This is a genomic window from Streptomyces misionensis, from assembly GCF_007896895.1.
Taxonomy (GTDB): domain Bacteria; phylum Actinomycetota; class Actinomycetes; order Streptomycetales; family Streptomycetaceae; genus Streptomyces; species Streptomyces misionensis_A.
The window spans coordinates 1-57,671 of record NZ_VOGW01000013.1 but is presented as its reverse complement, the minus strand read 5'-3'; the positions used below and the strand labels follow the sequence as shown (position 1 = coordinate 57,671).

General features: G+C 73.1%; 28 protein-coding genes (1 of these 28 running past the window's edge). 7 read left to right on the top strand and 21 right to left on the bottom strand.

Going from position 1 to position 57,671, the window contains the following annotated elements; all coding sequences use genetic code 11:
• The 3 genes from FRZ03_RS02060 to FRZ03_RS02050 all read left to right on the top strand — a co-directional run.
• Nucleotides 1-362: the 3' portion of a sensor histidine kinase gene (locus tag FRZ03_RS02060; protein WP_146463395.1), read on the top strand. It extends 847 nt beyond the left edge of the window; 362 of the gene's 1,209 nt are visible here — the last part of the coding sequence; its start codon lies beyond the left edge, outside the window; the stop codon is at nucleotides 360-362.
• Nucleotides 350-994: a response regulator gene (locus tag FRZ03_RS02055; protein WP_146463393.1), complete on the top strand. Its 645-nt coding sequence runs from the start codon at nucleotides 350-352 to the stop codon at nucleotides 992-994. Before FRZ03_RS02060 ends, FRZ03_RS02055 begins: the two co-directional genes overlap by 13 nt.
• 435 nt (nucleotides 995-1,429) lie before the next feature.
• The gene (locus FRZ03_RS02050) at nucleotides 1,430-4,432 is read left to right on the top strand and encodes an AfsR/SARP family transcriptional regulator (RefSeq protein WP_186785222.1); all 3,003 of its coding nucleotides are present in this window, start codon (nucleotides 1,430-1,432) and stop codon (nucleotides 4,430-4,432) included.
• A 99-nt stretch (nucleotides 4,433-4,531) separates the two neighbouring features.
• Here FRZ03_RS02050 and FRZ03_RS02045 read toward each other — a convergent pair whose 3' ends face one another.
• Together FRZ03_RS02045 and FRZ03_RS02040 are read right to left on the bottom strand one after the other, a co-directional pair.
• Nucleotides 4,532-4,750 (bottom strand): hypothetical protein, encoded by a 219-nt coding sequence (locus FRZ03_RS02045; RefSeq protein ID WP_146463390.1) that lies wholly within the window; start codon nucleotides 4,748-4,750, stop codon nucleotides 4,532-4,534.
• A 144-nt stretch (nucleotides 4,751-4,894) separates the two neighbouring features.
• Nucleotides 4,895-5,674, bottom strand: coding sequence for an ABC transporter ATP-binding protein (locus tag FRZ03_RS02040; RefSeq protein WP_146463388.1), 780 nt, complete (start codon nucleotides 5,672-5,674; stop codon nucleotides 4,895-4,897).
• A gap of 201 nt (nucleotides 5,675-5,875) precedes the next feature.
• Between FRZ03_RS02040 and FRZ03_RS02035 the strand changes: the two genes are divergently transcribed.
• Nucleotides 5,876-7,720, top strand: coding sequence for an AfsR/SARP family transcriptional regulator (locus FRZ03_RS02035; RefSeq protein ID WP_146463386.1), 1,845 nt, complete (start codon nucleotides 5,876-5,878; stop codon nucleotides 7,718-7,720).
• A gap of 10 nt (nucleotides 7,721-7,730) precedes the next feature.
• Here FRZ03_RS02035 and FRZ03_RS02030 read toward each other — a convergent pair whose 3' ends face one another.
• The 19 genes from FRZ03_RS02030 to sbnA form a co-directional block, all read right to left on the bottom strand.
• Nucleotides 7,731-8,213: a hypothetical protein gene (locus tag FRZ03_RS02030; RefSeq protein ID WP_146463384.1), complete on the bottom strand. Its 483-nt coding sequence runs from the start codon at nucleotides 8,211-8,213 to the stop codon at nucleotides 7,731-7,733.
• Nucleotides 8,210-8,974 (bottom strand): 4'-phosphopantetheinyl transferase family protein, encoded by a 765-nt coding sequence (locus tag FRZ03_RS02025; protein WP_146463382.1) that lies wholly within the window; start codon nucleotides 8,972-8,974, stop codon nucleotides 8,210-8,212. Before FRZ03_RS02025 ends, FRZ03_RS02030 begins: the two co-directional genes overlap by 4 nt.
• A 10-nt stretch (nucleotides 8,975-8,984) precedes the next feature.
• Nucleotides 8,985-9,770 carry a thioesterase II family protein gene (locus FRZ03_RS02020; RefSeq protein ID WP_146463380.1) on the bottom strand — a complete coding sequence of 262 codons (786 nt, stop codon included), beginning with the start codon at nucleotides 9,768-9,770 and terminating at the stop codon, nucleotides 8,985-8,987.
• A gap of 35 nt (nucleotides 9,771-9,805) precedes the next feature.
• Nucleotides 9,806-10,747: a TauD/TfdA family dioxygenase gene (locus tag FRZ03_RS02015; RefSeq protein ID WP_146463378.1), complete on the bottom strand. Its 942-nt coding sequence runs from the start codon at nucleotides 10,745-10,747 to the stop codon at nucleotides 9,806-9,808.
• A 40-nt stretch (nucleotides 10,748-10,787) separates the two neighbouring features.
• On the bottom strand, nucleotides 10,788-12,095 hold the full coding sequence (locus tag FRZ03_RS02010; RefSeq protein ID WP_186785221.1) for an MFS transporter: 1,308 nt from the start codon (nucleotides 12,093-12,095) through the stop codon (nucleotides 10,788-10,790).
• Nucleotides 12,092-13,063 carry an ornithine carbamoyltransferase gene (locus tag FRZ03_RS02005; protein ID WP_146463375.1) on the bottom strand — a complete coding sequence of 324 codons (972 nt, stop codon included), beginning with the start codon at nucleotides 13,061-13,063 and terminating at the stop codon, nucleotides 12,092-12,094. Before FRZ03_RS02005 ends, FRZ03_RS02010 begins: the two co-directional genes overlap by 4 nt.
• A gap of 77 nt (nucleotides 13,064-13,140) precedes the next feature.
• Nucleotides 13,141-36,639 (bottom strand): non-ribosomal peptide synthase/polyketide synthase, encoded by a 23,499-nt coding sequence (locus FRZ03_RS02000; protein WP_146463374.1) that lies wholly within the window; start codon nucleotides 36,637-36,639, stop codon nucleotides 13,141-13,143.
• A complete protein-coding gene (locus FRZ03_RS01995) occupies nucleotides 36,636-41,648 on the bottom strand; it encodes a non-ribosomal peptide synthetase (protein WP_146463373.1) in 5,013 nt (1,670 codons plus the stop codon). The genes FRZ03_RS02000 and FRZ03_RS01995 overlap by 4 nt, the downstream gene beginning before the upstream one ends.
• Before the next feature lie 228 nt (nucleotides 41,649-41,876).
• Complete coding sequence (locus tag FRZ03_RS01990) at nucleotides 41,877-42,113, bottom strand: MbtH family protein (RefSeq protein ID WP_146463372.1); 237 nt, start codon at nucleotides 42,111-42,113, stop codon at nucleotides 41,877-41,879.
• Nucleotides 42,114-42,255: 142 nt separating this feature from the next.
• Nucleotides 42,256-43,299 carry an LLM class flavin-dependent oxidoreductase gene (locus tag FRZ03_RS01985; RefSeq protein WP_146463371.1) on the bottom strand — a complete coding sequence of 348 codons (1,044 nt, stop codon included), beginning with the start codon at nucleotides 43,297-43,299 and terminating at the stop codon, nucleotides 42,256-42,258.
• 125 nt (nucleotides 43,300-43,424) lie between these two features.
• The gene (locus FRZ03_RS01980; protein ID WP_146463370.1) at nucleotides 43,425-44,792 is read right to left on the bottom strand and encodes a condensation domain-containing protein; all 1,368 of its coding nucleotides are present in this window, start codon (nucleotides 44,790-44,792) and stop codon (nucleotides 43,425-43,427) included.
• Nucleotides 44,789-45,538, bottom strand: a complete 750-nt coding sequence (gene fabG, locus FRZ03_RS01975; RefSeq protein WP_146463369.1) for a 3-oxoacyl-[acyl-carrier-protein] reductase — start codon at nucleotides 45,536-45,538, stop codon at nucleotides 44,789-44,791. Before fabG ends, FRZ03_RS01980 begins: the two co-directional genes overlap by 4 nt.
• 36 nt (nucleotides 45,539-45,574) lie before the next feature.
• On the bottom strand, nucleotides 45,575-46,675 hold the full coding sequence (locus FRZ03_RS01970) for a beta-ketoacyl synthase N-terminal-like domain-containing protein (protein WP_146463368.1): 1,101 nt from the start codon (nucleotides 46,673-46,675) through the stop codon (nucleotides 45,575-45,577).
• Nucleotides 46,672-47,934: a beta-ketoacyl-[acyl-carrier-protein] synthase family protein gene (locus FRZ03_RS01965; protein WP_261398464.1), complete on the bottom strand. Its 1,263-nt coding sequence runs from the start codon at nucleotides 47,932-47,934 to the stop codon at nucleotides 46,672-46,674. The genes FRZ03_RS01970 and FRZ03_RS01965 overlap by 4 nt, the downstream gene beginning before the upstream one ends.
• A complete protein-coding gene (locus FRZ03_RS01960) occupies nucleotides 47,931-48,200 on the bottom strand; it encodes an acyl carrier protein (protein ID WP_146463367.1) in 270 nt (89 codons plus the stop codon). Before FRZ03_RS01960 ends, FRZ03_RS01965 begins: the two co-directional genes overlap by 4 nt.
• Before the next feature lie 246 nt (nucleotides 48,201-48,446).
• Entirely contained in the window at nucleotides 48,447-50,957 is a 2,511-nt protein-coding gene (locus FRZ03_RS01955; protein WP_146463366.1) for an FtsX-like permease family protein, read from the bottom strand.
• A gap of 40 nt (nucleotides 50,958-50,997) precedes the next feature.
• Nucleotides 50,998-51,705, bottom strand: coding sequence for a DUF4097 family beta strand repeat-containing protein (locus tag FRZ03_RS01950; protein WP_146463365.1), 708 nt, complete (start codon nucleotides 51,703-51,705; stop codon nucleotides 50,998-51,000).
• An 86-nt stretch (nucleotides 51,706-51,791) separates the two neighbouring features.
• Nucleotides 51,792-52,805: a 2,3-diaminopropionate biosynthesis protein SbnB gene (gene sbnB, locus FRZ03_RS01945; RefSeq protein WP_146463364.1), complete on the bottom strand. Its 1,014-nt coding sequence runs from the start codon at nucleotides 52,803-52,805 to the stop codon at nucleotides 51,792-51,794.
• Nucleotides 52,799-53,917: a 2,3-diaminopropionate biosynthesis protein SbnA gene (gene sbnA / locus FRZ03_RS01940; RefSeq protein ID WP_146463363.1), complete on the bottom strand. Its 1,119-nt coding sequence runs from the start codon at nucleotides 53,915-53,917 to the stop codon at nucleotides 52,799-52,801. The genes sbnB and sbnA overlap by 7 nt, the downstream gene beginning before the upstream one ends.
• A 291-nt stretch (nucleotides 53,918-54,208) precedes the next feature.
• On the opposite strand from sbnA, the gene FRZ03_RS01935 reads away from it, so the two are divergent.
• The 3 genes from FRZ03_RS01935 to FRZ03_RS01925 form a co-directional block, all read left to right on the top strand.
• Nucleotides 54,209-55,813, top strand: a complete 1,605-nt coding sequence (locus FRZ03_RS01935) for a tryptophan halogenase family protein (protein WP_146463362.1) — start codon at nucleotides 54,209-54,211, stop codon at nucleotides 55,811-55,813.
• Nucleotides 55,814-55,896: 83 nt separating this feature from the next.
• A complete protein-coding gene (locus FRZ03_RS01930; protein WP_146463361.1) occupies nucleotides 55,897-56,490 on the top strand; it encodes a flavin reductase family protein in 594 nt (197 codons plus the stop codon).
• On the top strand, nucleotides 56,477-57,671 hold a 1,195-nt coding region (locus FRZ03_RS01925; protein WP_146463360.1), incomplete at its 3' end, for a cation:proton antiporter domain-containing protein. The genes FRZ03_RS01930 and FRZ03_RS01925, both read left to right, overlap by 14 nt.

Genomic DNA, 57,671 nt, shown 5'->3' with positions numbered 1-57,671 from the left:
GCCTGGACGCGGCGCTGTCGGGCATCGCGGAACGGGCGCCGCTGCCCGTGCGGGTCAAGGTCGACCTGCCGCAGCGGCAGTCCCCGGCGGTCGAGGCGGTCGCGTACTTCGTGGTGTCCGAGGCCCTGGCCAACGTGGTCAAGCACGCCCACGCCGCGCAGGCGGAGGTCTCGGTGGAGCGCATCGGCGACACGATCCTGATCTGTGTCTCCGACGACGGCGTGGGCGGTGCCGACCTCGCGGCCGGCTCGGGACTCGCGGGACTCGCCAAACGCGTCGCGTCGATCGACGGTACCCTCTCGGTGAACAGCCCTGTCGGAGGGCCGACGTTGGTGAGTGTGGAGCTTCCTTGCGCGCGGTGATTGCCGAGGATTCCGTTCTGTTGCGGATCGGACTGGTCAAGGTCCTGGAGATCGCGGGCTTCGAGGTCGTCGCCGAAGCCGCGGACGCCGAGGGCCTGTTGACCGCGGTCGAACAGCACGAACCCGACCTCGTCCTCTCCGACGTGCGCATGCCGCCCGGCTTCACCGACGAGGGCGTCCGCGCCTCCCTGCTGATCCGTCAGCGCTGGCCCGACATGGCGATCCTGCTCCTGTCCCAGTACGTCGAGGAGCGGTACGCCGCCGACCTGCTCTCCGGGAACATCTCCGGCGTCGGCTATCTGCTCAAGCAACGCGTGGCGGACGTCGACGAGTTCGTCGAGGTGCTGCGCCGGGTCGCGGCCGGCGGTACGGCGCTCGACCCCCAGGTGGTCTCCCAGCTGCTGGTGAGGCGGCACAGCGATCCGCTGGACCGCCTCACCGCCCGTGAGCGGGAGGTGCTCGAACTCATGGCGCAGGGCCGCTCCAACGCCGGCATCGCGGAACGGCTCGTGGTGAGCGAGAGCGCGGTGGGCAAGCACATCAACAGCATCCTGTCCAAGCTCGACCTGCCCAGGGCGGACGCCGACCACCGCCGGGTGCTCGCGGTGCTGCGCTTCCTCGGCGTGAGCTGACCACCGCACCCCCGCCCGCCGCGAGTCTGCGCCGCCGGCGCACCCGTGCGCGCCGCGGCCCCGTCCTCCCCGCAGGCGCTCCTTCGCATACGCTGCCGTGCTCGTTCGCATACGGCGGCCGTGCTCGTTCCCCGGCCGCGCGCCGGGCACTCCGCGGCCGCGGTGCCGGGCACTCCGCTCCGACTCGCCGTCAACTCCTGTGCCCCGGCGGGGCTTGGGCGCATGCTGGTGTACGGAAGGGTGGAAGGGCGGACCGGCCGCCCGCACCGGGGCACCTCGTATGCCGGGTGCCGCTCGTCTGCCGCGGCCCATGGCGTCCGGAGCAGAGGTAAGGCCACGGTGGGGGCCGGGCGTCCGGCCATTGGGTTACCGATGGGTAATGATCACAATGATGTTTCGAGCAAGTTTGATTCGGTAGCACGGGGGAGCGGTCGAATGCAGTCGTTGACGTTCCGGGTCCTGGGCCCATTGGCGGTGCACGCGGGCGAGGGAACCGCGGTCCATGTCGGAGGCCGCAGACAGCGAACCGTCCTGGCCGCGCTGCTGGTGGCCAGGAACCGCGTCGTCTCGGTGGACTCCCTCATCGACGCGGTCTGGCCCAGAGGCGCCCCCGCCACGGCCCGCAACCAGATCGCCATATGCGTCGCGGGACTGCGCAAGGTCTTCAGCGAGCAGGCCGGCTGCACCGACCTGATCTCCACCGCGCACCCGGGCTACCTCCTCAACAGCCACGGCCACTACATCGACGCCCCCGACTTCGAGGAACGCGTACGGCAGGCCCGGGACCAGGCCCGCGCGGGACAGATCGGGACGGCCTGCGACCTGATCAACGACGCGCTCGCGCTCTGGCGCGGCCCCGCCTTCGACGGACTGGACGGGGAGCGGCTGACGGAGGAGGCGGAGCGGCTGGCCTCGGTGCGCATCGGCGCCTACGAGGACTACGCCGAACTCCAGTTGAAGCTGGGGCGGCACCGCACGCTCATACCCGAGCTGACCGCGCACGTGCGTGAGCACCCGCTGCGCGAGCAGGCGCGGGCCCATCTGGTGCTGGCCCACTACCGGGCCGGCCGCCGGGCCGACGCGCTGGCCGTCTTCCGCGAGGGCCGCGACCTGATGGTGCGGGAGCTGGGCATCGAACCGGGCCCCGCGCTCCAGGCCCTGCACAACCTCGTCCTCCAGGACTCCCCGACGCTGACCCTGCCGGCGGCCAACCCGGCGCCCGCCCCGCAGACCGGCACCCCCACCCAACTCCCGGTCCAGCCAGCCTCGTTCACCGGCCGCACCGATGTGCTGCGCCGGCTCGACGGGATGCTGGACGAGCGGCTCGGGCACAGCCCGCTCACCGTGGGCGTGATCAGCGGGGTGAGCGGCGTGGGAAAGACCGCGCTCGCCGTGCACTGGGCCAACCAGGTCGTCGGACACTTCCCCGACGGGCAGTTCTACGTCGATCTGCGCGGCTACCACGAGGAGGAACCGGTCACCGCCAGCGCCGTCCTGGACCAGTTCCTGCGCGGGCTCGGCGTGCAGACGGCGCAGATCCCGGCCGACACGGGTGAACGGGCGGCGCTCTACCGCAGCCTGCTGGGCGGCCGCCGGGTACTGATCATCCTGGACAACGCCCGGGACGCCGAGCAGGTCCGCCCGCTGCTGCCCGGCAACGGCCGCTGCTGCGTGCTGATCACCAGCCGGCACCCCATGACCGACCTGCTGGGCGACTACGCCGTGATCCAGGTACCGCTCCAGGTGATGCCGCTGGAGGAGGCGGTGTCCCTGCTCGCGGAGATCGCCGGCCCGGAACGGATCGCGGCCCACCCGGACGAGACCGCGGACCTCGCGGGCCTGTGCGACCGGCTGCCGCTGGCGCTGCGCATCGCCGGGGCGCGGCTCGCCGCCAAAGGGTACTGGTCCGTGCCCGACCTGGTGCGGCGGCTGCGCGACCAGCGGCGCCGGCTCGACGAACTCAGCCTCGGCGACCACGGCGTACGGGCCGGCTTCCGGCTCAGCTACCGCGAACTGTCCCCGGGCGCCCGCAGGCTCTACCGGCTCGTCGGCCTGCTGGCGATGCCCACCTTCGCCGGCTGGGTGGCCGGTGCGCTGCTGGGCTCCGACGGCGACCGGGCCGAGATCCTCATGGAGGAGCTGCTCGACGCCCAGTTGCTGGAGGTCACCTCCATCGACGCCTCGCTGGGCGTGCGCTACCGGTGCCCCGACCTGCTGCGGGTGTTCGCCTGGGAGCGGGCCTGCGCCGAGGAGAGCGAGGAGGCGCGGGCGGCGGCCCTGAAACGGGTCTACGCGGCCTATCTGCACCTCGCGGACGCGGCTCACCAGCGTGAGTACGGGGGCAACCGCCCCTTCGAGTACGAGGTTCCGCTGCACCGGCCGCTGTCGAACGAGCTGGTGGAGCACCTGGTGAAGGACCCCCTGGCCTGGTTCGAGTCCGAGCGCACCGCGCTGGTCGGCGTCGTCGCCCAGGCGGCGGCCGACGCCGAGGCGACCGCCGCCTGGGGGCTGACCGTCAACGCCACCACCCTCTTCGAGGAGCGCAACTACCTGGACGACTGGCGCTCCTGCGCCCTCGCCTCCCTCGCCGCCGCGGAACGTGCCGACGACCTGCTCGGGAAGGCGACCATGCTGCGGTCGATGGGCATGCTCGCGATCTACCAGCGCGAGTACAAGGAGGCCGCGTCCTGGCTGGACCGTTCGCTCCCGCTGTTCGAGTCCCTGGACGCGCCCCTCGGGCTGGCCCTGGTGCTGCGCAACCTGGCGCTGTGCCGTCGGTTCTCCGGCGACCTCGCCGAGGCCGGGCGGCTGACCCGGCGCTCCCTGGAGGGGTTCCGCACGGCCGGGGACCTCGCCGGTGAGTCCCACGCCCTGGGCCTGCTCGCCCAGATCGAACTGGAGAGCGGAAACGTTGCGGCGGGGGCGGCGCTGTCCACCGAGGCCATCGCCAAGAGCCGGGAGGCGGGCTCCCACCGGGGCGAGGCGCAGAACTCGTACCGTCTCGCCGAGGCGCTGATGCTCCAGGGCGACCACCTCGCCGCCGAGCGGATCTGCTTCGAGGCGCTGGCGCTCATCGACTCGGGCAACGACCGGCTCGGCGCAGGCCATGTGCTGCGCGGCATCGGCGAGGCCCGCTGGCGCCGCGGCGCGCCCTACGAGTCCCTGCTCGTGCTGCGGCAGGCGCTGGAGGCCGCCGAGGCAGTCGACGACCGGTATCTGTGGGCCCGCGCCCAGACGGACCTCGCCTGCGCCCGGCTGCTGCTGGGCGAGGACGCGGTCGAGCCGCTGGACGCCGCGCGCGGGGCGTTCGCCGAACTCGGCGCCCGCAGGTGGCAGGAGCGCGTCGACCGGCTGCTCCGGCTGGCGCGGCGGCTGCGGTCCGCACCGGCCGGCTCCCCGCCGACGCCGGGCGAACTGGCGGCCACGGCGGACGGCTGAGCGGGCCGCACGCGCGCCGGTACGAGGGCCGGTCCCATGCGCAGCGCCATGGGACCGGCCCTCGGCCACCCGAGTGCCGCCGGCCGGGCCGGCCCGGGATCAGGTCCAGGGAACCTCGCTGTTCGTCGTCGGCTCCCCGCTCCCGGACCCGGTGCCCGCGGCGGCCGAGACCGTCGTCGTCAGGGTCCACGGGACCTCACCCGTCGCCGCCCCCCGCTGCCCGTTCAGGGCCGGCGCGGCCGAGGCGCCGCCCGCGAGGACGATGCCGAGGGCGAACGCGGCCGTGACCGTGGCTGCAACTCTGCGGGTGTCAAGCATTCTTGTATTCCCCCTAGTTGGTTGTGAGTTCCGCGGCACGAGCCGTCTTGCCGGAACAACCCGAAGGCTACGGACCCTTTCTATTGCCGCGCTATCACTCCGATTTCGCCCGGCGCGCCCGCCGCCCGTGGGAGCGGTTCCAGGTCAGGACCAGGCACCCAGACGGGTCATGCGTTCCGCGACGCTCTCCGCCGTGGGTGCGTCCAGATGGCCGGCGAGCGCCCCGTCCGCGAGGAAGAGGACGCGGTCCGCGTAGGAGGCGGCGCCCGGGTCGTGGGTCACCATCACCACGGTCTGCCCCGCCTCGTCCACGCACGCCCGCAGGAGGGCGAGGATCTCCCGGGCGGTGACGGTGTCCAGGGCGCCGGTGGGCTCGTCACCGAAGATGACGTCCGGGCGGGTGACCAGCGCCCGGGCGATGGCGACCCGCTGCTGCTGGCCGCCGGACAGCTCGCCGGGCCGGTGCCCGGTCCGGTCGGCGAGGCCGACCCGCTCCAGGATCTCCCGCAGCCAGGCGTCGTCGAGGCGCTCACCGGCCAGCCGCAGCGGCAGCTCGATGTTCTGGCGCACGGTCAGCGACGGCACCAGGTTGAAGGACTGGAAGACGAAGCCGACCCGCCGGCGGCGCAGCTTGGTCAGGGCCGTCTCGCCCAGCCGGGTCAGCTCGACCCCGCCCACGCTGGCGGAGCCGGACGTCGGACGGTCCAGCCCCGCGGCGCAGTGCAGGAAGGTGGACTTGCCCGAGCCGGAGGGGCCCATCACCGCGGTGAAGGAGCCCCGGGGGATCTCGACCGACACACCGTCGAGCGCGCGGACCTGGGTGCCGTCCTTCCCGTACACCTTGGTGACGCCGGTCAGGGTCAGGGCGGGCGTCCGGCTTCGTTCGCCGTCGCGGGGCAGGGCACCGCTGGTGTCGATCCGCATGGGGGCTGGTCCTCTCGCGTTACAGGGCTACCGCCGCCAGACTGCCTGGCCGGTCTCTGATGCTTCTATGCGGGACGGTGGGTTCCGGCCGATTGGCCGGGATCGGTGTGAAATCGAAGCGATAATCGGCCGAAAGCCTCCCCTCCTACCGTCGGCCGCAGCCAGTGCCACCGCGCACTGACCAACGAACGGGGGAGAATCATGGAGTTCCGAGTTCTCGGACCGATCGAGGCGAGAGCCGGGGACACCCGGGTCCCGCTCTCCGGCTCGAAGGTCTACACCGTGCTCGCCGCGCTGCTCCTCGCCCGCGGTCGGGTCGTCTCCGACCAGCGGCTCACCTCGCTGCTGTGGGGATGGGACCCGCCCGCCACGGCCGGCGCACAGATCTACACCTACATGTCGCGGCTGCGCAAACGGCTCGGCGACGAGATGGAGATCGTCCGGCGCCCGCCCGGTTATGTGCTGGCCACCCGGGACAGCTGGATCGACCTGCTGGAGTTCGAACGGCTGGAGCAGGAGGGCCGCGCCGCGCTCGGCGAGGGCCGCTACCGGGAGGCGGCTGCCCTGCTCGACCGGGCCCTCGCCCTGTGGCAGGGGCCCGCGCTCAGCAACGCCACGCACCATCTGCGCGAGACGGAGCTGCCGCAGCTGGAGGAGGCGCGCACCCTCGCCCTGGAGGGCCGGATCGAGGCGGACCTGGCGCTCGGCCGGCACGAGGAGGTGCTCGCCGAACTCACCGGCCTGGTGGCCGGGTTCCCGGTCCGCGAGCAGCTGCGGGCCCAGCTGATGACCGCGCTCTACCGGTGCGGCCGGCAGGCCGACGCCCTGCACGTCTACCACGACGCGCGCAAGGTGCTCGCCGACCAGCTCGGCGTGGACCCCGGCGCCGCCCTGGACGCCACGTACCAGGCGGTGCTGAACGGCAGCATCGGGCTGGAGTCCCCGCCCCTGATCGCCCTGCGGGACCGGTTCCCGGGCCCCTCCGCGCCCGCCATGCTGCCGCCGGACGTGGAGGACTTCACCGGACGCTCCGCCGAACTGCCCGTGCTGCGCACCGTCCTGGAACCCCACGACACCCCCGGCTGGCAGCCCCGCCGCTGCCTGGTGACCGGGATGGCGGGCGTCGGCAAGACGGCCCTCGTGGTGCACGCCGCCCACCTGAGCGCCCGGCACCATCCCGACGGCCAGCTGTACGTGGAACTGCGCGAGCCGGACGGCACGCCCCGCGACCCGTGCGCCGCGCTGGTCCGGCTGCTGCGGGCGCTCGGCGAACCCCGGATCGACGCCCCCGGTGTCCACGACGACCTGGAGGAGCTGACCCGGCTCTACCGCGCCCGCACGGCCGGCCGGCGGCTGCTCGTCGTCCTGGACGACGCGGTCGGCGACCTCCAGGTGCGGCCGCTGCTGCCGAGCACGTCGACGGCCTCGGTGCTCATCACCTGCCGTACCCACCTCACCCAGGTGCCCGGCGCCCAGACGGTCCGGCTCGGCCCGCTGGACCCCGCGGAGTCGCGCACCCTGCTCGCCTCGGCGGCGGGCCGCGAACGCCTGTCGGCCGAACCGGACGCCTCGGCCGCCCTCCTCGCGCACTGCGCCGGGCTGCCCCTCGCGCTGCGCATCACCGGCACCCGGCTCGCGGCCCGCCCGCACTGGTCACCGGCCCGGCTGGCGCCCCGGCTCGCCGACCCGCGCACCCGGCTCGACGAACTGCGCTTCGGCGACCTCAGCGTGCGCCAGGCGCTCGGGCGCTCCCTGCCGTCGCTGTCCCGCGCCGGCCGCGCGGCCCTGCGCGGCCTGGCCGGCTTCCCCGACGGGTCCTGCACCGCCCAGCAGATGGCGTTCGCCCTGGAGACCGGCGAGGCGGAGGCCGAGCGCGGCCTGGAGGAACTGGTCGACGGCTCCCTGCTGACCATCAACGGGCTGGACCAGCAGGGCCGCCCCATCTACGGCTGCCACGCGCTGGTACGGCTGTTCGCCCACGAGCTGAGCCGTCCCCGCCTGCTGCCGGCCCAGCGCCGCCAGGACACCGGCATCCTGCGGCACTGACGGACGGCCGTCACCACGAGCCGCGGGCGCGGCGGAACACCGGGGTGAAGCGGTCGACGGCCGGCAGCAGCAGGGTGCGTACGACCGTCCACACATCGGAGACCACGTGCTCGCGCGGGGGCCGCCGCTCGGCCCGCACCGCCGCCCCGGTGATCTCCCACATCGCCGCCGTGGCCGCGGCGGCCCACACCTCGCAGCCGGGCCGCACCGGGCGGGCCACCGTCCGGCCCGCGTCGAGCCGTTCGGCCAGGGCCGCCGCCTCCCGCCGGCGGGCCTCCGCGGCGGCGGCAGGCTCCGGGCGGGCGAACAGGGCCACGGCGCGCGGGTCGTCGTAGACATGACGCACCCAGGCCGAGAACCGCATCCGCTCCCGGGCCTCCCAGTCGTAGGCGGTGCCCGGGTCGGCGGCCGCGACGGCGGCGGCCAGCCCGCCGAGGAACTCCTCCCAGTCCGCCTCGCGGGCCGGTACGGCGGTGGTGATCTGCACGGTCATGACAGGTCCTCGTCTCGGTGTGTGCGGGGATGGATGTCGACGGCCGGGCCGGCGGCCGCCCCCTCGGTCGCCACTGCTGCCACGTAGCCCTCGCCCAGGTCCAGGTCGGCCACCGACCATACGGTGTCCGTCTCCCCGAGCGGGTGGGTGAGCACCACCGGGCCGGGGCGCGCCACCTGGGTCTCCAGACGGTTCGGCGCGCCCGTCAGTCCGGTGCCGACGGCCTTGACCACGGCCTCCTTGCGGGTCCAGGCGCGCAGCAGCAGCCGGTCCCGCTCCGGTCCCGGCGGCACCCGCAGCACGGCCGCGCGCTCACCCGGCGTCAACGCCGTACGGATCAGGGCCTCGCCGCGCACGGCACGCAGCGCCTCCAGGTCCACGCCCACCCGCGCCCCGGCGCTCACGGCGAGCAGCCCCCGGCCGGCCGTGCGGGACAGGCTGATGGCCAGCGGCACCTTTGGCCGCACGAGCCGCGGCGGGCCATGGCCGAGATCGCCGCAGCCGGGGCACTCCGTGCGGCCCAGCACCACCTCGGCCGCCGGCACCCCGAGCAGCGTGCCCAGCGCGCGCCGGGCGGCGGCCCTGGAGCGGGCGAAGGACGCCGCGGCCCGCTCGCTGCCGAACCGCCGCAGCCGCGCGTCCTCGGCCGGCCCCAGCAGGGCCGCGTCCGCCGGGTCCACCCGTTCGGGCAGCTCCCACCACCACACCTGGGTCCGGGCCGGGTCCGGCGGCCGGGGCGCCGCATCGGCGGGTACGGGCATGGCGTGCTCCCTAGGCCGGCAGGAGAACGGCCTGGATCAGCCGCAGCAGGGCGCGCCGATGCCGCTCCAGGTAGAAGTGACCGCCGGGCCAGACCCGGTGATTGAAGCCGCCGCTGGTGAGCTGCGCCCAGGTCAGCGCCTCCGCCACGGGGACCAGCGGGTCGTGGTTCCCGATCAGCGCGGTGATCGGCGCGCGCAGCACGTCCAGGTCGGCGAGCGCGGGCCGGTAGGCGGCGCTCAGCCGGTAGTCGGCCCGCAGGGACGGCAGCAGCAGCGCCGCCAGCTCGGGCTCGTCCAGGAGTTCGGTGCCCGGCGCGCCCAGCCGCTGGATCTCGGCGATCAGGGCCGGGTCGTCGTAGGCGCCGATGTCCACCGGCTCGCCGACGTGCGGGGCCGCGGCGCCGGAGACGAAGAGCCGCTGCGGGCCGTGCCCGTGCCGCCGCTCCAGCCGCCGGGCCACCTCGTAGGCGACGTCGGAGCCCAGGCTGTGGCCGAAGAACGCGTACGGCAGGTCCAGGTACGGGCGCAGCGCCTCGGTGATCAGGTCGGCCAGCTCGTCCATCCGCTCCACGGGCGGCTCCCGGAACCGGTCCTGACGGGCCGGCAGCCGCGCCGCCAGCACCTCGATGCCGCCGGGCAGTTCCTCCGACCAGTCACGGAACAGGCTGGCCGCGCCCCCGGCATGGGGGAAGCACACCAGCCGCACCCGGGGGTGCGAGCCGCGCGGCGGGCGCCGGAACCAGCGCGCCGGGTCCACCGCGAAGGCGGCAGCGGGGGATTCGGTGGGCAGAGTCATGGGTTCTCCGTACGAAGGCGGCGGCGGTGCGCCGCTCAGTCGGTCATGGCGACGAGCACCCGGCGGCTCCCGGTGAAGGGCCGGCGGCCGTGCCCGACCAGCACGTTGTCGATGACCAGCAGGTCGCCGGTGTTCCAGTCGACGTCCACGGCGGTCTCCAGACCCCGGTCGCGGATCTGCAGGACGTAGGCGTCGGGGATCGGGGTGCCGTCGGCGAAGGTCACGTACTGCGGCAGCTCCTCCGGCGGCAGCAGCTGGGCGAGCGCGCCCGCGGCCTCGTCACCCAGGCCCGCCGGGTGCCACTGGTCGGCCTGGTTGAACCAGACCTCGGCGCCGGTGACCGGGTGCCGGACGGTGGCCGGACGCACCAGGCCGACCCGCAGCCCGCCGTCGGACCGCCACGCCCACTCGGCGCTCGTCCCCGCCAGGTACTCCTCGACGGCCCGCCGGTCGGTGGTCTCGAAGGTGTCCTGCCAGCTCTTGCCGAGGCCCAGCCCGTCGTGCAGGTTCTGGGTGTAGCGCACCCCGCCGGCGAAGGCCTCGCGGACCTCCGGGTCCAGGGCGGCCAGCCACGCCGCGCCGTCCACGACCGGGGTGGCGCCGCCGGTCTCGGCCGCCCGCTCGCAGAAGAAGGCGAGCCGGCGGGGCCAGTGCTCCGCGTACGACAGCTCGTTGTGCATGGAGATGGTGAACTGCTGCGGGTACTCGGTCGAGGTGTAGAGGTTGTCCCCGACCTTGGTGCGCGGCGAGTTGCCGTGCACATAGGCGAGCCGGTTGGGCAGGACCAGGTCGAGGGCCGCGTCGACGGTGTCCGCCGTCAGGCCGAACCCCCGGAGGACGACGGCCTTGTGCCCGGTCAGCAGGTCACCGAAGCGCGCGCCGTCGGCGAGGAAGGACAGCAGCCCCTCGGGGGTGGCCGGCGTCCCGGTGTCGGCGGCGGTCAGCTCCAGCAGGGGCGCGCCGGTGGTGGTGGTCACGTCGTTCCCTTCTTCATGTCGTATCGCGGCGGTACGTGCGTCAGTCGTCGTGCGGTGCCGGGTCGGCGGCGCCGGCGGTGGCGCTCTCCTCGGCGGGGCCCGGCTGCCGCGGCAGCGGGGCGGCGGGCAGCAGGAAGGAGGCCAGCGCGATCAGCCCCATCAGCGACGCGACACCGAACACGGTGGTCGTGGTGCCGAAGTGCTGGAGGGCGAAGCCGCCGGCGAACGTGCCGAGCGAGGAGGCGCCCGTGGCGATCAGCCCCATCGCCGCGCCGACCCGGCCCTGGAGCCGGTCCGGGGTGACGGCCACCTGGTAGATGCCGCCCGCGACATTGGTGACACTGCCGATCAGGGCGGCGCCGAGGAAGATCGCCCCGAGCAGCAGCGGGTTGCCGGTCAGGCCGACCAGCGGCATCAGCAGCGCCCAGCCGACCGAACCCCCGATCAGCAGCGTGCGCAGACCGGCCCGGCGGATCCACCAGGACCCGGTCAGCGCCCCGAACATGCCGCCCAGTCCGCTGACCGCCGTGATGACGCCGACGAGGGCCGCGGAGCTGCCGTGGTTCCTGATGATGAGGATCAGGGCCAGCGAGAGGACCTGGAAGAGCAGATTGGAACCGCTGATCAGCAGCATCCCGCAGCGCAGGAAGCGCTGCCCCCACGTCCAGGCGAGCCCCTCGCGCAGCTCCTCGGTGAGGTTCCCGGGCGGCCGGCGGCGCTCGTCCTGGAACTTCCCCCGGATCATCAGCAGGGAGCACAGCGAGACGGCGTGCGCGGCCGTGGCCAGCAGGAACGGCGCGGAGCGGCCGACCGCGTACAGGACGCTGCCCCCGGGCTGCCCGAACAGGCCCGCGGCCTGGGTGCGCGCCTCGTTGGCGGACAGCGCCTTCGGCAGCTGGGCGGCCGGCACCAGGTGCCGCACGCCCGCCCGCTCCGCGAGCCGGTAGAAGATCGCGAGGCTGCCCTGGACGAACGTGGCCGCCATCAGCAGCCAGATCCACACATGGCCGGCGACCACGGCCGCGGCCACCGCGCCCGTGGCGAGCAGCGAGCCCAGGTCGCACAGGATCATCATGCGGCGCCGGTCGAACCGGTCGACCAGCGCCCCGGCGTGCATCTGCACCAGCAGATTGGGCAGCAGCGCGGCGAACCCCACCATGCCGGCCGAACTCGCCGATCCCGTGGTCCAGATGACCAGCAGCGGATAGGCGATGCCGCTGACCCGCGCGCCGAGCGCGGTGGCGGCGGCGCCCACCCACAGCAGGACGAAGTCGCGGTTGTGCCGCAGCGGGGCCAGGGGCTCGGACTCCGGTCCGGTGGCCCGCTGCGCGGAAGGTGCCGTCGTCACAGTCTCGCCGTCCCACCGGTCGCGTCGGCGACGGCACCGTGCCGGATCCACTCCAGGACGGCCATGGCGCTGTGCATCTTGTTCTCCGCCTGGTCGAAGGCGATGGCGGCCGGGCCGTCCAGCACCTCGGCGGTGACCTCCTCGCCCCGGTGGGCCGGCAGGTCGTGCAGGAACAGCGCCTTCGGCGAGTGCTCCCACAGCGCCCCGGTGACCTGGAACGGCGCGAAGATCGTGCGCCAGTCGGGGTCGGGCTTGCTGGTGCCGGTGGTCTGCCAGCGGGTGGTGTAGACGGCGTCGACACCGGTGGGCAGGCCGTCCATGTGGTGCGCCTCGGCGATCCGCGAGCCGTACCGCCGCGCCTGCGCCCGGGCCCGTTCGAGCACCGGCCCCGCCACGCCGTAGCCGGGCGGGGTGCGCAGCTCCAGGCTGGTGCCGGGGAAGCGGGTGAGGGCCAGGGCCAGGGCGGCGGCCGTGTTGTTGCCCTCGCCGACGTACAGCAGGCTCAGCCCCTCCACCCGGCCGAACGCCAGCTGGAGCGTGGTCAGATCGGTCAGCCCCTGGGTGGGGTGCTCGGCGGCGCTCATGGCGTTGACCACGGGCAGCCGCCCGCCGCCGGACAGGCCGAACAGCTCCTCGTCGGGCCCGGCGGTGCGGGCGACCAGCACGTCCAGCATCCGGGCCATCACCTGACCGGTGTCCTCGACGGTCTCCCCGGTGTTGGTCTGGAGGTCGTCCGGCCCGTACGTCACGATCTGCGCGCCGAGCCGCAGCGCCCCGGCGGAGAACGCGGTCCGGGTGCGGGTGGAGGTCTTCTTGAAGTAGATGCCGGCGACCCAGCCGGCCAGCGGCTGTTCCCCGCGGCCCGCGCCGGAGGCGAAGTGGGCGCCGCGGGTGACGATGGACCGCAGGTCCTCGTCGGTGAGGTCGTCGATGGACAGCAGCATGCGCGCGGTGGCGGCGGTTGTCATGAGTCACGTCCTTGGCGGGTCGTGGGGATGAGGCGTGGGAGGCGGGGCCGGCCCGGGCGGGGCCGGCCCCGGGGCGGTCAGTCCTGGGCGTCGGGGTTGACCCGGCCGACCTCCCAGAGACGGGCCAGCTCGCCCTTGGCGGACCAGCGGTCCTGCTCGCGCACGGCCGCCATCAGCCACTTCAGGACCGGCCTCGCGTGCTCGGCGTTCGCCAGCATCACCAGACCGGTGCCGGACTCCAGCTGGCTCAGCGCCATGGCGCGGTAGCCCGCGGTCTGCCCGGTGTGGCCGTAGTCGAGCCCGCCGCCGGAGGCGTCGACGAACACGCCCATCCCGTAGAAGTGGCACGGCTCGACGATCGTCAGCATCCGCTCGGTCAGCTCACGGGTGAGCACCGGCGACGGCAGGCCGCGGTGGGCCCGCCGGATCTCGACGGTGACCCGGGCCAGGTCGGCCGCCGTGGTCCACAGCCCGGCCGCGGCGGTCTCCGGGTGCGCCTGCCAGCCGCCGGGGTGCGGGACGCCCGGCGCGTCGTGCCCGTACGCCACCGGGTGCCCGAGCTCGCGCGGGTCGCTGCGCACGTATTGGCTGTGCGTCATACCCAGCGGGCCGAGGACCAGTTCGCGCATCAGCTGCCCGAAGGGCGTGCCCGTGACGTCCTCCATGAGTTGCTGCAAGGCGGTGTAGCTGATGTTGTTCTTCAGGAACACCTCGCCGGGGACGCCGTCCAGACGGCCGGCCGGGGTCTTGGCCGGGGCCCGTCCGAGCAGCACGTCCAGCGGGGCCGGCAGCGGATCGCCCGGCGCGTAGTAGTGGTCGTCCGGGTTGTCGGTGGCGTTGTGCACCGCGCCGGTGAAGCGCAGCAGCCGCTCGGCGGTGACCGGGTTGCCCGGGTCGGTGCCGGGCACCTGCCACGACGTCAGATAACGGTTCACGTCCTCGTCGAGGTCGATCACCCCGTCCTTGGCGAGCCGCAGCACCCCGAGCGCGGTGACGTGCTTGCTGATCGACCCGGCCGGGAAGAGCGTGTCCGGGGTGACCGGCTCGTCGCCGCCCGCCCGTGTGACGCCGTAGGACCGGATCTCGGCGACCTCGCCGTCACGGATGACCGCGACCCCGACGCCCGGCACCGCGTGCTCGGCCATCACCGCCTCCGGAGACGGCAGTTCGGCCGGCTTCTCGGACACCACGCGCAGCCCGAGCGCGTCCTGGTGGGCCATCACCATGCGCAGCGCCTCGGCGAGCGCGTCGGGATCGGCCGGCTGCTCCGCCGGCGCGGGCACCGGGTCGACGGCCGCGGCGAGTTCGGCCAGCGTCTCGTTCTCGTACAGCGTGCTCAGCGACAGCACCAGGCCCGCCTTGCGCGCCGCGGAGATCACCGGGAGCACCCGGATGGAGTCGCCGCCGAGCCCGAAGAAGCTGTCGTCCAGGCCGACCCGCGGGGCGCCGAGCACCTGGCACCAGACGTCCGCGAGGAGACGCTCGGTGTCCGTGCGGGGCGCCCGGTAGGGGACCCCCGAGGCCGGGCCCGACCGGTCCGGCGCGGGCAGCGCCGCCCGGTCGACCTTGCCGGACACGGCCAGCGGCAGCGCGTCCAGGGTGAGGAAGGCCTGCGGGACCATGTAGGCGGGCAGCAGGGTGCGCAGGTGCTCCACCAGATCGGCCTGGGCCGGCGCGGCGCCCGGCGCGGGCACCACGTAGGCGACCAGCCGGCGGTCACCGGGCGCGTCCTCGCGGGCGAGGACCACCGTCTCCTGGACCCCGGGCGCGCGCAGCAGGGCCGCCTCGATCTCGCCCAGCTCCACCCGGTAGCCGCGGATCTTGACCTGGCCGTCGCCGCGGCCCAGGAACTCCAGGCTGCCGTCGGGACGGAACCTGGCCAGGTCCCCGGTCCGGTACAGGCGGCGGCCCGGGGTTGACGCGAAGGGGTGCGGCACGAACTTCTCCGCGGTCAGCGCGGGACGCCCCAGGTAGCCGCGGGCCACGCCCGCACCGCCGAGGTACAGCTCGCCGACCGTACCGACCGGAACCGGTTCCATGCCGGAATCCAGCACGTACACCTGGGTGTTGGCGATGGGCCGGCCGATCGGCACCGGGCGGGCGGGGTCGCCGGCGCCGGTCGCGTCGTGTACGACACAGCCGACGACGGTCTCCGTGGGGCCGTACTCGTTGATGATCCGGGCGTTCGGCGCGACCCGCCGCCAGGCGGCGACGCTCTCGGCCTTCATCTCCTCGCCGCCCACCACGAAGGTGCGCACCGAGCCGATGCCGCCCGCCTCGCCGACCTCGGTGGTGACCAGGTCGAGATGGGCCGGGGTGATCTTCACGATGCTGAAGTCGCCCTCCGCCCGCAGCAGTTCGGGCAGCGCCTCCTGGCCCCGGTCGCCCGGTACGACCACCACGTCCCGGCCCGCGATCAGCGGCAGCAGGAAGCTGGGCACCGCCAGGTCGAACGCGATCGAGCCGAACATCGGGGCGCCGTGCCCGCCGTCCATGCCGTAGTGACCGAGCGCCCAGTCCAGGTAGTTGGCCAGCCCGTGGTGGGTGACCAGGACGCCCTTGGGCCGGCCCGTCGAGCCCGAGGTGTAGATGGTGTACGCCAGGTCGTCCCCGGTCACGGGCGCGTGCGGGGCGTCGCCGGACTGCCGTGCGATCGCCGCCGCGTCACGGTCGGCGCACACCACCCGGGCCCCGGTGGCGGGCAGACCGGCCAGCCACCGCTCCTGGGTGACGAGCACGGGAGCCGCGCTGTCGGTGAGCTGGTGGGCGAGCCGTTCGGCGGGCGCCTCCGGGTCGAGCGGCAGATAGGCCGCACCGGCCTTGAGCGCGCCCAGCACCGCGACCAGCTGGTCGACGCCGCGTTCCGCGAGCACACCCACGAAGTCGCCCCGGACGACGCCGAGTCCGAGCAGGTGGTGGGCCATCCGGTTGGCCGCCGCGTCCAGTTCGCCGTACGTCGTGGTGCGTTCGCCGACGACCACCGCGACCGCGTCCGGAGCCGCCGCCGCGTGCTCGGCGATCCGGTGGTGGACGGGACGGCCGTCGAAGGCGGTGCCGGCGTCGCCGGACCACGCCCCCAGCAGCCGTTCCCGCTCGCCCTCCGGCAGGTACACCGCCAGCGCGTCACCGTCGAGGTCGTCGACGACGGCGTCCAGGACCGCCCGGTACATGGCGCCGAGGCGTTCGGCCTCGGCGCGGGTCATGACCCGGGTGTTGGTCAGCAGCCCCAGCTCACCGGCGAGCGTGGTGACGGCCAGGTCGAACTCGGTGCCGCCCTCGCGGACGCTGCTGCTCATGTCCATGAGGTCGGTGTCGACCTGCCGGAAGTCCAGGTAGTTGAAGAAGACGTCGATGAGGCGGCCGTTACCGGCCTCCCGCTGGACCTCCGGCATCGGGAAGCGGCGGTTGGGCCACAGCGCCGTCTCGGACGCGAACACCTGCCGGATCAGCTCCCGCCAGGTCCGCGCGCCGCGCCGGAAGCCGATCGGCAGCGTGGTCAGGTACATACCGATGACCTGCTCCGCGCCGGGCGCCTCGGGACGGGCGTCGCACACCAGGCCGCTGTGGAAGGCGTCCTCCTCGGTGAGCTGGCTCAGCACCTTCAGGTGCGCGGCCAGCAGCACGCTCTTGACCGGCACGTCGGCCGCCCGCGCCGCCTCGCGGATGCGGTCCTGGATGTCGTGCAGCGACACCTCGACCGAGAAGGTCCGCGGCTCGGTGCCCGGCTCCGGCTCCTCGCCCCAGGCCGCCGGCAGCGCGAACCTCGTGTGCCGGCCGACGACGTCCTTCCAGTAACCGCGCTCCTCCGCCGAGGCCAGCGACTCCAGTTCACCCGCGATGAAGTCCGCGAAACGGACCTCGGGCCGCTCCGGGTCCACGGGCCGGCGGCCCGCGCGCAGCTCACCGTAGGCGGTGAGCACCTCCATCCAGATGTTGTAGTGGCTCCAGCCCTCGATGATCGTGTGGTTGAGGCTGATGAACAGCCGCCAGCCGTGATCGCCGAAGGCGGCGGCGAGCCGCAGCAGCGTCGGCCGGGTCACGTCGAACGGGTTCTCCTGCTCGGCCGTGCTGATCTCCGCGACTCGCGCGGCCACCTGGTCCGGGCCGAGCCCGGTCAGGTCGTGCACGGCCACCGGCATCTCGGCCCGCGCGAACACCAGCTGCATCGGCACGGAGTACGTGTCCAGGTCGAGACCGGTGCGCAGCGCCTCGTGCCGGGCGGTGACGATCTGCGCCGCCTCGTACAGCGCGTCGGCGTCGAAGGGATGCCCGTCCTTGATGTCGAACGACGTGGTGTGGTGGTAGGTGCCGGTGCCCGAGGCGCTCAGCTGCTCGACCAGCATGCCGGTCTGGAGCTGCGAGAGCGGATAGGCGTCGGTGACCCCGTCCGGCAGCAGCGCCCGGTCCTCGGCACCGATCAGCGCGAACGGCTCGACGTAACGCAGCTCGTCCGCCGTGCGCCCGGCCCCGGCCGTGGCCAGCCGGGCGATCGTCCGCTGCTCGAACACGTCGCCGACCGTCACCTGGAAGCCGGCGGTGCGCAGCGCACCGACCAGGGTGACCGCCCGGATCGAGTCGCCGCCGAGGTTGAAGAAGCTCTCCTCCACACCGACCCGGTCGAGACCGAGGACCTCCCGCCAGACCCGCGCCATGCGGCGTTCGTCGTCCGTGCGCGGCGCCGTGAACTCCCGCCCCGCGGCGAACGCGGCGTCGTCGGGCACCGGCAGCGCCCGGACGTCGAGCTTGCCGTGCGCGGTCAGCGGCAGCCGCTGAAGGGCCACGAAGGCGGCCGGGACCATGTACTCCGGCAGCAGGTTCACCAGGTGCTCGCGCAGTTCCACGGGGGAGGGCGCCGCACCGGGCCCGGCGACCGTGTACGCGACCAGCCGCTTGTCGCCCGGAGCGTCCTCACGCAGGGCCACGGCGGCGGCGGTGAGCGCGGGGTGACCGTGCAGGGCCGTCTCGATCTCGCCCAGCTCGATCCGGTGCCCGCGCAGCTTCACCTGGTGGTCGGCGCGACCGAGGAACTCCAGGGTGCCGTCCGGCAGCCAGCGCACCAGGTCACCCGTGCGGTACATCCGCTCCCCGGGCGCCCCGAACGGGTTCGGCACGAACCGCTCCGCGGTGAGCCCGCCCCGGCCGTGGTAGCCGCGGGCCATCCCGGCGCCGCCGACGCACAGCTCACCCGGCACGCCCCGCGGCACCAGCCGCAGTTCCGCGTCGACGACGTACGCCGTCGAGGCGTGCACGGGTCGGCCGATCGGCACCGACCCGGCCCGCTCGCCGAGCCCGGAGATCACCTGGACCGCCGAGAACGTGGTGTTCTCCGTCGGGCCGTACATGTTCACCAGCCGCTCGGGCGCCCCCGTCCGCAGCAGCTCGCGGACGGTGGTGACATCGCCGGCCTCGCCGCCGAAACCGACCGTGCGCAGCCGGCCCAGCGTCCCGGGCACCGTCCGGGCCACGTGGTTGAAGAGCGAGGTGGTCAGGAACAGCGTGGTGATGCCGCGCTCCTCGACGGCCGCCGCCAGCGCCTCGGTCTCCAGGACGGTGTCCCGGTCCAGGATCTCCAGGCGCGCCCCGTTGAGCAGGGCGCTCCAGATCTCCGCCGTGGCCGCGTCGAAGGACACGCTGGAGGCGTGGGCGACCACGTCGTCCGGGCCCACCTGGAGGTTCGCGTCCTCGGTGACGGTCCGCACCACACCCCGGTGGGTGATCATCGTGCCCTTGGGGGTGCCGGTGGAGCCCGAGGTGTACATCACGTAGGCCAGCTGGTCCGGGTGCACCGCCGGGAAGGCCCCCCGCGGGACGTCCTCGGCCGGTTCGTCGGCGGCCACGACGACCGTGCCGCCCCAGCCCTCCGGCGCCACGTCCGCGCGGCCGTCGGTCACCAGCAGAGCGGCGCCCGAGTCGCGCAGCATGAACTCCTTGCGCTCGTCCGGATAGGCCGGGTCGACCGGCAGATAGGCGGCGCCGGTCTTCAGCACCGCGAGCAGCGCCACCGGCAGCGGCGCGGAGCGGTCCATGCCGACCGCGACGACCGCCCCGGGCACCGCTCCGGCCCGCCGCAGCCGCGCCGCCAACCGGTCGGTGCGGGCGTCCAGTTCGGCGTAGGTCAGCACGGTGTCCCCGTGCGAGACGGCCGGGTGCCCGGGGCGGCTCGCCACCTGCTCGGCGAAGAGACCGACCACGGTGCCGGTGTCGCGGCCCGCGGGCCCGGTGCCCCAGCCGAGCAGCAGCTCCGCCTCGCCGCCTGGCAGCGGCGCGACGGCCTCGCCCTCGGCGTCGGCGGCCATCGCCAGGACCGTCGCCCGGTACATCGAGGCGATCCGCTCGGCCTCGGCCCGGCCGAGCACCCCGGTGTGCGTGGTCAGGCTGAGCCGGCCGCCGGTGGTGGTGACGATCAGCGCGAACTCGGTGGCGGCGGCACCGTCGCTCGCCCCCGCGTCGATCTCCCCGCTGTCCAGGTGCCGGTAGTCCTGGTAGTTGAAGGTGACGTCCACCAGGCGGCGCCCGTCCGCGTCCCGCTGCATCGCGGGCAGCGGGTAGCGGCGGTGCGGCCAGTCGGCCGCCTCCCGCCGGTACACCTGCGCCACCAGCTCCCGCCAGCTGCGGGCACCGCGCTCGAACGCGAACGGCACGGTGTTCAGGTGCATGCCGAGCACCCGTTCGGCGCCCACGGCCTCGGGCCGGGCATCGGTGGCCAGACCGGCACTGAACCGCTCCTGCCCGGTGAGCCGGGCGAGCACCGCCAGATGGGCGGCGTGCAGGACGGCCTTCATCGACGCCTGCGCCCGGCCCGCCAGCTCCCGCAGCCCGGCCTCCACGTCCGCGAACGGCACCCGCAGGGTGAACGTCTCGGGCTCGGCGCTGTCGTCGCCGAGGTCCGCGGGCAGCTCGAACGGCTCGTGGTCGGCGGTCACCGCCAGCCAGTGCGCACGGTCCTCCCCGCCGGCCAGCGACTGGAGCTCGCCGGCCACGAAGTCGGCGTAGCGCACACCGGGGACGCTCCACTCGCCGGGCCCGCCGGTGTCCCGGAACGAGCGGTACAGGTCGAGCAGTTCGGCCACCATCGAGTGGTGGCTCCAGCCCTCCGTGATCGCGTGGCTCTGGGTGAGCCCGAGCCACCAGGCCCGCTCGTCCTCCGGCAGCACCGTGACCCGCAGCAGCGAGCGGGCGTCGGCGGGGAACGGGGTGGTCCGCTCCACGGCGACGAAGTCCGCCACGGCCGCCGCCCGGGCGGACTCGCCGAGACCGCGCAAGTCGCGCTCGGCGACCGTCAGCCCGGCCTCGCGGTGCACCAACTGAAGCGGCTGCGAGAAACCGGTGAGCGCGAAGGAGGTGCGCAACACCTCGTGCCGCGCGGCCAGTTCGGTCACCGCGGCGCGTAGCGCGGCCAGGACCGGCGGCTGCTCGTCGAGCACCCGGAACGCGCTGACGTTGACGTACTTCAGCGCCTCGGCGTCGGCCAGCTGCTCCACCAGGATGCCGAGCTGCGCCTGGGCGACCGGGTAGGCGTCGGCCAGGCCGTCGGGCAGGGCCGCCCGGTCCGCCTCGCCGACCAGCGCGAACGGCCGCACGCCCACGAAAGCCGTGTCGCCGTCCCGGTCCGAGGTGTCCAGCGCGGCCAGAGCGGCGATCGTCCGGACGTCGAAGACGTCCCGCACGGTCACGGCGAACCCGGCCGTGCGCAGCGCGCCCACCAGGGCGACCGCACGGATCGAGTCGCCGCCCACCTCGAAGAAGCTGTCCTCGACGCCGGGCGCGTCCAGCCCCAGCACCTCGCCCCACACCTCGGCGACGCGCCGCTCCCGGTCGGTCCGCGGCGCGATGTGCTCCTGACGTCCCGCGAGCGCGGACCAGTCCGGCGCGGGCAGCGCCTTGCGGTCCACCTTGGTGTTCGAGATCAGCGGGATGCGCGCCAGCTGCGTGAACGCCGCCGGGACCATGTACTCCGGCAGCCGGGCACGGCAGTACGCGGCCAGTTCGGCCGGAGCCGGCAGGGCGTCCTCCGCGGGCACGGCGTACGCGGCGATCCGCGGGTCGCCCGGAGCGGTGGAGTCGGTCACCACCGCCGCCTGGAGAACCGCCGGGTGCGCGTTCAGCACGGCCTGGATCTCGCCCAGCTCGACCCGGTAACCGCGGATCTTCACCTGGTCGTCCACCCGGCCCAGGAACTCGATCCCCCCGTCGGCCAACATCCGGCCCATGTCACCGGTCCGGTACAGACGGGCGCCGGGCGTGCCGAACGGGTCCGGCAGGAACCGCTCCGCGGTCAGCGCGGGCCGGTTGAGATAACCCCGGCTGACCTGCGGCCCGCCGATGTACAGCTCGCCCGGCACACCGGCCGGCACCAGGTGCCCCTCCCGGTCCAGGACATGCACCCGGGTACCCGGCAACGGCAGCCCGAGCGGGATCGCCGGAGCGCTCAGATCGGCCTCGGTGATGCGGTGATGGGTCACCTGCACGGTCGCCTCGGTCGGCCCGTACAACTCCACGAGCTGCGGCTCGCCGAGCCCGAACCGGTCGATCCAGGGGGCGAGCGCGGCACCCGTGTGCTTCTCGCCACCGAAGAACATCGCCCGCAGCGGCACCCGCCCGAGCCGTTCGTCGCCCCGTTCGGCGGCGGCCGCGACACCGCGGAACGCCGACGGGCTGTTCAGCAGCACCGTGAACCGCTCCGCGACCGCCAGGTCCAGCAGGGCGTCCGGGTCCCGGGCGGTGTCCGCGTCGACCATCACCAGCCGGCTGCCGTGCAGCAGCGCCGCCCACAGCTCGAACACCGAGACGTCGAAGGCGAAGCTGTGCACCAGCGGCCACACATGGCCCTCGTCCAGCGGGAACCGCTCCGCGGTGGCCCGCATCAGCCGCAGCACGTTGGCGTGGCTCACCCCGATGCCCTTCGGGACACCGGTGGACCCCGACGTGTAGATCACGTACGCCAACTGCCCCGGGTCCGTGACCTGCGCCACGGCCGTGTCCGGGAGGGCGTCGAGCAACGGCTCGTCCGCACCGTCCAGGACGATCAGCGCACCGCCGTGCGCGGACTCGGCGACCGCGAGGTGCGCGGTCTCCGTGATCACCACCTTCGGCCCGAGGTCCTCCACCATCGTGGCCAGCCGGGCGGCCGGCTGCGCCGGGTCGAGCGGCAGATAGGCCGCACCGGCCTTCAGCACACCCAGCAGCGACGGCACGAGGCCCGCGCCCCGGCCCAGGCACAGCCCCACCACCGACTCGGCGCCAACGCCGAGTTCACGCAGCCGGTGCGCGATGCGGTTGGCACGGGCGTCCAGCTCCGCGTAGCTCAGCGTCCCGCCGCCCGCGGTCACCGCGCCGGCGTCGGGCCGCAGCGCGGCCTGCCGCGCGAACAGGGCGTGCAGGGTGTCGGTGACCGGACCGGACGCGACCGCCTCGGCAGGCGCCAGTGCCCGGTCCGACGCCGGCAGGAAGGTGCCCCGGGCGTCGCCGTCCGGATCGGCCGCCATGGCCTCCAGCACCATCCGGTACATCCCGGCGAGCCGGGCCGCCTGCTCCCGGCCGAGGTGACGGGTGTCCGTGCGCAGCCCGAGATAGCCACCCCGGGCCACCACGGCCAGCGGGAACTCCGTCGTGCCGATGCCGACGCTCGCCTCCTCGTCCACCACCGCGGTGTCCACCTGGTGGAAGTCCAGGTAGTTGAAGACCGTGGACAGCAGCCGGTTGCCGCCCGCCGTCCGCTGGATCGCGGGCAGCGGGTACCGGCGGTGCGCCCACAGCTCCGCCTCCTGCCGGAAGACCCGGCCCACCAGCTCGCGCCAGGTGCGGGTCGTACGGTCGTACGGGAACGGCACGGTGTTCAGGTGCATGCCCACGACCCGGTCGGCGCCCGGGAGTTCGGGCCGCGCGTCGAAGGCCAGGCCGGCGAAGAAGGACTCCTCCTCCGTGAGCTGCGCGAGCACCTTCAGGTGCGCGGCGAGGACGACGCTCTTCGGCGAGGCACCGGCCGCCGTCGCCAACTCCCGCAGCCGCGGCTCCAGATCGTGCATCGGGACGTGCACCTGGAAGGTCTCGTACGACTCCGCGTCGGCACCCCGCGGATCGCCCCACAGGGACGGCAGCTCGAAGCCGGCGTGGTCGGTGACCATCGCCTGCCAGTACGCCTGATCCCCCGCGTCGTCCAGGGAGGCCAGCTCGGCGGCGACGAAGTCCGCGAACCGGCTCGGTGTGGGCCGCGCGGGCTCGAACACCCCCCGCTCCACGAACTGGTGGTACAGCTCCACCAGTTCGGCCATCACCGAGTGATAGCTCCAGCCCTCCAGGATCGGATGCGCGTGGGTGAGCACCAGCCACCACGACTCCTCGTCCTGGAGCACGGCACGCGCCCTGAGCAGCGGCGGCCGGGCCAGGTCGAACGGCGCAGCGCTCTCCTCCTCGTTCACCGCGCGCAACGCCGCCGCGAACGCGTCCCCGTCCAGCCCGCTGAGATCCGTGACCGTGACCGGATGCGTCACGGCATCGTGCACGAGTTGCAGGGGTTCGGAGTATCCGGTGAGGTTGAAGCCGGTGCGGAGGGTTTCGTGGCGGGTGATGAGTTCGTCGGTGGCGTGTTGGAGTGCGGTGGGGTCGAGGGGCTGGTCGTCGCGGATGCGGAAGGCGTCGACGTTGTGGTAGGCGGCGCGTTCGGTGCCGAGGGACATTTCGACGAGCATGCCGAGCTGGACCTGGGAGACGGGGTAGGCGTCGGTGACGTCTGGGGGGAGGAGGATGCGGTCGTGGTCGTTGATCAGCTCGAAGGGCTGGACGTAGTGGTCGGTTTGGGCGGGGGTGTTGTGGGTGTCGAGGTGGTCGGCGAGTTCGGTGATGGTGCGGTGTTCGAAGATGTCCTGGACGGCGACCTGGAAGCCGGCGGAGCGGATGGCGCCGACGAGGACGATGGCGCGGATGGAGTCGCCGCCGAGGTCGAAGAAGGAGTCCTCGACGCTGACCTGTTCGAGTCCGAGCGCGGCTGCCCAGGCGTCGGCGATCTTTCTCTCGGCTTCGGTGCGGGGGGCGACGTACTCGGCCTGGGGCACCACCTCGGGCGCGGGCAGGGCCTTGCGGTCGAGTTTGCCTGCGGTGTTCAGCGGCCAGGCGTCGAGTTCCACGAAGGCGCCGGGAACCATGTAATCGGGCAGTTCCTCACGCAAGTGCGCCCGCAACTCACCCTGATCGATCGCACCGTTGGGAATCAGATAGCCGACGAGCCAGGTGTCGCCCGTGTCTTCGGTGCGGGCGATGACGGTGGCGTCCTTGACGGTGGGGTGGGTGAGGAGGCGGGATTCGATCTCGCCGAGTTCGATGCGGTAGCCGCGGATCTTGACCTGGTGGTCGGTGCGGCCGAGGAATTCCAGGGAGCCGTCGGGCATGCGGCGGGCGAGGTCGCCTGTTTTGTAGAGGCGGGTGCCGGCGGGGCCGAAGGGGTCGGGGACGAAGCGTTCGGCGGTGAGTGCGGGGCGTCCGAGGTAGCCCTGGGCGACTCCGTCGCCGGCGATGCACAGCTCGCCGACGACGCCGACGGGGACGGGTTCCATGTGGGTGTCGACGATGTAGAGCTGGGTGTTGTCGATGGGCGCACCGATGGAGACGGTGGTGGGGTTGGCGGGGACTTCCCAGGTGGTGGACCAGATGGTGGTCTCGGTCGGGCCGTAGACGTTGACGAGGCGCGTCACGTGGGAGCGCAGGGTCTGGGCCAGTTCGAGGGGGAGTGCCTCACCGCCGACGAGGGCTGTGACGGAGGTGGTGCGGAATCCGGACTCCAGGAGGAGTTTCCACCCGGAGGGGGTGGCCTGGACGTGGGTGACGTGCTCGGTCTCGATCAGTTCGACCAGGTCCTGCCCGGACTCGGCGATGACGACCCGGTGGCCTCCGGTGAGGGGGAGGTACAGCTCCAGACCGGAGATGTCGAACGACACCGAAGTCGACGCCAGCCAGGACTCGGAACCGGTGGGGGCGCCGAGTATGCGGCGGATGCCGGTGAGGAGGTTGCCCAGCGCACCGTGGCTGATCTGGACGCCCTTGGGGCGGCCGGTGGAGCCGGAGGTGTAGAGGACGTATGCCACCGCCGACGGATCGACGGAGCGAGGCGCCAGCGGCTCGGCAGCCGCACCCTCGTCCACCAGCACACGGGGCCCCTGGTGGATCTCCGTGGCCGTCTCGTGCAGCGACTCCTGCGTCAGCAGCACCGCGGGCGCGGCGTCCTCGATGATCCCGGTCAGTCGTCCGGCGGGGTGCGTGGCGTCCAGCGGCAGGTACGCGGCGCCGGTGCGCTGCACCGCGAGCAGGGCGACGAGTAGATCCGCACTCCGTTCCAGCAGGACGGCGACGACATCACCGGCGCCGACACCAGCGGAGGCCAAAGCCCCGGCCAACCGCGCGGAGCGGTCGTCCAGTTCGGCGTACGTCAGCGACACGCCGCCCGACGTGACAGCCACCGCTCCCGGGACCCGCGCCACCTGCTCGGCGAACAACTCCGGAACACAACGGGCCGGTTCGTCCGTCGTCGTGTCGTTCCAGCGGGCGACGACGTGCACCTGCTCCTCGTCGGGGAGGCGGGTCGCCAGTGCGTCGCCGTCCGGGTCGGCGGCCATGGCCTCCAGCACCAGCCGGTACATCGCGGCGATCCGCTCCGCGTTCACCCGCGAGAGGGCGTTGCCGTCGGCCGTCAGCATGAGGTGGCCGGCCAGCGTGGTGACGGCGAGCTGGAACTGGGAGGTGGTGTCACCCTGTTCCGCGCCGACCTCGATCAGGCCGGTGTCGACCTGGTGGTAGTTCTGGTACGTGAACAGCACCTCGACCGCGGGCTGCCCGGCCTCGGTCAGCCGCTGGATGGACGGCAGCGGGTAGCGGCGGTGCTCCCACAGGTCCATCTCCTGCTCGAAGACCTGGCGCACCAGCCGCGCCCAGGTGGGCGCACCGCGCCGGTGCGCGAACGGCACCGTGTTGAGGTGCATTCCCAACACCTTTTCCGCGCCGAGGAGTTCGGGACGGGCGTCGAAGACCAGGCCGGCCGAGAAGGACTCCTCCTCGGTGAGCTGGCTCATCACCTTCAGGTGGGCGGCGAGGAGCACGCTCTTCATGGAGACGCGGGCCCGCTCGGCGAGCGCCCGGAGACCGTCCTCCAGGTCGCGGTACGCGACCGGCTGCCGGAAGGAGTCCGCCGTGGACTCCTCGCCCCAGCCCGCCGGAAGGGTGACGGCCGGGTGATCGGCGACGATCCGCTGCCAGTAGGCGCGGTCGGCGTCGTCGCCGAGGGACTCCAGCTCGCCCGCGACGAAGTCGGCGAACCGCACCCCGACGGCCTCCCGGCCGGCGTCCGGGTCCTGGCCGTCGCGCACCGCGCGGTAGACGTCCAGGAGCTCCATCAGCAGCGAGTGGTGGCTCCACCCTTCCAGGATGATGTGGCTGTGGGTCAGCGCGAGCGACCAGCAGTCGGCGCTCTCGACCAGGCCCGCCACCCGCAGCAGCGGTGCCGTGTCCAGGTCGAACGGAGTGTCCTCCTCGCGCCTGACGTACGCGCGCACGGCATCCCGCGTGGCCGCCTCACCGAGGTCGGTGAAGTCCTCCACGGCGACCGGCACTTCGGCGTCGGCGTGCACCAGCTGCATGGGCACGGAGAAACCGGTCAGGGCGATGGACGTCCGCAGGATCTCGTGCCGGGCGACGACCGTGCGCGCCGCCGTCTCCAGCGCCTCGCGGGAGAACGCGTGCCCGTCCCGGACGCGGAACGACGTGACGCGGTGGTAGTCGTCACCCGCGTTCTCGAGGAGCACCTCGACCGCCATGCCCGTCTGGACCTGGGAGAGCGGGTAGGCGTCCGCCAGTCCCTCGGGTATTCGATCGCGGTCCTCAGCGGGGACCAGGGCGAAAGGGGCGGTCCCCGCCTCCTTCGGGCCGGCGGCCTCGGTGGCGGCTTCGGGCTCGGCCTGCTTCTGCTGGAGCAGCGCGAGCAGGTCGGCCACCGACGTGTTCTCGGAAAGGCCACCCGACGCGAGGTCGATACCAGCCGCACGGAGCGCCCCGGTGAGCGCCTCCGCCGCGTCGGCGGTTGCCGTACGGGAGTCCTTCTCCGACGGTGACACGCTCTCCTCCTGAGGTGCTTGAGCCGCGAGGTGGCGGGCCAACTCCGCGACGGTCTGGTACGTGAAGATCGTCCGAACGGTCAGGCTGTAGCCGAGCGCCTTGAGCGCACCGACGAGCGACACCGCGCGGATGGAGTCGCCACCGAGGTCGAAGAAGCTGTCATCGACGCCGACTCGTTCCAACCCGAGAGCCGTCTCCCAGGCACCGGCGATCCTCGCCTCGTCATTTGTGCGCGGGGCTATATATGGCCTCTCCTCGCCCCGTTCGGGTGTGGGGAGGGCCTTGCGGTCGAGCTTGCCTGCGGTGTTGAGCGGCCAGGTGTCGAGTTCGACGAAGGCGCCGGGGACCATGTAGTCGGGGAGGGTTTCGCGCAGGTGGGCGCGGAGTTCGTTGTGGTCGGTGGTGTCGTTGGGGATGAGGTAGCCGACGAGCCAGGTGTCGCCCGTGTCTTCGGTGCGGGCGATGACGGTGGCGTCTTTGACGGTGGGGTGGGTGAGGAGGCGGGATTCGATCTCGCCGAGTTCGATGCGGTAGCCGCGGATCTTGACCTGGTGGTCGGTGCGGCCGAGGAATTCCAGGGAGCCGTCGGGCATGCGGCGGGCGAGGTCGCCTGTTTTGTAGAGGCGGGTGCCGGCGGGGCCGAAGGGGTCGGGGACGAAGCGTTCGGCGGTGAGTGCGGGGCGTCCGAGGTAGCCCTGGGCGACTCCGTCGCCGGCGATGCACAGCTCGCCCACCACACCGACGGGGACGGGTTCCATGTGGGTGTCGACGATGTAGAGCTGGGTGTTGTCGATGGGCGCACCGATGGAGACGGTCGTGGGGTTGGCGGGAACCTCCCACGTGGTGGACCAGATGGTCGTCTCGGTCGGGCCGTACACGTTGACGAGGCGCGCCACGCGGGAGCGCAGCACCTGGGCCAGCTCGACCGGAAGCGCCTCACCACCCACGAGGGCCGTGACCGAGGCCGTGCGGAACCCGGACTCCAGCAGGAGTTTCCACCCGGAGGGGGTCGCCTGGACGTGGGTGACGTGCTCGGTCTCGATGAGGTCGACGAGATCCTGCCCGGACTCGGCGATGACGACCCGGTGGCCTCCGGTGAGGGGGAGGTACAGCTCCAGACCGGAGATGTCGAACGACACGGAGGTCGAGGCCAGCCAGGATTCGGGGCTGGTGGGGGCGCCGAGTGTGCGGCGGATGCCGGTGAGGAGGTTGCCGAGGGCGAGGTGGCTGATCTGGACGCCCTTGGGGCGGCCGGTGGAGCCGGATGTGTAGAGGACGTATGCCACCGCCGACGGATCGACGGAGCGGGCCGCCAGCGGCTCGGCCGCCGCACCCTCGTCCACCAGCACACACGTGCCCTGGTGGATCTCCGTGGCCGTCTCGTGCAGCGACTTCTGGGTGAGCAGGACGGCGGGTGCGGCGTCCTCGATGATCCCGGTCAGGCGTCCGGCGGGGTGCGTGGCGTCCAGGGGGAGGTACGCGGCGCCGGTGCGCTGCACCGCGAGCAGGGCGACGAGGAGACCGACGCCACGCTCCAGCAGGACGGCGACGACATCACCGGCGCCGACACCAGCGGCAGCCAAAGCCCCGGCCAACCGCGCGGAGCGGTCGTCCAGTTCGGCGTACGTCAGCGACACGCCTCCCGAGGTGACCGCCACAGCTCCCGGAACCCGCGCCACCTGCTCCGCGAACGACTCCGGAACCAAGGCGGCCTGTTCGTCCGTGTCGGCGTTGTTCCACCGCCGCAGGACCACCTCCCGCTCCCCGAGCGGCAGATACACCGCCTGGGCGTCGCCGTCGAAGTCGGCGGCCATCGCCTCCAGCACCAGCCGGTACATCGCGGCGATCCGCTCCGCGTTCGCCCGGGACACCATCCGGCCGTCGGCGGTCAGGACGATGTAGCTGCCACGAGTGGCGACCATCAGCGGGAACTCGGTCGGCACCTCGTCGATGTCGCCGAGTTCGTCGACCTCTTCGCCGTCGACCTTGCTGAAGTCCTGGTAGTTGAAGTAGACGTCCAGCAACCGGTTGCCACCGGCGTCACGCTGGATGGCGGGCAGCGGGTAGCGGCGGTGCGGCCACAGCTCGGTCTCCTGCTCGAAGACCTGTGCCACCAGCTCCCGCCAGGTGACGGCCCGATCCGCGTCGAAGGGGAACGGGATCGTGTTGAGGTGCAGGCCGTAGACGCGGTCGGCGCCCCGCAGCTCCGGACGCGTGTCACAGACCAGGCCGGTGTGGAAGGCGGTCTCGCTCGTCAGCTGGCTCAGCACCTTGAGGTGCGCGGCCAGCAGGACGCTCTTCATCGACACCCGGGCCCGGCCGGCGAGCGCCCGCAGCCGCTCGTCCAGATCGCGCAGCTCGATCGGGAAGCGGTGGGCGGTACCGGCCGCGACCGACTCGTCACCCCAGCCGGCCGGCACGGTCAGCGTGGTGTGATCGGCGACCACGCGCCCCCAGTAGGCCTGATCCGACTCGCCGGCCACGGACGCCTGCTCGGCCGCGATGAAGTCGGCGAAGCGGCTGCCTTCACTCGCCGCCGGCGCGACGTCCCGGCCGTCCCGGAAAGCGCGGTACAGGTCCAGCAACTCGGTGAGCAGGGCGTGGTAGCTCCAGCCCTCCAGGATCGGATGCGCGTGGGTGAAGACGAGCTGCCACTCGTGCTCGTGGGCCCCCGCCAGCGCGTTGACCCGGATCAGCGGCGGGACCGCGGGGTCGAACGGCGTGGCGCGCTGCTCGTTCTCGCACTCACCGTCGTCCGGAGCGCCGACCGTGACCCGCAAGTCCGCCTTCTCGTGCACGAGTTGCAGGGGTTCGGAGTATCCGGTGAGGTCGAAGCCGGTGCGGAGGGTTTCGTGGCGGGTGATGAGTTCGTCGGTGGCGTGTTGGAGTGCGGTGGGGTCGAGGGGCTGGTCGTCGCGGATGCGGAAGGCGTCGACGTTGTGGTAGGCGGCGCGTTCGGTGCCGAGGGACATTTCGACGAGCATGCCGAGCTGGACCTGGGAGACGGGGTAGGCGTCGGTGACGTCTGGGGGGAGGAGGATGCGGTCGTGGTCGTTGATCAGCTCGAAGGGCTGGACGTAGTGGTCGGTTTGGGCGGGGGTGTTGTGGGTGTCGAGGTGGTCGGCGAGTTCGGTGATGGTGCGGTGTTCGAAGATGTCCTGGACGGCGACCTGGAAGCCGGCGGAGCGGATGGCGCCGACGAGGACGATGGCGCGGATGGAGTCGCCGCCGAGGTCGAAGAAGGAGTCCTCGACGCTGACCTGTTCGAGTCCGAGCGCGGCTGCCCAGGCGTCGGCGATCTTTCTCTCGGCTTCGGTGCGGGGGGCGACGTACTCGGCCTGGGGCACCACTTCGGGCGCGGGCAGGGCCTTGCGGTCGAGCTTGCCGGCGGTGTTCAGCGGCCAGGTGTCGAGTTCGACGAAGGCGCCGGGGACCATGTAATCGGGCAGTTCCTCACGCAAGTGCGCCCGCAACTCACCCTGATCGACCGCACCGTTGGGAATCAGGTAGCCGACGAGCCAGGTGTCGCCCGATTCCTCAGTACGCGCGATGACGGTGGCGTCTTTGACGGTGGGGTGGGTGAGGAGGCGGGATTCGATCTCGCCGAGTTCGATGCGGTAGCCGCGGATCTTGACCTGGTGGTCGGTGCGGCCGAGGAACTCCAGGGAGCCGTCGGGCATGCGGCGGGCGAGGTCGCCTGTTTTGTAGAGGCGGGTGCCGGCGGGGCCGAAGGGGTCGGGGACGAAACGCTCTGCGGTCAACGCGGGGCGTCCGAGGTAGCCCTGGGCGACTCCGTCACCGGCGATGCACAGCTCACCCACCACACCGACGGGGACGGGTTCCATGTGGGTGTCGACGATGTAGAGCTGGGTGTTGTCGATCGGCGCACCAATGGAGACGCCCGTCGGATCGGCGGGAACCTCCCACGTGGTGGACCAGATGGTGGTCTCGGTCGGGCCGTAGACGTTGACGAGGCGTGCCACGTGGGAGCGCAGGGTCTGGGCCAGTTCGAGGGGGAGTGCCTCACCGCCGACGAGGGCTGTGACGGAGGTGGTGCGGAATCCGGACTCCAGCAGGAGCTTCCACCCGGAGGGGGTGGCCTGGACGTGGGTGACGTGCTCGGTCTCGATCAGTTCGACCAGGTCCTGCCCGGACTCGGCGATGACGACCCGGTGGCCTCCCGCCAGCGGCAGGTACAGCTCCAGACCGGAGATGTCGAACGACACCGAAGTCGACGCCAGCCACGACTCCACCGCCTCCGACCGCCCGAGCACACGCCGGATGCCGGTGAGGAGGTTGCCCAGCGCACCGTGGCTGATCTGGACGCCCTTGGGGCGGCCGGTGGAGCCGGAGGTGTAGAGGACGTATGCCACCGCCGACGGATCGACGGAGCGAGGCGCCAGCGGCTCGGCCGTGACCGCCTCCTCCACCAGCACACACGTGCCCTGGTGGATCTCCGTGGCCGTCTCGTGCAGCGACTCCTGCGTCAGCAGCACCGCGGGTGCGGCGTCCTCGATGATCCCGGTCAGGCGTCCGGCGGGGTGCGTGGCGTCCAGGGGGAGGTACGCGGCGCCGGTGCGCTGCACCGCGAGCAGGGCGACGAGGAGACCGACGCCACGCTCCAGCAGGACGGCGACGACATCACCGGCGCCGACACCAGCGGCAGCCAAAGCCCCGGCCAACCGCGCGGAGCGGTCGTCCAGTTCGGCGTACGTCAGCGACACGCCTCCCGAGGTGACCGCCACAGCTCCCGGAACCCGCGCCACCTGCTCCGCGAACGACTCCGGAACCAAGGCGGCCTGTTCGTCCGTGTCGGCGTTGTTCCACCGCCGCAGGACCACCTCCCGCTCCCCGAGCGGCAGATACACCGCCTGGGCGTCGCCGTCGAAGTCGGCGGCCATCGCCTCCAGCACCAGCCGGTACATCGCGGCGATCCGCTCCGCGTTCTCCTGCGACACCATCCGGCCGTTCGCCGTGACGATGACATGGCCGCCCCGGCTGGAGACGGTCAGCGGGAACTCGGTGGGGCTGTCGTCGATCGCGGCCTCGTGGTCGACGCGCTCGGTGTCGACCTGGTGGAAGTCCTGGTAGTTGAAGTACACGTGCAGCAGCTGACCGCTGCCGGCCAGCCGCTGCACGGCCGGCATGGGGTAGCGGCGGTGCGGCCACAACTCGATCTCGGCGGCGAAGACCTGGGTGACCAGCTCCCGCCAGGTGGCGGCGCGGCCCGTCTCGAAGGCGAACGGCAGCGTGTTGAGGTACATGCCGTAGACGCGGTCGGCGCCGGGCAGTTCGGGGCGGGCGTCGCAGACCAGGCCGGTGTGGAAGGCGGCCTCGCCGGTCAGCTGGCTCATCACCTTCAGATGCGCCGCCAGCATCACGCTCTTCATCGACACCCGGGCCCGGCCGGCGAGCGCCCGCAGCCGGTCCTCCAGATCGGTGACCGGGACGGAGGCCTGGTAGGTGGCGCGGGGTGCGTCGGCGCCGTCGCCCCAGCCGGCCGGGACCTCCAGCGGGGCGTGGTCGGCGACGACACGGCTCCAGTACGCCCGGTCGTCGTGGTCCTCCAGGGCCTGGAGTTCTGCGGCGATGAAGTCGGCGAACCGGGTGCCGGGCCGCTCGGGCTCCTCGACGGGGCGGCCGTCGCGGAGGGCGCCGTACACATCGAGGATCTCCATCAGCATGGAGTGGTGGCTCCACCCCTCCAGGACGGGGTGGCACTCGGTGATCGACAGCCACCAGCTGCCGTTGCCGGTGTCGTGGGCGAACAGCCGCATGAGGGTGGGCACGGACAGGTCGAAGACGCGGGCGCGTTCGCGGGCGGTGTACGCGCGTACCGCGTCCCTGATCTCCTCCTCGGTCAGGCCGTGCAGCGACTGGGTGCCCACGGGCATGTCGGCGATCTCGTGGACCAGCTGCATCGGGACGGAGTAGCCGGTCAGGTCCAGTGACGTGCGCAGCGCCTCGTGGCGTGCCACGACGATCCGCGCGGCCTCGACCAGCGACGGGTGGTCGTAGGGACGCTCGTCGCGGAGCCGGAAGCTCGTCACGTTGTGGTAGTTGTTCTGCCCGTCGGCGACGGACATCTCCAGCACCATGCCCGCCTGCACCTGTGAGAGCGGGTAGGCGTCGGCCACCCCTTCCGGCAGCAGTGCCCGGTCCGCCGCGTCGATGAGGGCGAAGGGCCGTACCGGGTCGGGCACCACGGCGGGCGCGGAGCGGCCGGTGAGCAGTTCGGCGAGGCGGGCGACCGTGCGGTACTCGAAGACGTCGCGGACGGTGATGTCGTGGCCGGCCGAGCGGATCGCGCCGACCAGGGCGACGGCCCGGATGGAGTCGCCGCCGAGGTCGAAGAAGCCGTCATCGACGCCGACCTTGTCCAGGCCGAGCACCTCGGCCCACACCTCGGCCAGTCGCTCCTCGGTGGGGGTGCGCGGGGCGGTGTAGGCGCCGCCGGCCCGGCGGGCGTCGCCGCTCGGGGCGGGCAGGGCACGGCGGTCCAGCTTGCCGTTGGTGGTCAGCGGCAGCCGGTCCAGGGCGACGAACGCGGCCGGGACCATGTAGGACGGCAGCCGGGCGCCGAGGAGTTCACGCAGCTCGGCCGGCTCGTAGGAGGTCTCCGGGGCGAGCACCGTGTACGCGACGAGCTCCTTCTGGCCCGGCACGTCCTCGCGGAGCACGACCACCGCGTCGCGGATGCCGTCCAGCTCGGTCAACGCGGCCTGGATCTCGCCGAGTTCGACACGGTAGCCGCGGATCTTGATCTGTCCGTCGGCGCGCCCGAGGAACTCCAGGGAGCCGTCGGGCAGTCGGCGCGCGATGTCGCCGCTGCGGTAGAGCCGGGAACCGGGCGGGCCGAACGGGTCGGGCACGAAGCGCTCCGCCGTCAGCGCCGGCCGGCCCAGGTAGCCGCGGGCCACGCCGGGGCCCGCGACATGGATCTCGCCGAAGACGCCGACGGGGACGGGCTCACCCCAGGCGTCCAGGAGGTGCACCCGGAGATCGCCGAGGGGGACCCCGATGGGGTTGCCCGCGTCGGGGCGCAGGTCGGCGGGGCCCACCCGGTAGTAGGTGGTGTGGACCGTGGTCTCGGTGATCCCGTACATGTTGAGCAGCGCCGGGCGGTCCAGGCCGAGCCGGTCCACCCACGGCTGGAGGTCGGGGACCTGGAGCTTCTCGCCGGCGAAGACGACGGCGCGCAGCCGCAGCCGGCCGATGCGTTCGTCGCCCTCGGCGGCCGCGGACACCAGCGCGCGGAACGCGGACGGCGTCTGGTTGAGCACGGTGACCCGCTGTTCGACCAGCAGATCGAGGAACTCGTCCGGGGAACGGGTCACCGCGGCGGGTACGACGACGAGCCGGCCGCCGTGCAGCAGCGCGCCCCACATCTCCCAGACCGAGACGTCGAAGGCGTAGCTGTGGAAGAGCGGCCAGACGTCCTCGGGGGAGAAGCCGTAGTGGCGGTCGGCGGTGGTCAGCAGGCGCAGCACATTGCGGTGGGTGAGGCAGACACCCTTGGGGCGGCCGGTGGAGCCGGAGGTGTAGATGACGTAGATCAGCTGGTCGGGGTGGCCGGCCGCGGCCGGGTTCGACTCCGGCAGCGCCGCCCATGCCGCGCTCTCGCGCTCCTGGTCGAGCACGACCACGGGGCCGTCGTGGATGCCGTCCACCAGATCCACGTGCGCGGTTTCGGTCAGGACGGCGAGGGGCCCGGCGTCGCCGACGACATAGCCGAGACGCTCGGCCGGGTTGGCCGGGTCGAGCGGGAGGTATCCGGCGCCGGACTTCAGGACGCCGAGGATCGCGGGGATCAGCTCCGGGCCGCGCTCCACACAGATGCCCACGACCAGGTCGGGGCCCGCGCCGAGGGCGATCAGCCGGTGGGCGACGCGGTTGGCGCGGGCGTTCAGCTCGGCATAGGTGAGGGCCTGGCCGTCGGAGACGACCGCGATCGCGTCCGGGGTGGCCGCGGCCCGTGCCTCGAACACCTCGTGGACGAGCCGGGGGTCGGCCGCCTCGGTGGTGAGCGGGTCGACGAGGACGGCGAGTTCGGCCTCGTCCAGGACGGACAGCGCGGACAGCCGGGCGTCGGGGGTGTCCGCCACGGCGTGCAGCAGGCGCACCAGGTGGCGGGCGAACCGGGCGGCGGTCGACCGGTCGAACAGCGCGGTGGCGTACTCGAACCGGCCCTGCAAGGAGCCGTCGGGGGACTCCTCGACCTGCAACTGGAGGTCGAACCGGGCCACCGAGGCCGGTACGTCGAAGGGCTCCACGCGCACGCCCGGCAGGTCGTAGGCGGCGGTGCGGGACTCGTGCAGGGTGAACGCGGCCTGGAACAGCGGGGTGCGCGAGAGGTCCCGCTCGGGCTGGAGCTCGTCCACCAGCCGGGCGAACGGCGTCTCCTGGTGGTCGAAGGCGTCCAGGACGACGGTGCGGCCCCGCTCCAGCAGAGCGCTGAACCGGGGATCGCCGTCCCACGCGGCCCGCATCACCAGGCTGTTGATGCCGTAGCCGATGAGCTGTTGCACCTCGGGGCGCACCCGCCCGGAGACGACGGTGCCGACCGCGATGTCGGTACTCGACGTGTACTTCGACAGCAGGGTCTGGTAGGCGGTCAGCAGCACCGTGAACAGCGTGGTGCGGTGGGCGGCGGCCAGCTCCCGCAGCCGTGCGGACAACGCGTCCGGCAGGGCGAAGGCCTCGGTGGCGCCCGACGTGTCCCGCACCGGCGGACGCGGCCGGTCGGTGGGCAGTTCGAGCGGGGCCACCCCGGCGAGCTGCCGCCGCCAGTAGTCGAGGTGCGGGGCGAGCGCGGCGCCCTCCGTGCGCCCCGCCTGCCACTCGGCGTAGTCGGCGTACTGCACCTCCAGCGCGGGGCCGGGCTGCTCGCCCCGGTAGCAGGCGCTGAGGTCGCGGGCGAAGATCTGGGTGGACCAGGCGTCGCAGGCGATGTGGTGGAAGAGCAGGGCGAGCACCCAGTCCTCGTCGCCGAGCCGGAACAGGCGGACCCGCAGCGGCCATTCGGCGCCCAGGTCGAAGGGCTCGCGGGCGCAGGCCGCGGCCCGGGCGCGGGCTACGTCCGGGCGCTCGGCGGCGGGCAGCGCGCCCAGGTCGGTGGTGGTGAACGGCACGGGCCCCGCGGGATCGACCAGTTGCACGGGCCGGCCGGCCACGAAGTCGTAGCGGGTGCGCAGGACCTCGTGCCGGGCGGCGACCGCGTCCACGGCCCGGCGCAGCGCGGCCTCGTCCAGCGGGCCGGTCAGCCGCAGCGTCAGCGGGACGATGTACTCGTGGCTGTCCGGTTCGAGCCGCTGCAGGAACCACATCTGCTGCTGGCCCGGGGACAGCCGCAGCGGCTGCTCCCGGTCGGCGCGCGGGATCTCGGGCCGGCGCTGTTCGGTGGTGCGGCCCGCCAGCCGGCGCAGCAGTTCAGCGCGCAGGCGGTCGCCGGTGGAAGAGTGCTCTGCGCCGGTGGTCATGCGGAGTGCTCCTTGGTCTGCGAGGAGTGCGGAAGGTTCGGGGAGGACTCGTCGGTCCGGGCGCCGTCGAGTTCGGCCTGGACGAGTGCCTCGACGGCGCGGGCGAGCCGGGCCGGCGTGGGATCTTCGAAGAGGGCGCGCAGCGGCAGGGCGACCTGGAACTCGTTCTGGATCGCGGAGATCAGCCGGATGCCGAGGATGGAGTTGCCGCCGCTGTGGAAGAAGTCGTCGTCCATGCCGGGCTCCCGGCCGAGCAGGCCGGTCCAGACGGCGGCGATCCGCTCCTCGACGATGTCGCGCGGGCCGGTGTGCCCGGCCTCGGCGGCCTCGGCGGCGGGGTCCGGCAGCGCGGCCCGGTCGAGTTTGCCGTTGGGCGTCAGCGGTACGGCGTCGATCGCGACGAAGTCGGTGGGGACCATGTAGGCGGGCAGCGACCGCGCGCAGTGCGCGGTCAGTTCACCGGCCGACGGCGGCTGGGGCCCGGCGGGCACCGTGTACGCCGTCAGGCCCTGCCCGGCGAGTACGACGGCCTCGCGCACGCCCGGGTGGGCGACCAGGACCGACTCGATCTCGCCGGGTTCGACGCGGTGGCCGCGCACCTTGATCTGGTGGTCCACGCGGCCGAGGAAGTCGACCGTGCCGTCCGGCAGCCGGCGGGCCAGGTCGCCGGTGCGGTAGAGGCGGTCGCCGGGCCGCCCGTAGGGATCGGGCAGGAAACGCTCGGCGGTCTGGCCGGGCCGGCCGGTGTAGCCGCGGGCGACTCCGGTGCCGCCCACGTACAGCTCGCCGACACCGCCGGGCGGCACCGGGCGCAGCCCGTCGTCGAGGACGTACATCGACATGCCGGGCAGCGGACGGCCGATGGGCACGGTGCCCTCGACCGGCTCGTCCACCGGGTGCACACAGGTGCCGACGGAGCACTCGGTGGGCCCGTACTCGTTGACGAGCCGGCCCGGCCCGAGCAGCCGCAGCCAGCGGGAGGCGGCCTCGCCGGGGAAGGCCTCGCCCGCCACCACGACCACCTCGGCGAGGCCGGCCGCCTGCTCGTCGGTGAGCTGGTGGGAGAGGATCTCCAGATGCCCCGGGGTCAGCTTCAGGAAGCTGTAGGGCGCGTGGGCGGCGAGCGTGGCCCCGAGGTCGGCGAGGTCGAGTCCGGCGGGCAGCAGGTGCAGCGGCTGCCCGGCGGCCAGCGCCGCGTACAGGTTGGGTACGACCAGGTCGTAGGCGGTGGAGGAGAACAGGGCCGCGCCGGTGCCGCCGCGGCCGGCCAGGTCGCGGACCGCCCAGGCCACGTGGTTGGCCAGGCCGCGGTGCTCGACGCGGACCCCCTTGGGCCGCCCGGTGGAGCCCGAGGTGAAGATCACGTAGGCGGTGGCCCGCGGATCGCCGCGGCGCGCGGGCGGCTCGGCCGGCAGCCGCTGAAGCAGCTCCCGGTCGCGGTCCAGGACCACGAGTTCGCCGGGGAACAGGTGCGCCACCCGGGCGCCGTGCTCCGCCGAGGTGATCAGCACGCCGGCGCCCGCGTCGGCGAGCATGGCGGCGACCCGCTCGGCGGGGTGCTCGGGGTCGAGCGGCAGATACCCGGCGCCGGCCTTCCAGCTGCCGAGGAACGCGCCGATCAGGTCCGGGCCGCGGTCCAGCAGGACGCCGACCACGGAATCGGGGCCGACCCCGGAATCGCTCAGCCGGTGCGCGATCCGGTTGGCGGCGGTGTCCAGCTCGCCGAAGGTGACGGTGCGTTCGCCCCGCAGCGCCGGGGCGAACGGGTGCTCGGCCGCCCGGGCCTCGATCATCTCCAGCACGGTGCGGTCGGCGGGGTCGGCGAGCGTCTCGCCCGCGCCCTTGTTGAGCTCCACCAGCTGGCGGTGGCGTTCGGCTTCCGTGAGCAGTTCCAGATCGGCCAGCCTGGTGTCCGGCGCGGCCACCGCGTGCGTGAGGAGCCGCACCAGCTGGGCGCCGAACCGCTCCACGGTGGCGTGCTCGAAGAGCGCCGTGGCGTACTCCAGGACGCCGACGATCGTGCCGTCCGGACGCGGCCGCAGGAACAGGCTGAGGTCGGTCTTGGCGATCCGCCAGGAGTCACCGAGCTCGGCCAGCTCGCCGAAGTCGACGCCCGCCGTGGTGAGTTCGGCGTCGAGGAGGTCGAAGGCCGCCTGGTAGACGGGGGTACGGGACGGGTCGCGGCCGTCCTGGACCTCCTCGACGAGCCGGTCGAAGGGCAGTTCCTGGTGGGCGAACGCGTCCAGGGTGACCGCGCGCACCCGGCGCAGCGCCTCGTCGAAGCCGAGACCGCCGTCCATGTCGCAGCGCAGCGGCAGGGAGTTGAGGAAGAACCCGACGAGGTGCTCCGTCTCCGGCCGGGTGCGGCCCACGACCGGGGTGCCCACCACGATGTCGCTCTCCCCGCTGTGCCGGGCGAGCAGCGTGGCGAACGCGGTGAGCAGCGTCATGAACAGCGTGGCGCCGTGCTCGCGGCCCAGTTCGGTCAGCGGACGCACCACCTCCGCGGGGATCGTCAGCGGGACGACGGCGCCGCGGTGGTCGCGCCGGGCGGGGCGCCGGTGGTCGGTGGGCAGCGGCAGCGGGGTGTGCCCGGCGAGCGTCTCGCGCCAGTGGGCGGCGTCGGCCGCCAGCCGGTCCTCGGTGAGCCGGGCCCGCTGCCAGGCCGCGTAGTCCACGTAGCCGAAGGGGAGTTCGGGCAGCTCGGGGGAGCGGCCGGCGGCGAACGCCGCGTGCGCCTCGGTGAACTCGCGCTCCAGGATCACCGACGACCAGCCGTCGCAGGCGATGTGGTGGACGGTGATCACCAGCAGCGGGGCGCCCTGCGGGAAACGGACCAGCACCGCCCGCCACAACGGGCCCCGCTCCAGGTCGAAGCCGCGCGCGAACCGTTCGGCCAGCAGCTCGCCGAGCGCGGATCGTTCGACGGTGGTCTCGGTCAGCTCGACCCGGCCGGGCACCGCGAGGAGCGGCCCCTGTTCCACGAGATCGGCCGGGAAGCGGGTGCGCAGCGCCTCGTGCCGCCGCTCCAGCAGATCCAGGGTCCGCTGCACGTCATCGGTGCGGGCCCCCTCGGGCAGGTCGATCAGCAGCGGGGAGACCCACTCGGCGCCCCCCGGCTCCAGCCGGTCGAGGAAGGCGAGCCGCCGCTGGCCGAAGGAGAACGGCAGGCGGCCCGTGCGGGGAACGGCGACGAACGGCTCCTCGGCCGACGCCCGTGCGATCAGCCGCGCCTGCGCCTCCAGCGTGGAGGCGGTGAACAGGGCGGCGAGCTCGATCGCCGCGCCGGACCGGTCCCGCAGGCGCGCGGCGAGCCGGGTCAGGCTGAGCGAGGTGCCGCCGAGCTGGAAGAAGTCGTCGCCCGCGCCGGGGTCGGCCACGCCCAGCACCTCGGTCCACACCTCGGCGACGGTGCGCTCCTCGTCGGTGCGCGGCGCGATGTGCTCCTGGGCGGCCGACAGCTCGGGCGCCGGGGCGGGCAGCGCGGCGCGGTCGATCTTGCCGTTCGCGGTCAGCGGCAGTTCGGTGAGCGGGACCAGCTGGGTGGGGACCAGCGCCGCGGGCAGCCGGCCCGCCAGGAACGGCCGCCAGTCGCGCGGCGGGCGCCCGTCACCGGTGACGCTGTAGGCGACCAGGCGCATGCCGCCGTCGTGGGCGGGCGCGGCGACGACCACGGCCGCCTCGACCTCCGGGTGCGCCAGCAGCGCCGCGGAGACCTCGCCCGGCTCCACCCGCACCCCGTTCACCTTGACCTGCTCGTCCGCGCGGCCCCGGTACTCCAGGGTCCGGTCCGAGCGCCAGCGCACCAGGTCGCCGGTGCGGTAGAGCCGGGAGCCGGGCGGCCCGTAGGGGTCCGGCACGAACCGCTCGGCGGTCAGTCCCGGGCGGCCCAGATAGCCGCGGGCCACGCCGGCGCCGGCCGCGTACAGCTCGCCGATGACACCGACCGGCACCGGACGGCCGCCCGGATCGAGGACCAGCACCCGCATGCCGTCGAGCGGGCGGCCGATCGGGACGGGACCGCCGTCCTGCCCGGCGTCGTACGCCTGCGCCGTGATGTCGATGGAGCACTCGGTCGGCCCGTACGTGTTCCAGATCCGCAGGTCCGCGCTGCCGCTGCGGTCCAGCGCGCGCCGGCACAGCTCGGCGTGCAGCGGTTCCCCGGCCGAGAACAGCAGCCGCAGCCCGGTCAGTTCGGCCCAGGCGGGCTCGTCGACCAGCAGCCGCAGCACCGAGGGCACCACCTGGAGCACGGTGATCCCCCGGTCCGCCGCACTGCGCACCAGCGCCGCCGGGTCCCGCTCGGCCCCCACCGGGGCGAGGACCAGGGTCGCCCCGCCGACCAGGGGCGCGAACACCTCCCAGGTGGCGGCGTCGAAGCCCATCGTCGTCTTCTGGAGCACCCGGTCGCCGGGGCCGATGCCGTGCTCGCGCACGCTCCAGCGCACCCGGTTGGCGATGCCCTCGTGGGTGACCACCACGCCCTTGGGCCGGCCGGTGGAGCCGGAGGTGTACACCGCGTAGGCGGCGCCGTCGGGGTCGGCCGGGGTGTCCGGCGCGTCGGCCGGCAGGGCGGCGAGGGTCTCGCGCCGCTCGGTCAGCCCGAGCACCGGGGTGCCGAGCAGCGTCCCGGTGGGCGCGGACTCGGTGATCACCAGGGCGAGCCCGGCGTCCGCGGCCATCCACTCCAGCCGTTCCGCCGGGTGCGCCGGGTCGAGCGGCACGTAGGCGGCGCCGGCCTTCCACACGGCGAGGAGGCTGACGACGAGGTCCAGGCCGCGGTGCAGATGCACGCCGACCAGCGACTCACGCGTGACCCCCGAGCGGCGCAGCAGCACCGCGAGCCGGCGCGCGCGGGCGTCCAGCTCGGCGTAGCTGTGGGATTCCCCCTGCGCGGTGACGACCGCGACGGCGTCCGGAGTCCAGGCAGTCTGCCGCGCGACGACTTCGGCGAGCGTGGCGAGATGGGCGGTGTCGGTGGCGTCGTCCTGACGGATCTGCGTGGTCATCTTGGGATTCCTCTGCTGGACAGCTGCGGCCGGACGGTGGGGCACGGCGGGTTCGGGGGCACGGAGGCGGGCGTGCGTCCCCGAGCGGCGTACGTCTGACATGCGGCGAAGACGCGGAAGCGAACGGCGGGACCGGAACGGAGGGGACCGGAGGACAAAACGAAGGGAAACCGGGGGACAAAAGGGAGCGCCGGCCCGTCGGGTGGAACCGGGCCGGCGCGCTCGGGGTCAGGACGCGAGCGGGGCGCCCGCGTCCTGGCTCTGCTCCATGCGCAGGCGGAGGCTGAGCGGACGCATGTCGGTCCACACCTCCTCGATCCGCTGGAGGCACGCCTCCTTGGGGCCCTCGGTGCCCTCCGCGTGCCAGCCGGCGGGAAGGTCACGGTCGGCCCACCAGATGGAGTACTGCTCCTCGTCGTTGCGGACCACGCGGTAGGCGCGCTCGTCGTTGTGGCTCTCACTCATGGTGGCTGACTCCCTGTCGGATGATGATGCGCCGGCCGGCTGCGCGGCCCACGCCCGGTACAACTGTTCGGGGGGCGGCTATATCGCGCCCATACGGCCTGTACGCCGGATCGATGTGCCCGGCCGCGGTGGCCGATGCGCCTCAGCCGCGGCGGTTTTTCAACTCGGCGAGGAATTCCAGGCTTTTCAGGGTCTGCTCCGTGCTGACACCGAAGTCGACCAGGCAGCCGATCTCGTCGACGCCGACCTCCTGGAGAAGGTCCACCACCCGCTCGCCCTGTTCCACGGTGCCGAACATGCCCTGCCGCTCGAAGAACCGGTTGAACCCGCGCTCCACGAGATAGGCGACGTCGGATTCCTTGATGTCGGCGGAGTCGAAGGTGCCGGGGCGGCTGCCGATGGAGCCGGAGATCAGCCCGAACGAGGTCTTGAGATAACCCGACAGCGGCCCCCGGACCAGCTCGCGCACCTCCTCGGTGGAGGAGCCGAGGAACGTGTGCAGCATCAGCACCACATGCCCGGAGCCCTCCGCGTGGTGTGCGCGGTACGACTCCCGGTAGGCGGCGATCTTCGTGCGCAGTTCGTCGATGTCCTGGCTGAGCAGGTGCGTGAGGACGCCGCCGCCCTGCGCACCGGCCTTGCGGAAGGTGTCGGCGCTGCCGGCGCTGGTGATCCAGAACGGCAGCTCGGGCTGGACGGCCGGCGGGAAGATGCGCACCTCGGCGGGTTCGTTCTTGCCGTCGGGCAGGGTCACCGACTCCCCGCGCCACAGCCGGCGCACCGTGTCGATCGTCTCGTCCATCACCTCGCGGCGCGTGCTGTGCGCTTCGGGCCGCATCACGAAGTCGGCCGGGTGCCAGCCGGACGCGAAGGAGATGCCGACCCGGCCGCCGGAGAGGTTGTCGACGACCGACCAGTCCTCGGCGATCCGCAGCGGGTGGTGCAAGGGCGCCACCACGCTGCCGGCCCGGATTTGGATGCGCTCCGTGGCCACGGCGAGCGCCGCGCCGGTGACCGCCGGGTTGGGGTAGAGGCCGCCGAAACGGTGGAAGTGCCGCTCGGGGGTCCAGACGGCGGTGAAACCATTGCGGTCCGCGAACCGGGCGCCTTCCAGGAAAAGTTCGTAGCGATCGGCGCCACTCGTGTCGTCACTGTCGTTGGCGAAATAGAAAAGGCTGAAATCCACCTCGGCTCCTCGGTCCGAATCGGGTGCGCAGGGCGTTCTCCGCACCCGACGAAGACCGTAGAAGCCGGGGATATCGGTGCGGTTTCACCCTTCTTTCAGCGGCCCGGTGCGGGCCGCGGGTCCGGTCAGGCGCCGCCGAGCGCGAGCAGCGCCGCCAGGTCGTCCTCGTCGGTCAGCGCAACGTCGGCGACCCGCCGTTCCGGGTCGTCCGCCGCCGCCCGCAGGAAACGCTCGTAGCACCGGGCGAACCGCTCGACGCTCTCGTGGTCGAACAGGTCGGAGTCGTAGGTGAGCACCCCGACCAGACCGTGCACGCCCTGGTGCAGGGTGAGCATCAGATCGAGCTGCCCCTCCTGGCTGGGCTCGTCGATGCGGCTGACCCGCAGGCCCGCGAACTCGGCCGCGACGCCCTCCGGTTCGCCCGGCGCCGGCGGCGGGAAGCTCGCGTCGAGGCTGCTCATCTGCAACAGCAGCGCGCCCAGCCGCACCAGCGGCCCGCGCCGGCCCGGCAGCACCGCGGTGGCCGGCAGCCGGACGTGCCGCATGCCCTCCAGCAGCTGCCTGCCGCTCTCCTTGGCCAGCGCCGCGAAGGTGGTGCCGGCACCGACCCGGACCCGGACGGGGATGCTGTTCAGATAGCAGCCGAAGACCGCGCGGTCGGGGCGGGCGCGGGTGCTCGCCGGGGTGCCCACCATGATGTCCTGCTCACCCGTCCAGCGGGCGATCAGCGCCTGGTAGGCGGCCAGCAGCAGCGGATAGGGCCGCGTGCCCACCGACTTGGCGGCCTGCTGGAGGTCCTGCGACAGCACCGCCAGGTCCAGGCGCACGGTGCCGCCCGTGTGGCTGGGCACCGGCGGCCGGGGCCGGTCGGTGGGCAGCTCCGTGGTGACGGCCCCGGCCAGCAGCTCCGTCCAGTAGGCGTGGTCGCGCCGCCCGGCGGGGGTGCCCGGGTGCGCGGCCTCCTCCGCGACGTACTCGTCGTAGCCGCGGGCGATGTCCGGCAGCACCGGCTCCTCGCCGGCCACCAGGCAGCGGTAGACGGCGAAGACCTCCTCCAGCAGCAGCGCGTACGAGGAGAAGTCCCCGGCGATGTGGTGCACGGCCAGCGACAGCGCGAAGTCGTCCGCCGCGCGCCGGTACAGCAGCGCCCGCAGCGGCCCGGTGCGCTCCAGGGCGAACGGCAGCCGGGCCGCCTCGCGCAGCAGCCCGAGGAGCGCCTCGTCGCTCGTGCCGGGCACCTCGATGATCTCCAGCGCGGCGGGCGGCTCCGCGCGGGGCAGCCGTACGGGTTCGCCGGCCACCTCGGCGAAGCAGGAGCGCAGCATCTCGTGCCGGCGGCAGACCAGGTCGAGCGCGCCCGCCAGAGCGGCGGTGTCCAGCGGGCCGCGGATCCGCAGGGACAGCAGCATGGTGTAGGCGTGCCCGGCCGGGGCCATGCGGTACGCCGTCCACAGCGACTGCTGGGCCGCGCTGAGCGGCCTGGGCTCGCTCACCACGACAGGCCCCCGTCCACCTGGAAGACCTGACCGGTGATGTAGCCGGCCCGCTCCGAGACCAGGAACGCGACCAGTTCGGCCACCTCCTCGGGCCGCCCGAAGCGGCGCAGCGGGATCGAGCCCAGCAAGTCCTTGGTGACCTTCTCCGACAGCCCGGCGGTCATGTCCGTCTCGATGAGCCCCGGAGCCACCACGTTGGCGCGCAGCCCGCTGCGCCCCGTCTCCTTTGCGAGCGCCTTGGTGAAACCGATGATGCCCGCCTTGGAGGCGGAGTAGTTGGTCTGGGAGGCGTTGCCGTGGACGCCGGCCACCGAGGACAGCGTGACCACGGCGCCCGTGCGGCGGCGCATCATGGAGTAGGTGACGGCCCGGCACAGATTGAAGGTGCCGTCCAGGTTGGTGCGCAGCACCTCGTCCCAGGACGCGTCGGGCATCCGCGCCAGGGGCGCGTCGCGGATGATCCCCGCCGCCGTCACCAGGGCGTCGACGGGACCGAGGGCCCCCTCGACGTCCTGGACGAACCCGGTGACGCCCGCCCGGTCGGTGACGTCGACGCGGCGGGTCAGCACCTTCGCCCCGTGCTGCCGGGCCTCCTTGGCCGTGGCCTCGGCGGCCTCGTGGTCGGACGCGTAGCAGAAGGCGATGTCGTGGCCGTCGCGGGCGAGCCGCGCGACCACCGCGCGGCCGATGCCGCGCGAGCCGCCGCTGATCAGCGCCACCGGCCGGTTACCGGTCTCGCTCATGTCGTTTCTTCCTCGTTCCCGTGTGTCGTTGGGGGGTCAGCCGGGCGGTGCGCCCAGCAGCGCGGCGCCGACCCGGCCGTCGGCCACGAAGGTGATCAGTGCCGGGGCCCGCAGGGGCCGCGGGCCGTTCGCGGCGAGCGCCGCCGCGACCTGGAACGCGGACGCTGCGGAGCCCGCGTGGCCCAGCCGGTGGCCCGGGGCCAGCTGCCGTACGGCGTCCGGCCCGCCGAACAGCCCGTCGAGCGCGCTGTCCTCCTGTTCGCCGAGCGGCCCGTCCGGGTCGGAGCGGACGACGAGGGTGATCTCGTCGGCGCCGGTGCGGGCGTCGTCCAGCAGATCGGTCACACAGCGGTGCAGCGCCTTGCCGGCCTCCCCGCCCGAGCGGGCGTGATAGGCCCGGAACCGGGTGCCGAGCAGGGTGGCGAGCGGGGTACGGCCGCGCGCCGCGGCGCCGCCGGCCAGCTCGACGACGAACAGCGCGCCGCCCTCCGCGACCGGCGGGGCCGCACCCTCGCCCCGGTGCAGCGCGTCCTCCAGCAGTACCCGGTCCTCGGTGTACTCCTCGGCCGCCCCGGCCAGCAGCACCTGCGCGCGGCCCTGGCGCAGCAGCCTGACCGCCTGGCCGAGGACGAGCAGTCCCCCGGCCGGACCCGCGGTCAGCGTGGTGTTGGGCCCCTTGAGGCCGTGCACGATGGCGCTGCGGCTGGCCGCGCAGTTGACGGCGGTCGAGGGGAAACGGGCCACGTCCACGTGGAAGGGCAGCCGTTCCCGGTAGGACCGGCCGGTGAACTCCAGCCCGGTCCGGTGGCTGCCGGAGGTGGCGAACACCATGCCGGTGTCCTCCGGACCGCAGCCGAGTCCGCCCTCCTGCCCGGTCAGCAGCAGTTCGCTCAGCCGCAGGGTGAGACGGGTGAGCCGGTCCAGCGAGCGCAGCCCCCGGGTGCCCGGGTACTCCATCGAGAACCCGGGCACGATGCCCGCCCGCACGGGCGTGCCGGGCGCGAACTCGCTGTCCACCGTGGCGATCGCCTCCTCGCCGGAGGCCAGCCCGGCCCGGAAGGCGTCGGCGCCCTCCCCCCAGGGGGACAGCGCCGACCAGTCGGTGATCACCGGCCGTGCGGCCGTGGTGGTCGTCATGAGCCTTCCCCCGCTCCGGCCGCCCCCGGGCCGTCGTAACGCCCGAGGACCAGTACGGCGTTGTTGCCGCCGAAGGCCATCCCGTTGTTCTGGGTGACCTGCGGCCGTGCGGCCACGGCCACGTTGGGCACGCAGTCCACGTCGCACTCCGGGTCCCGGGTCCGGTGGTTGATCGTCGGCGGCAGGAAGCCCTCCGTGATCGCCAGTACGCAGGCGATGGTGCCGAGGGCGCTGGCCGCGCCCAGGGTGTGCCCGAGCATCGACTTCAGGGCGCTCACGGGAGGCAGGTCCGCGCCGAACACCTCACGCAGCGCGGCCGTCTCGACGATGTCGTTGGCCTTGGTCCCGGTGCCGTGCGCGGAGACGTAGTCGACCTCGGCGCCGCTCACCCCCGCGTCCCGGTGCGCGGCACGCACCGCGCGGACCACCCCGTCGCGGTCCGGTGCGGTCGGGTGGTGGGCGTCGCAGCTCAGCCCGTAACCCAGCACCTCGGCCAGGATCCGGGCGCCGCGCGCCAGTGCCGCCCCCAGCGGCTCCAGCACGAGCATCCCGGCGCCCTCCGCCACGATCATCCCCTTGCGGTCGGCGTCGAAGGGCCGGCACACGTCCGGGGACATCGCGCCGAGCCGGTAGAAGCCCGCGAACGTCTTGCGGGACAGCGCGTCCGTGCCCCCGCACAGCGCCACGTCCGCCTCGCCGTCGCGCAACGCGTCCAGCCCCTGGCCGACCGCGTAGTTGCCCGCCGCGCAGGCGGTGGGCACGGTGACCGACTCGACGTCCTCCAGCCGCAGTTCGTTGACGACGGCGTCGGAGAGCCGCTCGGCCGGCGTGCGCCGCGCGATGTCCGGGTCCGGGCGCACCTCGCCGGTCCGGTGCCGCAACTCGGCGAGCTGGTCCACCTCCCTGGTGCCGCCGTCGGTCGTGCCGACCGAGACGAGCACCCGCCGGTGCCGCAGTTCCTCCTCGTCGAGGCCGGCTTCCTGAACAGCCAGCCTGGTGGCCGCCACCGCGAACTGGGCGGCCCGTCCGTACTCCCGGGGGTCCTCGGTGCGGAACCAGTCCGCGGCCTCGAAGCGGCCGACCTCGCCCACGTTCCAGTGCGCGAAGCCGGCGCGTCCGAACTCCTCGAGAGGGCCGATCCCGCTGCGCCCCGCGCGCAGCGACCGGGCGAATTCGGCGGTCCCGGTGCCGAGACCGGAGACGACGCCCATTCCGGTGACCACGACCCGCTGGTCACCCGCCCCACGGCCGGCGGTCACTTCGCTTCGGACTCCGCGACGACGGCGTACACGCCGTCCAGGTTGGTCATGCCTTCGATGGGTGCTGTCGACAGGTCGAAGCCGAGGGTCCGCTCCATCTCGGCCAGGATCTCGATGGTGCGGAGCGAGTCCGCGTCGAGGTCCTCCACGAAGAGGGTGGTGTCGGTGACGTCGGCCGGGTCCACTTCGAGGACGTCGCAGACGATCTTCTTGATCGCCGCTCTGGTCTCCGCGCTGAGTTCCTTGCCCGCTCTGGTCGCGCTCATGTCGATCTCCCGGTCTTCTCGGTGGAGAGCTCTCGGCGAGCTCATGGAGATCCTGCGACGACGAGCTATTCGCGCCCTATAAATGGCCCTCAATCACCCTTTGGCTACAGGGAGTTGGCCGACAAGTGACTGTCCCGTACGGCAGGTGCCTGCTACACGCACCTACACATGGCACGACGGCGGTTCCTGTCCGGTCGCGGAACCGCCGTCGGCGTGACGGCCGCCCGGGGTCGCCGGGCGGCCCGCTCACTCCGTCGTGGTCAGTCGCACCGCGGGGGTACGCAGCGCCACCCACGCGGGCAGCACCGTGGCCAGCAGCGCGACCACCAGGCAGGCACCCGCGGTCACCGTGAACGGCAGCCCCGGCAGCGTCACCCGCGTGCTCACCACGAGCTGCTGGAGCCCGGCCCACAACCCCGCCGCGTTCAGCGCGACCACCACGGCCGCCATCAGCACACCGGTACCGGCCACCAGCACGCTCTCACCGGCGACCATGCGCAGCAGCTGCCCGGGCGTGGCACCGCCCAGGCGCAGCACCGCCAGCTCCCGGGCCCGCTGCCCGGTCGACATCGTCAGGGTGTTGGCGACGGCCACCCCGGTGTAGAGCATCGCGATGCCGCCGACGATCAGCAGGGCCATCCGGGTCTGCTGGTTGACGGTGTCGTCCACCGCGGCCCGGTACCCCGCGATCGGCACCGCCCGCGCCGACATACCCTGCACGGCCGTGGCCAACTCCCGCTGCACGGCGGCCCGGTCGGCGCCCTTCGCGAGCTTGACGTACACCGCGTCCGGCAGCGCCCGGCCCGCGTACTTCGGGGTCAGCACCGCGGCGCTGCCGCCGGCGCTCGCCTTGGTGACGGCGACCACCTTCAGCCGTTTCTTCGTGCCGTCCGCCAGCCACACCGTCACCGTGTCGCCGACGTGCCGGTTCCAGGTCTCGTCCACGATGATCGACCGGTCGTCGAGACCGCGCGCGTCGCCGTGCACCACCGGCAGTGTCAGCAGGCTGCCGAGCGCCTTCGGATCGACGGTGAGCGCGTCGTACGGCAGCAGGGGAGCGCCGGCCGGGAACACCAGCAGATTGGGGCCGGGGATCGTGTACACACCGGTCGGCACCGTGGTGGCCGACTCGATGCCCGGCACCGCGCGCACCTTGTCCACCACGGCCCGGCTCAGGCCCGGCGTGTGGTCGGGCGCCACCACGAAGTCGTTGGCGCGCACCCGCTCGTACGCCTCGCTGCGGGCCACCCCGGACAGCGTGCCCGAGGTGCTCCACAGCGCGGAGAACAGCCCCACCGTGATCAGCACCGGCGCCACCGTGGCCGCGGTACGACGCAGCGCCGACACCGTGTTGGCCTGCACCAGCATCGGGCCCGCGCCCCGCAGCCCGGTGAACGGCGCCGTCACCACCCGCACCACGAAGGGGATGACCACCGGGCACAGCAGCGCGCCCGCCACGATCAGGGCCGGGGCCGCCATCGGCGTGATGTCGCCCCAGTAGGCGGGCGGCAGCAGCGGCGTGGCCAGCAGCAGCACCCCGCCCGCCGCCAGCGCGGCGAGCCCGGCCAGCCAGCGCAGGGCGTTCATGGCACGCCGGTCGACCACCGACTCCCGCAGCGCCTCCAGCGGCCGGATGCGGCCCGCCCGCACCACCGCGACCCCGGAGCCCAGCACCGCGAGCAGCACACCGATCAGGAAGGCCAGCACCAGGACCAGCAGCGTGCTCCAGCCCAGCCGCACCCGGAACCACTCCGGCGCCAGCCCCCAGGCGCTCATCCGGTCGGCCAGCGCCGGCCCGCCGGCCAGCCCGAGCAGGCAGCCCGCGGCCGAGGCCACCGCGCCGACCAGCGCCGCCTCGGCCAGCACCAGCCGGCCGACCTGGGTAGGGGTCGCCCCGGTGGCCCGCAGCACCGCCAGCTCCCGGCGGCGCTGCGCCACCGAGAAGGCGAAGGTGGTGCCGACGACGAACGCGGCGACGAAGGCGGCCACCCCGGTCGCCATGCCGAGCATGGTGGACACGCCGACAAGGGCCACCTCGTCGGCGTGGGCCCGCGGGTCGGCCTGGGCGCGGTCCGCGCCGGCCAGCACCTGCGCCCGGTCCTCCACCGCGGTGCGCACCTTGTCCACGTCCCCGTACGAGACCAGCGCGTCCACGCGCGGCGAGAGGGCGGCGGCCTCCGCGTCGGAGAAGAACAGGGCCGACTCGAAGGAGACGTCGTCCGTGACCCCGGAGACGGTGAAGGGGCGCGGCCCGGACGCCGTCAGCACGGTCACCCGCTCGCCGGGCGCGGCCCCCGACGTCGCGGGCACGGCCACCTCGCCGGCCCCGGCCGGCGCCTGGCCCCGCAGCAGCCGGTATCCGCCGAACGCGGCGGCCGACCAGGGGTGCCCGACCTGGTCGGACGGGCCGGAGCGGGCCGTGCCCGAGGCCCCGAGCTGGGCGTAGAAGGTGCGGTCGGGGACGGCTTTGCCGACCGCGGAGACATCGCGGACCAGCGCCGGCGCGAGGCCCTTCGGCTCCTTCAGGGGCTCGCTCTCGATACCGCCCCACGGATCGGACATGCTCAGGTCCGGTTCACCGCGGACGATCACCGGGGCGTTCGCGAACCGGCCCGGGCCGTGCTCGTGCGAGGTGACGCTCGCCGCGAGGACGAGCCCCATGGTGGACAGCAGGGCGGCGCCGAGCATCAGCGCGATGAAGGTCCCGGTGAAGGCGGACAGCCGGCTCCGCAGCGTGTACCAGGCAATGTTCAGCATGAAAGGGGGCTCTCCAGTTGGTGCGAGCGCGCGGCGGCGGTCAGCCGGCGACGAGTACCTTCACGTCTCCGGCGAACGTACGCGCCTTGATGTGCCGTTCGCTGCTCGAATCCGTTTTCACCTCCACCTTTTTCGACCCCAGCGTGGTCGAGGCGGACACCTGGTAGCCGCTGTCCGGCACATGGAGGGTGACGTTGCCGCCCTTGGCGTTGACGTCCACGTCGTCCGGGGCCTTCGACCAGGACGCGTTGATGGCCCCGCCGCCCGAACTCGCCGTCAGACGGCCGGCCGCCAGGTTCTCCGCCTTGACCTCCCCGCCCCCGCTGGAGGCGTCGACGCCCCCGGAGACGCCGTCGAGGTTCACCGTGCCGCCGCCGCTGTGCAGGGAGACGGCCACCCCGCGCGGCACCTCGACCCGGTAGTTCACCGTGCAGTTGGCCGAGCCCAGGCTGCTGCCGCAGCTGGTGGCGACCTTGAGGTGCAGGTTGCCGTCCCGCACGAAGTGCTCCGTGCTCGGCCGCTTGCCGCTCTTGTACTTGAGGTTCTCGGTCACCTGGACGCCGTCGCCGTCGCCGGCGACCACGTCGATGTCACCGCCCGCCGAGTCGACGGTCACACCGGTCACCTTGTCCTTGACGTCGAAGGAGCGGGAGTCGGAGTCGTCGTACTGGTCGCACGCGCTCAGCACGGGGGCCGCGGCCAGCAGCAGGGCGCCCGACACCAGGAACGCACGGAAACGGATCTTCATCGAGGAGGCTCTCCAGTGGGGGAGGAGTGGTCACGGCGCCCGCCGGCAGGTCGGCGGCGCCCAACAGATAAGAACGCCGCACCGGTTCAGGCGGGTGCTTGCGCCGCGCTCATTGGCAGAAAGCCGTCCACGCGTGTCCCGATTCCGAACTCCTCGGCCTGCCGCGTCACCCACTCGGCGAGCGCCATGTCCAGGATTCCGAGACCGAACGGCGAGAACACCGTGACCCGTCGCGGATCACGCCGGAAGGCGCCCGGGTCCCGCAGCAGCGCGCCGATCTCCGCGTCGACGAACTCCCGTCCGCCGGACTCCTGTTCGGCCAGGTGCAGCGAGGTCCGCTCACGGCACACGTGGTCCGTGTCGTCGACGACGTTCTGCGCGCCCAGCACCGCCGCCGCGGTCAGGTCGCGCAGCGACACGTGCAGCACCGTCGTACCGGGCGCGGCGGCCGCGAGGTCCGTGTGAGGGGTGCCCGCGGTGGTCGCGAAGCAGACCAGACGATGGGCCGCGACGGCCTCCTCGCAGGTGGCCGCGAACCGCACCCCGAGACCCGGCACGACCCGGCGCGCCTTGGCGGCGAACGCCTTGGCCCGCTCCGCGTCCAGGTCGAACAGCGTCACCTCGAACAGGGAGGGCAGCCGCGCCTTGGTGAACCGCAGCACCTCCAGGTTGATCGGCCCGGCCCCGATCAGCGACATGCCGCCCGGCTCCGCCTCGGTGGTGAGCAGCCCGGCCGCCAGGGCCGCGGACGCCGCGGTGCGCTTGGCGGAGATCAGCGAGGCCTCCAGGAACGCCTGCGGTGTGCCGTCGTGCATCGAGTTCAGCACGATGGCGGCGCTGGCCCGCTCCTGCCCTCGCGCCACGTTGCCCGGGAAGCTGGCGATCCACTTCATGCCGGCGACCGACCGCTCGCCGCCGAGGTGGGCGGGCAGGCCGATGATGCGGTTGCGGTCGTCGCCGGGGAAGCGCAGGAAGACCGAGTGCGGCAGCGCGGAGCGGCCCTCGTCGTGCAGCCGGTAGGCGTCCGCGACCAGCGAGAGGACCTCCGGCTCCTTCCCCTTGAGAATGTCGCGCACCTCGCGGTGGCCGATGATCAGCACAGCACGGTCTCCTTCCGTGTCACAGGGCCGGTGGTGCGCGACGCGCCGCGCGGGCCCGCCAGGGGGCCACCGCCCGCTCCGCGTTCCGGCTCCTTCCAGAGGTGGAAGACCTCGCCGAACCGGCCGCGCACCCAGGTGTCGTCGTAGATGGTGTCGAGATAGCGGTCGCCGCCGTCCGGCAGGATGAGGACGACGTTCGAGCCGGGCCGCACGGTGGGGGCCAGCCGTTCCAGGGCGGAGACAACGGCACCCGAGGACCCGCCGGCGAGGATCGCCTCGCGCCGCACCAGCCGCCGGCAGCCCACCACGCACTCCAGGTCCGTGACGTGCACGACGTCGTCGGCGTCCGCCCGATCGAGCAGCGGCGGCACCACCGAGGCGCCGTGCCCCGGGACCAGCCGGGCACAGGACACCGGCGAGTCGAACAGCCGGCTGCCCACCGCGTCCACCGCGTGCACGGTGGTGCGCAGCCCGGCGGTGCGGATGTACTCGGCGCAGCCGCTCAGGGTGCCGGTGGTGCCGACCGCCAGCACCAGATGGTCGATCCGGCCCCCCAGCTCCTCGGCGATCTCCCGCATCGTCGACTGGTGGGCCAGGGAGTTGAGCGGATTGGCGTACTGGTCGGGGCAGTAGGCGTGCGGGATGCGCGCGAGCAGCTCGGCGACCCGGCGCAGCCGCTGGGGCAGCAGCTCCCCGGTCTCGGGGTCCGGCTGGGTGACGACCTCGACCTCGGCACCGTACGCGCGCAGGATCCGGATGTTCTGCTCGGTCGTCCGGGCGTCCACGACACAGATGAGACGCAGCCCGAAGTACCCGCAGATCTGGGCGAGTCCGATCGCCAGATTGCCCGAGCTCGACTCCACCACGGTCGACCTGCCCGGCACCAGCTCGCCCGACCGGATCCGGCCGAGCACCATGCTGAGCGCCGACCGGTCCTTGACGCTGCCGCCGGGATTGAACCGTTCGGCCTTCGCGTAGACCCGGGAGGTGAAGCCGGGTACCAGGCGCTCCAGTTCGATGAGCGGAGTGCCGCCCACCGTCGAGAGGATGCCCTTCAGCCCCGGTGCGGGGGACGGGCGCCCTGCGGCCGCTTTCCCTTCGTCGTACGGCATCGTGTGCAAGCCATCCTCGGTTGCGGGTGTGGGCGGTCCGTCGGCTGGTCACCGCAAGGACGCGCGACGGTGGGGCCGGCCCGATCCCCGTCGAGCAGGCCCTCGGCACCCACAGGCTGACCGGGAGCGCTATATCCGCTCCATACGTCCCGCGTCGGACGGCACATAGAAGCGGCATAGCAGCGCTGGCGACTCTGTCTGGCATCGGTTGCCCCGCTGGCCTGAAACCGGCCGCCGGACGTCGCGGCCGATCCGTCCGCCATCGCTTACCTCCGGAGGAGAGAGCCGCCCATGACCGGCGAAGACAGGCGTATCAAGAAGGTCGTCATCCTCGGTGGAGGTACGGCGGGTTGGATGACCGCCGCCTACCTCGGCAAGGCCTTGCAGAACACCGTCGAGATCACGGTGCTGGAGGCCCCCACCATCCCGCGCATCGGCGTCGGCGAGGCCACCGTCCCGAACCTCCAGCGCGTCCTGTTCGACTTCCTCGGCATCAACGAGGACGAGTGGATGCGCGAGTGCAACGCCAGCTTCAAGACGGCCGTGCGCTTCGTGAACTGGCGCACGGAGGGCGCGGGCCAGGCCACCGCCCGGCAGCTGCCGCAGGGCGGCCCGGACCACTTCTACCACCCGTTCGGCCTGCTCCCCGACTACGACCAGACGCCCCTTTCGCACTACTGGTACAAGAACAAGTACGAAGGCCTGACGGACGAGCCGTTCGACTACGCCTGCTTTCGCGAGCCCCCGGTGATGGACGCCAAGCTGTCCCCGCGCTGGCTCGACGGCCGGCACGCCACCCGGTACGCCTGGCACTTCGACGCGGCCCTGGTCGCCAAGTTCCTGTGCCGGTTCGCCACCGAGAAGCAGGGCGTGCGGCACGTCCAGGACGAGATGACCCGGGTGGAGCAGGACGAGCGGGGCTTCGTCACCGCCCTGCACACCGCCTCTGGCAAGGTCCTGGACGCCGACCTGTTCGTCGACTGCTCCGGCTTCCGCGGCCTGCTGATCAACAAGGCCATGGCCGAGCCGTTCATCGACATGAGCGACCACCTGCTGTGCGACTCCGCGGTGGCCACCGCCGTCCCGCACGACGACGAGGCCAACGGCGTCGAGCCGTACACCTCGGCGATCGCCATGTCGTCCGGCTGGTCCTGGAAGATCCCGATGCTGGGCCGCTTCGGCACCGGCTACGTCTACTCCAGCAAGTTCACCGGCAAGGACGAGGCCACCCGCGAGTTCAGCGACATGTGGGGCCTGGACCCGGAGAACCAGGAGTTCAACCACATCCGCTTCCGCGTCGGCCGCAACCGCCGCGCCTGGGTGAAGAACGTGGTCGGCATCGGCCTGTCCTCCTGCTTCGTGGAGCCGCTGGAGTCGACCGGCATCTACTTCATCACCGCGGCGATCTACCAGCTCGCCAAGCACTTCCCCGACCGCAGCTTCAACGAGACGCTCATCAACCGTTTCAACCGCGAGGTCGAGACGATGTTCGACGACACCCGCGACTTCATCCAGGCGCACTTCTACTTCGCGCCGCGCAACGACAGCCCGTTCTGGCGCGCCAACAAGGAACTGACGCTGCCCGAGAACATCCGGGAGAAGATCGAGGCCTACCGTGCCGGTCTGCCGATCAACTCGCCGGTCACCGACGAGTCCACCTACTACGGCAACTTCGAGGCCGAGTTCCGCAACTTCTGGACCAACGGCAGCTACTACTGCATCTTCGCCGGCCTCGGCCTGGTCCCCGACGCGCCGCTGCCGGCGCTGTCGTACAAGCCGGAGTCCGTCACCGGCGCGCAGCCGCTGTTCGAGCGGGTCAAGCGCCAGCAGCAGGACCTCCTCGACACGCTGCCCACCGCCTACGACTACCTGCGCCAGCTCCACGGCAGGTCCTGAACCCCGCACCACCACCCGCGGCCCGTTCGCCTCGCCGGCGACGGGCCGCGTCCCCTTCCGGCGTCATCCCCACGGAGTGACCCATGCAGAATCCGCTGTCCGCCCCGGCGCGCACGAGCGCCGACACCGCCGACGAACCCGACATACGCCCGCTGATGTCGTCCTTCCCGAGCGGGGTCAGCGTCGTCGCGGCCCTCGACGCGGAGGGCAACCCGCACGGCATGACCTGCTCCTCGCTGGCGAGCGTCGCCCTGTCGCCGCCCACCATCGTGGCCTGCCTGCGCACCGCGAGCCACACCAGCCGGGCCGTCCGGGAATCCGGCCGGTTCGCCCTGAACCTGCTGCACGAACGCGGCCGCGCCACCTCCGAACTGTTCGCCTCCGGCGCCCCCGACCGGTTCCGGCGAGCCGAGTGGCGGCTGCCGCTGGACGCCTGCGGCCCGCATCTGACGGACGCCGCCCACACCATCGCCGACTGCCGGGTCAGCCGCACCATCGAGGTCGGCGACCACACCGCGGTCCTCGGCGAGGTGATCGGTGTCACCGTCGTCGACGAGGCTCCCGAGCCGCTGCTGTACGGGCTGCGCCAGTACGCGGCCTGGTCCGCGGTGACGGCGGCGCTGTCCGGCGACGCGGCCGCCGGCCAGGGGGAAGGAGGGGGCCGTGTCGGCCGCTGACCCGCTGTCGGCGGTGCTGATCGCCGTACCGGTGGTGATCCTGGCCTGCCGGGCGGGCGGCGCGCTGCTCCAACGGCTCGGCCAGCCCGCGGTGGTGGGCGAGATGTGCGTCGGCATCATGCTCGGCCCCACCCTCCTCGGCAGGCTCTGGCCGGCCGCGGAACACTGGCTGCTGCCCCCGTCCGTGCTGCCGTTCACCGATGTGCTGGGCCAACTCGGCCTGCTCGTCTTCATGTTCCTGATCGGCCTCGAACTCGACCTCGGCGTGCTGCGCGGCCATCGCGGCACCGCCATGGCCATCGGCCAGGCGTCCATCGCCCTGCCGCTGCTCCTCGGCGCGGGGCTGGGCCTGGCCATGTACGGCTCCCAGGCCCCGGAACACGTGGGCCGACTGCCGTTCGTGCTGTTCATCGCCGTGTCGATGAGCATCACGGCCTTCCCCGTGCTGGCCCGCATCCTCGCCGAACGGGGCCTGTACGGCACCCGGTTGGGCACCCTGGCCATGGCCTGCGCCGCCATCGGCGATGTGACGGCCTGGTGCCTGCTGGCCCTGGTGGTCTCGCTCGCCGTCGGCACCTCCACGATGGACGCCGTCAACACCGTGGCCCTCACCGCGGGGTTCGCCGCCGTGCTGGTGTTCGGGGTGCGGCCGCTGCTCGCCCGCTGGAGCCGCGAGCGGCGGGGCACCGGCATGCGGCACGAGGCCGTCGTGATCGCCGTGCTGTTCAGCGCGGTGTGCCTGGCCGGCCTCGCCACCGCCCGGATCGGCGTGCACACCATCTTCGGGGCGTTCCTGCTGGGGACCGTGATGCCGCGCGGCACCCCCGCCGTCGAGCGCGCGGCCGGCCAGCTGCGCTCGGTCGCCGTACCGCTGCTGCTCCCGCTGTTCTTCGTGCAGACCGGCCTGCGCACCGACCTGGGCGGGCTGCACGACGGGTCGGAGTGGCTGTGGGCCGCCGTCATCCTGCTGCTGGCGGTCACGGGCAAGTGGGGCGGCGCCGCCCTGGCCGCCCGCGCGGTCGGCCAGGACACCCGCTCGGCCGCCGCGATCGGCGTCCTGATGAACTGCCGCGGGCTCACCGAGCTGATCGTCCTGAACATCGGCTACGACATGCATGTCATCAGCGCCGAGGTGTTCACGATGCTCGTCCTCATGGCCCTGATCACCACCGCCCTGACCG

Bases quoted from the DNA above. Each gene is read 5' to 3' on its own strand.
- FRZ03_RS01995 (WP_146463373.1), bottom strand. From the start codon at position 41,648: ATGACCACGCAGATCCGTCAGGACGACGCCACCGACACCGCCCATCTC.
- FRZ03_RS02020 (WP_146463380.1), bottom strand. From the start codon at position 9,770: ATGACTCTGCCCACCGAATCCCCCGCTGCCGCCTTCGCGGTGGACCCG.
- FRZ03_RS01955 (WP_146463366.1), bottom strand. From the start codon at position 50,957: ATGCTGAACATTGCCTGGTACACGCTGCGGAGCCGGCTGTCCGCCTTC.
- FRZ03_RS01950 (WP_146463365.1), bottom strand. From the start codon at position 51,705: ATGAAGATCCGTTTCCGTGCGTTCCTGGTGTCGGGCGCCCTGCTGCTG.
- fabG (WP_146463369.1), bottom strand. From the start codon at position 45,538: ATGAGCGAGACCGGTAACCGGCCGGTGGCGCTGATCAGCGGCGGCTCG.
- FRZ03_RS02005 (WP_146463375.1), bottom strand. From the start codon at position 13,063: ATGACAACCGCCGCCACCGCGCGCATGCTGCTGTCCATCGACGACCTC.
- FRZ03_RS02035 (WP_146463386.1), top strand. From the start codon at position 5,876: ATGGAGTTCCGAGTTCTCGGACCGATCGAGGCGAGAGCCGGGGACACC.
- FRZ03_RS01960 (WP_146463367.1), bottom strand. From the start codon at position 48,200: ATGAGCGCGACCAGAGCGGGCAAGGAACTCAGCGCGGAGACCAGAGCG.
- FRZ03_RS02000 (WP_146463374.1), bottom strand. From the start codon at position 36,639: ATGACCACCGGCGCAGAGCACTCTTCCACCGGCGACCGCCTGCGCGCT.
- FRZ03_RS01935 (WP_146463362.1), top strand. From the start codon at position 54,209: ATGACCGGCGAAGACAGGCGTATCAAGAAGGTCGTCATCCTCGGTGGA.
- FRZ03_RS02025 (WP_146463382.1), bottom strand. From the start codon at position 8,974: ATGCCCGTACCCGCCGATGCGGCGCCCCGGCCGCCGGACCCGGCCCGG.
- FRZ03_RS01930 (WP_146463361.1), top strand. From the start codon at position 55,897: ATGCAGAATCCGCTGTCCGCCCCGGCGCGCACGAGCGCCGACACCGCC.
- FRZ03_RS02050 (WP_186785222.1), top strand. From the start codon at position 1,430: ATGCAGTCGTTGACGTTCCGGGTCCTGGGCCCATTGGCGGTGCACGCG.
- FRZ03_RS01970 (WP_146463368.1), bottom strand. From the start codon at position 46,675: ATGACGACCACCACGGCCGCACGGCCGGTGATCACCGACTGGTCGGCG.
- sbnA (WP_146463363.1), bottom strand. From the start codon at position 53,917: ATGCCGTACGACGAAGGGAAAGCGGCCGCAGGGCGCCCGTCCCCCGCA.
- FRZ03_RS01990 (WP_146463372.1), bottom strand. From the start codon at position 42,113: ATGAGTGAGAGCCACAACGACGAGCGCGCCTACCGCGTGGTCCGCAAC.
- FRZ03_RS02030 (WP_146463384.1), bottom strand. From the start codon at position 8,213: ATGACCGTGCAGATCACCACCGCCGTACCGGCCCGCGAGGCGGACTGG.
- FRZ03_RS02045 (WP_146463390.1), bottom strand. From the start codon at position 4,750: ATGCTTGACACCCGCAGAGTTGCAGCCACGGTCACGGCCGCGTTCGCC.
- FRZ03_RS02040 (WP_146463388.1), bottom strand. From the start codon at position 5,674: ATGCGGATCGACACCAGCGGTGCCCTGCCCCGCGACGGCGAACGAAGC.